Here is a 55,954-nt window from a genome sequence, read left to right as displayed (position 1 = left end):
GTCCTCTGTTCAAACTGTCGGAGAAATGCACCGTGTCCATAACAGCCAAGCGAAGCCTTACTGCGATCCTGCTGATGACTTCGGTTCTGACGGCAACACCTTCCATGGCTGAAACCATTTTTGGCGCCATGTCCAAGGCATATCAGAACAATTCGACGCTGAATGCGAACCGCGCCGGTGTGCGGGTCACCGACGAAAATGTCGCTATTGCCAAATCGGGCTATCGTCCAAGAATTACGGGACAGGCCAGTGTGACTGCGGAGCACACCAAGCTTGACGGGATCAAAGGCGGGTCGACCAATACTGCCACGGAGGGCGTCCAGGTTGATCAGATGTTGTTCGATGGTTTTCAAACCAGGAACAATGTTGCAGCAGCAGAGACGGGGGTGCTCGCGGCACGTGAAGATTTGCGCGGAAGTGAGCAGACAACGCTGGCTACGGCCGTACAGGCCTACATGGATGTGTATCTGAACCGGCAGGTATTGGCACTGCGTGAAAAGAACCTGGCGTTTCTCAGCGAGCAGGTGCGTTCAAACCGCGCGCGCTTTGACGTGGGCGAGGGTACGCGCACCGATGTTGCCCAGGCGGAAGCATCACAGGCAACAGCAGTCAGTGACCGCAACACGGCGCGGGCCAATGTGAAGATCGCGGAAGCCACCTACATCCAGACCGTTGGCGCTGCTCCGGGATCACTGACGGCGGCAACTCCGGCAAAATCACTGCCAAAATCGCTCAATCAGGCTTATGCCATTGCGGAAGCCAATCATCCTTCCATTGGTTCGGCCAAGCTCAATACCGATGTTGCCGGTTATCAGGTCAAGGTCAATGAAGGCGTATTGCTGCCCCAGGCAGGGTTTACCGGCGTTGTCAGCCGGACGGACACATTCAAGGGTGGATCGGCTTTGTCACCGAACAACACCACCGGCCAGGCGCAGCTGAAGGTTACCGTTCCGATCTACGGTGCCGGTGAAACCGCTGCGAAAGTCCGTCAGTCCAAGGAAAACCTCGGTCAGCGCCGCATCGAGGTGAATGTTTCGCAAGACAGCGTTCGCCAGGCTGTGGCGTCCTCATGGTCGCAGCTTGATGCCGCGCGTGCGTCGATCATAGCGCAACGAAGCGTTGTTTCCGCCGCTCAGCTTGCGCTGAATGGCGTGATCGAGGAGCGCAAGGTGGGGCAGCGTACGACACTTGACGTCCTGAACGCCCAGGCTGATGTGATTGCGGGTCAGCTGGCATTGGTTCAGGCGGAGCATGACAGTGTGGTGCAGAGCTATCAGGTTCTTTCGGCGATGGGCCGCCTGACTGCCAAGCAGGTTGGCTTGCAGGTGGCCGAATACAAGCCGGAAGAGCATTTTGATGCTGTCAAGGACAAGTGGGGCGGCACCAGAACCCCTGACGGCCGCTGAGTCCATCCTTTTTATCGGTAATCCGGAGCGCCCCATCAGGGATGTTCCGGATTTTTATTTTCAGCCCCGGGTTGTCAATTGCCCGCGTGATAACGCGAAGCCACCCAGTTGGTCCGTGATGCCGCCGTAAGCTTCAGGTGCGCATCTTCATAATTGTTGAAGACCTGCATATCCTCGAGAGACGGCATGGTGATCAACCGAAATGGGAAATGTCGCCCAACATCATCACGGTCCGGCTTTGCCAGTACTCATCCTCACGAAGATGGGTGATGCTGCCGGATTGTACCCGCAGATCCATGTATCCTACCGCATCGATAGGCATTTTGATCCAGGCGGCAACCACAAAAGTCAGAGCAAAGCCATGCGTGACAATAATCTGGGTTTCACAGGGACGTCCGACAATCATATCCATTGCCTGGTAGATGCGGGTAGCGAACTCGCGCTTCGTTTCGGCACCATCCAGGCCGCCCCGATGATCAAGCCGGTTGTCGGCAGGCGCCGAAATATTGCGCTGATGTAGCCATGCCTGCGGCTTCCCCTCGGCGATACCATAGCTCATTTCCCGCAGTTCCGGCGTGAGAACGGTTTTTACCGCAAATGTTCGGGAGACAAAGTCCGCGGTTTGGGAGGCGCGAATAAGATCGGAGCTGAACAGTTCCACCGGCGCGTCGCCCACGAATACTTTCAGACGCTTTGCAATCAGTCCTGCATCATGCTGCCCCTTCGGCGTCAGTGCAGAATCATACCATCCTCCGACCAATCCTTCGGTGTGATGCACGGATTCCGTATGCGTGACGACAAAGAGATTTTTCATGATTTGGCTCTGGACTTTGGGGGGCTGTACGCCCCATTTTTGCGGCAGGTGAATCTACGTCAAAGGAGACCATCATGTCAGCGGCGCCTGTTCCGTTTTCCCTTGTGGGAATCGACCACGTGGTTTTTCTTGTCGATGACATGCCGTCTGCTCTCGGTTTCTATTACGGTGTTCTGGGCTGTCAGCCCGGTTATACCTATCCGGCACTGGGTATGGAGCAGGTGTGGTGCGGATCAGCGTTGATCGTTCTGTGGGACATCACCCATCCCGGCGCTGGAAATGCGGTGCCGCCGGTTGCCGGCGGGCGTAATGTCGATCATGTCTGTATCGCAACCGGCCCTTTTGATCATGACGCACTGCGCGCGCATCTCGGCAGACATGGGGTGGAGATCGACCGCGAAGCCATGCACGGCGGTGCCCGTGGCATGGGCCACTCATTCTATATCCGCGATCCCTTCGGCAACAAGATCGAGATCAAGGGGCCTGCCGTCTATCCGGATGGGAGAGGGTAGCCAGCCGCTCAGCTCTTCTGAAGGGCGAGATGGACACCGAGTCCCACCAGTATGGTGCCTCCGGCACGCTGCATCAGCCGCTGTGCATGGCTCGAGCGACGCAGCCGCCCGATAACCGCGCCCGCCAGAAAAACGCAGACGAGATCGGCAGAGGAAAACATCAGGTTAACGATGGTCCCGAGTAGAACGAATTGCAGCCAGACGGGGAATGCGGCTGAAACGTCGATGAACTGCGGCAGGAAGGCCATGAAGAAAATCGCTGTCTTCGGGTTGAGAACCTCGACACTGATGCTTTCCAGAAAGGCCCGGCGGGCTGATTTCTGCTCCACGCCCGGCATGGTGACATCTCCGTTGACCCTGGCGCGAAACAGCGAAATACCGAGCCAGACCAGATAGGCGGCGCCGCAGAATTTGACCCCGAGATAGAGCATGGGAACGGCATGGAACAGCACCGACAGTCCGGCTGCTGCGGCAAACACGTGGACATAGCCGCCTAGATGAATGCCGAAAGCCGCCATCAGTCCAGACCAGCGGCCGCGCGCGATGGTTTGCGCCGCTGCGTAAAGCATTGCGGGACCGGGAATATAGGCAAAAATCGCCGTGGTCAGGAAAAAGGCGATCAGCAACTCGGTCGATGGCATCTGATTATCCCCTGCAAGTCCCCTTAACTGGGGTTAGTATAAACAATGTCCTGATGATGGACGCAAGTACGTCAGTCTTTGACCCCGTGGCCTATCACTAGCACCCCTGCGTTGGCGTGCCCTGATGAAATATCATTTGCCAGCGTCCGTCGATGAACTTCCAGACAGAAGACCGCAACGAGTGCCGCTCCTGCCCTGTTACAATGTGAGCCCTTACGCTGCGATAGGTTATCAGTATGACATCTTGGGAAAGCGCCTGCACACTAAAATCAGAAGTGGAGCGGACGAAAGGGTCCTTGTCGGCGGCCTCATTGGCAAGTGCATCAACGATTTCCTGTTTATTGAATACGCTCCCCGAACTGCCGAATTCTACGAATTCATCCGCTAGCAATTGTCTCACAGTGTTCGGGGTTTGGCGCACGGATTGTTCAAGGAGTTGTTCCTCGAATGACTGAAGCAAACTTCTAGTATCCTCGAAGGTATCACTCATGACCGCTTACTTCCCAACATCGTTGAAAACTGCTTCGATGTTATGCCCATCAAGGTCCACCACGAAAGCGGCATAATAATGCGGCCCGTAATGAAGGCGCAGACCGGGCCCGCCATTGTCGCGGCCGCCTAGGTTGAGTGCTGCCGCATGAAAATCATCGACGGCCTGCCGGTTCGGGGCGGCAAAGGCGAGATGGAAACCGGGGCCGGGCGCGTGCTGCCCTTGTGGACAATGCTTGATCGCAAGCTTGTCGCCGCCACCCGGCGCACCATAGCCAACGGCCTGATCCGCTTCGCCCGGACGAAGATCATCCCAGACCCTGATATAGCCGAGCGGAGCAAGCACGGCATCATAAAACACCGCCGCACGCTCGATATCGGAAACGCCGAGTGAAATGTGGTGAAGCATGTGCATGGGGCTCAATTCCTATCCATCAATGATTTCCAGTTTCTCCGGTGGTGAAGCAGCAAGCTCGGCAAAGTCGAGATCCTGTTCAAGCGCATGAAAGACATCATCGTCGATCGCGCCGCTGTGGCGCATCGCATTGAGCTTCGTCCGTTTTGCCGCGATGAGCGTCAATCGAAGCTGATCGGTCTTGCTGATAGCGCGGGGATGGTGGCCGTCCGCTACGAGAACACGTTCTTCCTTGTAGAACTCTCGCAGGCTGGCTGCTGCCTGATCATCCCGGGCGTTGAGTTCGGAGATCGCCGTATCGATGAGTGTGAGACGGGCCCTTGCTAGATCCTTTTCCAGTGACTTATCCGGTTCAAAACCGAGCAGGCGAATGAGCGGCCCAAGCGTCAGTCCCTGCACAATCAACGATCCCAGGACGACGGCCAGTGCACTGAGTACGATCAGTTCGCGTGACGGAAAATTATCAGGCAAGGCCAAGGCAGTTGCCAGTGTAACCAGCCCGCGCATGCCGCACCACGACACGACCATGCTCATCCGCAGCGTCGGGCGGGGAAAGCGGCTTTGTGTCGGCTGGAAATAGTGCATGAGGCGGTTATAGGCGAACACCCACGCGATGCGGACGACAACCACGGTCAGGAAAACCGCTGCGGCAAAACTCAGCGCAAACGAAAGTTCCTGTGGATCAAGGTCACGGATAATCGTGCGTGCCTGCAGACCCATGAGCAGGAATGCCAATACATTCAACAGGAACACCGATGCCTGCCACACAGAATAGGAGTGCAGCCTGGTACGTGGGGCCTGCCGCGCGGGCACATAGTGGGCGATGGTCATGGCGAATGCCACAACCGCAAGAATTGCTGACAGATGCAGGCGTTCCGCAATGATCCATGTACCGAAAACGGCCACGAACTCAAACAGTGTACCGCCGAGCGTCCCGCTCAACCGCGATGAAAATAGCATGGATATTCCGGCCAGCACCATGCCGACGAGCACACCGCCAGGTACGGCGATGATCAGTTGCGGAGCAAGGCTTGTCAAAGATGCAGCGCCCATGGCGACACCAACAGCGGCACTGAAGATCAGCAAGGATACAGCATCATTGAGCAGACTTTCGCCCTGAAGGATCGCCACCGCACGTCTTGGTAGCGCAAAACGTCCGAGCATGGCTGCGGCGGCTGCGGCATCCGGTGGGGCGACGATGGCGCCTAGCGCAATGGCAGCGGCCAGGGGCAGACCGCCAAGGGAAACACCGATCCACGCCACTGCCGCGGTGGTAAGGATGACGACCCAGACCGCAAGCGAAAGCAGGGGCAGCCAGTCGCGACGGATTGTTCTTGGCGGCAGATCGTAAGCCGCATCGAGAAGGGCGGGGGCGATGAACAGCGCCATGGCCAGATGCGGATCGATCGAGATCTCGGGAGCCCATGGCAGGGAGGCGACGATGACACCGGCCACGGCAAGCATCGTGGGATACGGCACTGCCAGTTTTCGCGAAAGCTGGAGGAATATGATGGCCACCAGCATCAGAACCAGCATGTTTTCAAACAGTGCCATGGGCTGACTTTCCAGAAAGACGGCCTACCTGTGGGCTCCACAGCAGGCCGCGAACACACAAGATGTCATGAAATGGTAGGGGGCTACCCGTCCGGATACAAGCGGCAAAAACCGGGTGCTAGAAGCGCCGCTTGAATCGGAATTCATGGCTGACGGTACCCTTGAATGTATCGCCTCGATATCGGCAGGCGGCTCCTGCGGATAAAGGTGTAAGCTCAGCATCGGAAAAGCCCCCGAAAAGAAGGGCCGCATGGGTTCCGGCGTCACTGTCCGGAGATCAACTGCCCGGGATATTGACTGATTCCCAATATAGAGATATTTTCTCATATATGGAAAACGTATTACCTGATGCAGGTCCGATGGATCACCTCATTGCACGCCGTCTCAAGGCGTTGAGGGCGGAACGGGAATGGTCGCTGGACGAACTCGCCCGTCGCAGCACGGTGAGTCGCGCAACCTTGTCACGGCTGGAAAATGCCGAGGTGAGCCCGACGGCGCAGGTGCTGGGCAGGCTGTGTGCCGCCTATGGCCTGACCATGTCGCGGTTGATGCGCATGATGGAAGATGACTTCACGCCGCGCGTCGACCGTGATCAACAGCCACTCTGGGTCGATCAGAGTATCGGTTTTCGCAGGCGTTCCGTATCGCCTCCCGCCAAGGCTCTGGCGGGGGAGGTGCTGGAATGCGAACTCGATCCAGACGCGCACATAACCTATGAAAACCCGCCACGGCCTGGCCTCGAACATCATCTGGTTCTGATCGAAGGTCGGCTCGACGTGACTGTCGACGGCCGGACCCATGCCCTCAATCCCGGCGATTGCCTGCGCTATCAGCTCTATGGTCCCAGCGCCTTTGTCACGCCCGCAGACTCCGCTGCACGCTATATTCTTTTCATCCTGTGAGGTCACATGATCGACGATATCGCTGTCTTTGATGCCAATGACATAGAAAACCACATCGAGGCGCTTGGTGCGCTCTTGCACGCCTGTGTCCATGACGGTGCCAGCATAGGTTTTGTGTTGCCGTTCTCAAGGCGGGAAAGCGAGGATTTCTGGAGCCGGAATGTGCTCCCGGCGATCCGGGAGGGCAGGCGACGGCTGCTTGTCATACGAAAGAATGGCTGTATCGCCGGAACCGGTCAACTCGACTTTGATACCCCGCCGAACCAGCCGCACCGCGCCGAGATTCGCAAATTGATGGTGCATCCCGATTTCCGGCGTCAGGGTATCGCTCGGGCTCTGATGGTCGAGCTCGAAAATATTGCGTTCCACCTGGGCCGGGGCTTGATTACCCTCGATACCCGCACGGGCGACAAGGCGGAGCCGCTCTATACAGCTTTGGGCTATCACACCGCGGGGATTATTCCCGGATATTGCCGCGATCCTTTAAAGGATCACCTCGATCCGACTACCATCATGTACAAGACAATTTGACGTCAATCGGCGGCTGTCTCAAAGACCGGGAGCACACCCAGAATATTGGCCGAACGCCGGATGATCTCGGCGGCCATCGGTGCGGCGTTGAGACCCGCACCGGCAGCAACCTGTCCGTCGACGGGTTTGGGTTCATCAATGATCGTCAGCACCACATATTTCGGATTCTCGATCGGAAAGGCTGCAATAAAGGTGTTGAAGCGCACATCCTTGGAATAGCGGCCATTGATGACCTTTTCCGCCGTGCCTGTCTTGCCGCCAACGCGGTAACCTGGGACCTGTGTCCGGCTGGCGGAGCCACCCGTGCCCTTCTGTGCATTGAGCCGATAGAGATAGCGCAGATCGTCACTGGTCTGTTTGCTGACGACCCGTTTGGCCAGCGTCCGGGCTTCCTCGATAGTTCGCGGCAGGAATGTTGGTGCGACCAGCATTCCGCCATTCAGAAGGGCCGCCGCGCCCACTGCAGTCTGCAGGGGTGTTGTTGCCATGCCGTGCCCGAATGAGATGGTGATCGAGTGAACTTTCTTCCATACTTTCGGCTCGGTCGGCCGTGCCACTTCGGGCAGTTCTGTCTGCATGCGGTCGAGCAAACCAAGCCGGACCAGAAATTCGCGATGTCCCTCGATACCCACCACATCCGCTTCCTTGGCGGAGCCGATGTTGGAGGAAAACAGAAACACTTCGGGTAAGGTGAGGACGCGGCGCTTGCCATGGAAATCGTGAATGGTTTGGCGTCCAATGGTGATGGGACGGGTGGCATCAAACGTACTGTTGAGATCGACCTTGCCGGAATCGAGCGCCATGGCCGTGGTGAAGGTCTTGATGGTCGAGCCCATCTCGTACACACCTGCCGACATGCGGTTGAGCCGGTCCTTCTCCAGCGCATTGAACGGATTGTTTGGATCGAAATCCGGTACGGAGCCCATGGCCAGAATCTCGCCGGTATTGGCGTCCAGCACCACGGCACCCGCAGCAATGGCGCGGTAGCGTTCGAGTGCATTGATCAGCACATCGCGCACCACGTGCTGGACGCGCAGATCGATGGAAAGCCGGACCGGGGCCAGCTTGCGCCCATGGGCAAGGCCGACATCGCGCAAATCGGTCAAGCCTTGCCCGTCTATGTATTTTTCCATACCGGCAATGCCCTGATTGTCGATATTGACGAGGCCTAGAATATGCGCTGCCGTGGGCCCGCCCGGATAAAAGCGCGATTTTTCCGTGCGAAACCCGATCCCGGGAATACCAAGCGCCATGATCTGGCTCTTGTGTCTTGGTGTCAGGCCGCGCTTGAGCCAAGCAAAGCCGGCGTTGCCCTTGAGACGGGCGTAAGTCTGCTCGAAATCGAGCTCAGGCAGGACAGTCGAAAGCAGTTCGAAGGCTTCATCGGGGTCGATAATTTTGCGCGGTTCGGCATAAAGCGAGACCGAGTTGATATCAGTTGCCAGCACGGCGCCATGGCGATCTACAATATCGGGGCGTGAGGCAAGAATGGAGCCGGTCGGGCCGTTAAAGTCCACCGGGTCATCCTTCATGCCGTAAAAGACCAGCCGCCCGCTGATAATACTGAAAATCCCGATAAAACAGGCCATGACAATCAGGATACGGTTTTGAGCGCGTGGTCTACGTGGGGTCATTATCTCATTGCGAAACTGTGGATTGGGGATGATCTTGCCAATCTAACATCGTTTCAGCCGCTGCAATTCTCACTATTTCTGGAATGCTCTGTTAACCTAAACAGATGATTAATATGGATTTTTAGCGTGGATAACCCTGAAAACTCGAAGGGCGGTATCTGGCGGAAATCCCTGATATGGTCATGCCGGTTTTCCACGGAAACCATGCGATCAGAAACGCATGTTGGATCAGATTGATATTGCGAACGTTGAGTGGCGGGACCGTCAATGGCGAAATCGCCCATGTGCGCCTTGCCGGGGGAGTGCCGGCCAAAAAAATTTGTTGAAGTGTGACTTATAAGACAGTCTCGTTGAAGCGATGCTTGGTGGTTCTAACCGTTAGAATCTCTATTATGAGCTTTAACAGGAATATTGATAAGTATTATACGTCACGATGCGCCGATATATATTATATTTGAGTATACCAGTTTTCACAAGTTCAACGATTTTAATTTGAAATTTGAAATATTTTATAAGTAAAACTAGCATATTTATTCTTCATTGTGTGTGAAAATCGACACTTGCTTGTCACAAGTCCTTACATATACTCCGCCATCGTGGTTTTTTGGGGAGAACATTTCGATGACAAAAATAGTTGGTGGTGGTGCAAGTGATACGCTGCTGGGGACGGATGAGAACGATAATCTCTGGGGTCTCGGCGGTAATGACACGCTCGATGGCGGCCGTGGTGATGATTGGATCGATGGCGGCGACGGCAATGACATCCTGACCAGTTCAAGCGGTTTCGATCAGCTTGAGGGCGGTGATGGCGATGACCGGCTGGCATTTATTGGTGTTGGCGGCGCGGCGCGCGGCGGAGCGGGTACGGATACGTTGGCAGTGGACCTTTCCGGTTCCGCCGAGCCGGTGACTTTGAACAGTTCAAGCGGTCACCTTGTCTTTGGCGAGCCGACGGTCGCGGCCAATCATCTCTATTTCGTGGATCTGGAGCGGCTCGAACTGACAACAGGTGGTGGCGCAGACAAGATCATCGCTACAAACTTTGCTCAGGTGGATATCAACACCGGTGCCGGCAATGATCACGTCGAAGCTGGTGAAGGCAATGACACGGTGTTTGGCGGCTCCGGCAATGATGTCATCTATGGCAACGGCGGCAATGATCAGCTGCATGGCGATGCGGGCAATGATTTTGTCGACGGCGGCAATGGCAATGACAGCATCTGGGGTGACGATGGCAAGGATAACCTGAACGGTGGCCGTGGCGATGACCATATTGACGGCGGTTCCGGAAACGACACGTTGAATGGCGGCGATGGCAATGACGTGCTGCTTGGCGGCACGGGCGACGACATCCTCAAAGGCGGATCCGGCAGCGACCATCTCGATGGCGGCACTGGCGCGGATCAACTCATCGGCGGCACCGGGGCAGATACGTTTGAGTTCGATGCACACACGATTGGCGGAGTTGATCACATCGCTGATTTCAACGTAGCTGAAGACGTGATCAATTTGCGTGATTTCGCCTCAAGCGGCACGGGCATCCACGATTTTGACAGTTTCCTTGCCGCTTCGCACGACACAGCGGACGGCGTTTATGTCAGTTTCGATGGCGATTCCAGCGGCATTCTGATCGAGCATGTTTCACTTGCCGATCTCTCGCCGGATGACGTTGTTTTTTCTTGAGCAGGAGATCGAATGCGTTGCCCCGTATGGGGCAACGCAAGGTATTCCGGGAGGCATAAAGACAGTAGCGACCTGAGGGAGGACGAGGGTAATGGCAAAGATAGTAGGCAGCGGTGCAAATGATGACCTGCACGGGACGGATGAGAACGACAATCTCTGGGGTCTCGGCGGTAACGATACCCTGGATGGTGGTTTGGGTGATGATTACCTCTATGGTGGTGCCGGCAACGATACGTTAACGACATCAAGCGGTTTCGACCAGCTAGAGGGCGGAGAGGGTGATGATCGTCTGGCCTTTATTGGCGTTGGCGGGGCCGCGCGCGGCGGTGCCGGCACAGATACGCTCGCTGTTGATCTTTCAAACTCTACCCAGGCGATTACATTGAACGGCTCAAGCGGCCACTTTGTTTTCGGTGATCCGGCCGTTCAGGCCAATCATCTCTATTTCGTCGATATGGAACGCCTCGGGTTGACGACCGGCAGTGGCAATGACTCGATTATTGCCACCAACTTCGCCCAGATCAGTGTTAATGCCGGCGCTGGTAATGACCGGGTTGAAGCCGGTGAGGGTAATGACATCTTGTCGGGCGGCGATGGCAGGGACATGCTGTTCGGTGGCGGCGGCAACGATGAAATCCATGGCGGCGCTGGCGATGATTACGTCGACGGTGGCAACGGCAATGACAAGATATGGGGCGATGCCGGCAATGACAGCCTCGCTGGCGGCCGTGGTGATGATTGGATCAACGGCGGCGACGGCAATAATAACCTTAATGGCGGTGACGGAAACGACACTCTCTACGGTGGTGCTGATAGTGACACTCTCACGGGTGGGGCCGGTAACGATTACATGGCGGGCGGTACCGGGGATGATCGTCTGTTCGGCGGTGATGGCAATGACAGTCTTTCCACCGATGGCGGATGGGATGTCATCCTCGACGGTGGCAACGGCGATGACACTTTAAGAGACGGTAGCGTGGATGGCCCCTTTCTGGGAGGCAATGCCAATCTTCGCGGCGGTGCCGGAAATGATAGCCTCATTGTAAATTCAGAAGGCGGTACCGGTGGTTTAATTGGTGGGGATGGTTATGATACGGCTTATCTGAACTTTTCCTCCACACCGCAAGGATACACGTTCGACGGGGCGCTTTACTCAACAGTTGAGGAGTTTCACGTCTCGGTATTCGGCGGTTATCAGGGCGTCAGGCTCTATGGCGCCGATGGCAATGACGAGCTTGGAAGCTACGATGCCTACAGACCTGGCGCCAGCGGCAATGATTACATCGATGGTCGCGGCGGTGACGATGTGCTGGACGGAGGCGGGGGTGCAGATCATCTGATCGGCGGCACTGGCAATGACACACTTAACGGTGAAGGGCTCGTCACAATTCCCAGTGCCTACAACGACATTCTGGAAGGTGGCGAAGGCAATGACACCTTGAACGGCATGTATGGGAAGGACACTCTGGACGGTGGCGTTGGCGCCGATATCTTGAAAGGCGGCAGCGAGGCCGATACATTCGTCTGGGAGGAAGCGACCGCAAGGCTGAATGGCGGTATCGATCACATTTCCGATTTTGATACGGCAGGCGGTGACGTGATCAGCTTGCGCGGATTCGACCCCGGCAGCGCTACCGGCATATACGATTTCGCCAGCTTTCTTACGGCCTCGCACGATACTGCGGCGGGTGTCTATGTCAGCTTCGGCAGCGACACCAATGGAATGCTTATCGAAGGCGTGACACTCGCCAATCTCTCGGCGGACGACGTTGTGTTTTCCTGAGCGGATCTCTCTAAGTCTGGATCTATCAAGCAGGCGTTTGTGATCAAACGCCTGCTTTGCTTAAATACAGCCGGAATTGCGATGTAACGTCAATGCTGCATGGCATAGGCGGGCCAATGACCAATTGTGGCTTTGGTATTATCAAAGCAGAAGCTGATCAGGCCGGTAATCAGATGGCTGTCGGGGTGATCACCCCCTGTGAATATCGGCAGCTGCAGGCTGGTTCGGATCGCTTCCACGGTCAGTTTTTCACCCGATTGGGGCTTGTTGGCCGACCGCGCGATTGAGGCGGTCAACAGGGTATCGATTGCCTCAGGCGTTTCATCCACATGATCAAGAACGTCCTGTGCATCGGCAAGCCATCTTTCGGCTGCCAGTGCCAGCATTCGCGGCGCATGCAGAAGCTGGCGATAATCGACGAGCGGCGGTTCCATTGATGCCATCAGTATATCATCCGGCAGGGACGGTCGTTCACCGGGTCTTGGCATGTCATCGGGAACAACTGCCGGAATGAGATTGTCGAACGGCCACGCTTGCTTGAGCTGTGTCACCGTCATATCCGCGATGTTCACGTCAATATCGCGGTTTGTGCCATTGGGTCGATAAGGGCAGCGCATTTTGGTGCAATTGCTTTGTGAAGCAAATTGCCAGAGCGCGTAATCCTGCCAGTTTCCTTTCGGAAAATGCGGGGCGATGTCGGTTTCATAGCGTGCATACCAGAGTGGCAGGCGGGACAGTATTGGAAACTCCAGCCGGTGATCGGCGATGTATTTTGCCGTCGTGCCATTGGTATAGAGCACAGGGTAGCGACCAGTGCGCAGCTTGATCTGTTCGGCAAATATCTGGCCATCCTGAAGCGACATGAAACGGGTCGGGTCATTGTCCTCGATATCAAGCGCCATCAGTTCGTCGCTGGTCGGCTCCGCATAGTCGATAAAGTGGTTCGCTTGCTCGATCGGGTTGCCGGGGCGGGCGAGATGATACGAGCCCCATTTCAGCCCGAGTGCTTTGGCGAGGGCGCGCCGCGTCTGGTAGAGCTCGCGCGACACCGCATAGTTGCGCCATATGCGCCGGCATATTTCCTGATCCTTCACGTCCGCAATACGGTTGCAATGATAGTTGGCAGGCATGCCGTCGGACCCCTTGTGGATGAAGGCGGCCACGCGCGGATCCTTGATGATCTCAGGCAGATTGAAGGAGTTGTGTTCGTATCCGTCGAGCACGATGGCGCGATTCTGATTTGACCACGGTGTCTGGAATTGCGAGTCCGCACGGGAGGGGGCGCTGGGAAGCAGCGCGGTGACAATGGCAGCAAGGATGAAAACCTGCGCACGGATCGTCAAATGGGTTATCCCTTCACACCTCGTTGTCCGGCCATTTCAGATACAAAGACGCATGCTCGCCGCTTTATGGTTAATATGCCGTAAACCCGGCTGGAATGAAGGTGATTTACACGGAGAAACGGTCGGTTCTGAACGCAAATTTGCATGGGTGAGCGCCACAGAAATGCGCATGGCTGAGGCAGTAAAAGTGAATTTTCTTACGTTTACGTAAAAATCCACTTGCCTTGCCTCTTCGAGGGTTGCAATGTCGCGGCATCACTGGATGAGGAGACATGTGACCAATGTACCGGGCGCCCGTCGAGGAAATCGCACATACTCTCAAGAAAATTGCCGGATTGGATGAGGCCATCGCCGCAGGGCGTTTCGGTGACCTCTCCGACGATCTGGTCGATGCCATTCTTGAAGAAGCCGGAAAATTTGCGTCCACGCGCGTTGCGCCGCTGCTGGAAGTTGGCGACAAGTATGGAACACCGCTGAAAGATGCGGAAGTGACCATGCCGCCCGGCTGGAAAGACGTTTACAACGAATGGATCGGTGGCGGCTGGAATGCCCTGACCGGTAAGGAAGAGTTTGGTGGGCAGGGCCTGCCGATGATGCTCGCGGTGGCGGCGTTGGAAATGTGGAACTCGGGCTCGATGGCTTTCGGTATCGGACCAACGTTGACACTCGGGGCCATCGAGGCGCTGGAAGCCCATGCCACGGATGATCTGAAGCACACCTATCTGCCGAAACTGGTTTCCGGCGAGTGGATGGGGACCATGAACCTCACCGAACCGCAGGCTGGTTCCGATGTGGGTGCATTGCGTTCACGCGCGGAGCGGGCCGCTGACGGGACATACCGCATTTTTGGCCAGAAGATTTTCATTACCTATGGCGAGCATGACCTTACGGACAACATCATCCATCTGGTTCTGGCGCGTCTGCCCGATGCGCCTGCGGGAACCAAGGGAATATCGTTGTTTCTGGTGCCGAAATTCCTCGTGAATGCGGACGGCTCACTTGGTGCCCGCAATGATGTGTTCTGTAGTGGTGTCGAGCATAAAATGGGCATTCACGGTTCGCCCACGTGCACGATGATCTATGGCGATGGTTTTGCCAAGGATGCAAAGCCGGGTGCCATTGGCTGGCTCATCGGCGAAGAAAATCGCGGTCTGGCCTGCATGTTCACCATGATGAACAATGCCCGGCTTGCCGTGGGCATCCAGGGTGTTGCGGTGGCTGAAGCCGCCTATCAGAAATCACTTGGCTATGCGCAGGAGCGCCGCCAGATGCGCGCGCCGGGCTGGACGGGCGAGGGCATGAGCCCGATCATCGAGCATCCCGACGTGCAGCGCAATCTCCTCACCATGAAGGGCCTGACCGGAGCCGCCCGCTCGATCGCCTATGCCTGCGCACACGCACTGGATATGGCCCGGACCGGCTCGGGCGACGACAACAGGCACTGGGCCGACCGCGCCAATCTGCTGACGCCGGTTGCCAAAGCATTTTCCACCGACGTAGGTGTGGACGTTGCCTCGATCGGTATCCAGATTCATGGCGGCATGGGGTTTATCGAGGAAACCGGTGCGGCGCAGTTTTTGCGTGATGCCCGCATTGCGCCGATCTACGAGGGAACCAATGGCATACAGGCCATTGATCTGGTTCAACGCAAGCTGCCACTTGGCGGCGGCAGCCATGTCAAAGACTATATCGCCGAGCTGCGTAAGATGGCCGAAGCCGTTTCGGTGAGCAACAGCGCCGATTTCGGCAGTACGGCGGAGCGCTTGCAGGCCGGACTTGATGATCTCGAGGCAGCGACGCTCTGGCTGCAAAAGACCCTTGCTGATGGCGAGGTGAGCAATGCACTCGCCGGTGCGACACCCTATCTGCGCCTCTTTGGCCTTGCTGCCGGTGCCAGCTATCTTGCCAAAGGCGCGCTGGGCGGAGACAACGCGGGGCGGACGGCCCTCGCGCGGTTCTTTGCTGAAAATCTTTTGAACGAAACCTCGGCGCTGAAAGATCGCGTCCTCACAGGTGCACCGAGCCTGCTGGGTGCTCGCGCTGCGCTGCTATAAGGGAAACGTCATGTCAGACCATATCGTCATTGAGCGCCATGGCGCCGTCCAGACTATCCGGATGAATCGCCCCGATAAGAAGAATGCCCTGACCCGCGCCATGTATGCGGCCATGACCAAAGCGCTGGTGGAAGGCGATGCGGACCCAGATATTCGTGCTCATGTTTTCTTCGGCGTGCCGGGCGCCTTCTCGTCGGGCAATGATCTGCAGGATTTCATGGCCTTTGCCACGTCAGGCACAATGGGTACGGAGGTTTTCGACTTTCTCATTGCGCTGGCCAACGGCAGGAAGCCGATTGTTGCTGGTGTCGATGGCTTGGCCATTGGCATCGGCACAACGCTCAATTTCCATTGCGATCTGACATTCGCGACGCCGCAATCCCTGTTCAAGACACCGTTTGTCGATCTGGGTCTTGTGCCGGAGGCGGGATCAAGCCTTCTCGGGCCTGCCCTGATGGGCCGCCAGCAGGCCTTTGCCTTTCTGGCATTGGGCGTGGGGTTGAATGCTGCCGAGGCGAAAGATGCCGGCCTTGTCTACAGGATCGTTGAGGCGGACCAGCTGGAAAGCACCGTTCTTGCCGTTGCCACGGAAATCGCGGCCAAGCCACCGGAAGCCATGCAGATTTCGCGTGATCTCCTGCGCATGCCACGCGCGGAGACCGTCGAACGCATCAAACTGGAAGCCGGGCACTTCGCCGAACGGCTTCAGTCTGAAGAGGCCCGCAATGCTCTGATGGCTTTCCTGACACGCAAGAAAGGCTGAATATTACGGATAAAGTCTCGTCTTGCTGCCCCAGTCGCTGTCAGGTGTCTCGCGGCTGAAGACCACGCGGTCGTGCAGCCGGAAGGGACGGTCGTGCCAGAACTCGATCGAGGTGGGGCGAATGCGGAAGCCTGACCAGTGGGCTGGCCGCGGTATCTCGCCGATCACATAGCGCGCTGTGTATTCCGCGACGGATTTCTCCAGGGCAAAGCGGCTTTCCAGCGGGCGCGACTGCTTGGAAGCCCAGGCGCCGATGCGGCTGCCGCGCGGTCGTGTAGCATAATAGGCATCGGCTTCCGCATCGCTGACGATTTCCACGGGCCCGCGCACACGCACTTGACGGCGCAGTGTTTTCCAATGAAAACACATGGCGGCTTTCATCGAGCCCAGTATTTCCTGGCCTTTTTGACTTTCAAAATTTGTATAGAAAACAAAGCCTTGTTCGTCGAACCCTTTAAGAAGAACCATGCGGACATCTGGCAGACCATCTTTATCCACCGTGGCCAGCGCGACAGCGTTAGGGTCATTGGCCTCAGTTTTGGTGGCGTCCTGCAACCATTCGTCGAAGAGCGCGAACGGTTCGTTTTTTTCGGTGAAGTCATCGGTTGTTAACTTCATTTCACCCATAGTCATAGCTGATTGACCTTGTTAAAGAGAGATATGCGTTTGGCACTGGCAATACCAGATATCAAGAACTTTGGGGCGAAATTTACGGTGCGGGCAGCGCCGTTCGCAACTGTTTTTGCAGTGTGTCTGCTCTCTGGTTGTGCCATGAAGAGCTTCAGTATCGAGAGTGCCGTCCCTGACAAGGCGACCGTGACGGGTTCCGTTGCCCCGGCCCCGCAGGCCGATGCCAAGGGCGCGGCTGACCAGTCGACTGTCCGCAATATCGTATCGGCCCTGAATTTTACCCAGTGGGGCAACAAGCCGGTGCCGTGGTCCAATCCGGAAACTGGCAGTCAGGGTACAATCACCGCGATTGCCGAAAAAAAGACCGATACGGGGCTTTGCCGAGAATTCCAGACATCGCGCGAATCCTTTGATGGCGTGATGCTCTACAAGGGCGAGACGTGTCTGGAGAATGGCGGACAATGGACGTTGAAGTCCTTCGCGCCGCTGTGATTATCTGCAACTGAATGATATTTTGACATAGACTCAGACAGCAATTGCAGATTTCTTGACAGGAAGTCTGGAATTTCTTCCTATTGATGCGCATATAACGGGCAACTCCCAACGCACTTCCGTTTATGCCAGTGGAACGAATTTGATATTCGCATTCCATTGTCCATCACGAGGAATATGCGAATGCCAAATTCGTTCTACTAGGAAAGGCACACACATGCGCGATCCTTATACCGTGCTGGGCGTCGCCAAGACGGCGAAGCCTGAAGAAATCAAATCGGCGTTTCGCAAGCTCGCCAAGAAGTATCATCCTGATCAAAATCAGGATGATCCGAAGGCGCAAGCCAATTTCTCCGAAATCAATCAGGCCTATGAAATCATCGGCGACAAGGAGCGTCGGGGTCAATTCGACCGCGGCGAGATTGATGCCGAAGGCAAGCAGCGTGCCCCGCAGGGTTTTGAAGGCTTTTCCGGCGGCGGTGGTGATCCCTTTGCCGGTTTTGGCGGCGCCCGTGGCGCGCGCTCCGGTGGTTTCGATTTCCGTAGCGGCAGTTCCGGTTTTGGCGCCGACGATATTCTGAGCAGCCTCTTTGGCGAAGGTGCTGGCGCCTTCAATGGCGGACCACGCCGGGGAGGGCCGCGCAAGGGCGCGGATCTTCAGGCAACGATCGATGTGACACTTGAACAGGCTATGGGTGCCGAGAAGGTTGAAGCTGTATTTCCAAACGGCAAAAGGCTGGCTATCAAGCTACCAGCACAGGTTGAAAACGGCCAAACGATTCGCCTGAAGGGGCAAGGAGAAGCAATTCCGGGCGGAACGCCGGGCGATGCACTGGTCACAATCCGGTTCAGGCAGCATCCAAAGTTCAGAGTGGACGGCCACGACCTGCATCTGGATTTGCCGGTCTCGTTGCGCGATGCGGCACTTGGTTCCCGTCAGGAAGTTGAGACCCTGAGTGGCCGCGTGGCGGTGAAAATAGCGCCTTGGACCAGTTCTGACAGGGTTTTACGCCTGAAAGGCAAGGGTTTGCCGAAAAAGCCGGATGGCCACGGCGATCTTTTTGTTCATGTTCGCGTCATGTTGCCCGAGCAAGGTGATCCTGCATTGGAAGCATTTCTGCGCGATTCGAGTCTCTGAAAATCAACGGTTCCCGAAAATCCTTGACGAAACTGACACGATGCTTGAAGCCCGGCGCGGGCTGTGCGATACCGCAAATCAATCATATGTCTTTCGTGAAGGGTTGGTAAATGACCGCCAAAACTGGTTTGATGCAAGGTAAACGCGGACTTATTATGGGCGTTGCCAATAATCGGTCGATCGCCTGGGGCATTGCCAAGGCGGCTCATGATGCCGGTGCCGAACTTGCTTTTACCTATCAGGGTGATGCGCTGAAGAAGCGTGTGGAGCCTCTGGCTCAGGAACTTGGGGCTTTTCTGTGCGGCCACTGCGATGTTTCGGATGCGTCGACCATTGATGCATGTTTCGCTGCTTTGGAAGAAAAATGGGGCAAGATCGACTTTCTGGTGCATGCCATCGGCTTCTCCGACAAGGATGAACTGACGGGCCGCTATGTCGATACATCGGAAGCGAATTTCACCAAAACCATGCTGATTTCGGTGTTCTCGCTGACGGCGGTTGCCAAGCGGGCTGAAAAACTGATGACTGATGGCGGTTCAATCCTGACGCTGACCTATTACGGCGCGGAAAAGGTCATGCCGAACTACAACGTCATGGGCGTTGCCAAGGCGGCACTGGAAGCCAGCGTGAAATATCTGGCTGTGGATCTTGGCCCGGACAATATCCGTGTCAACGCGATCTCCGCCGGGCCGATCAAGACGCTTGCCGCATCGGGCATCGGCGATTTCCGCTACATCCTCAAGTGGAACGAGTACAACGCGCCATTGCGCCGTACGGTTACCATCGAGGAAGTCGGCGATGCCGGTCTCTATTTCCTCTCGGACCTTTCCCGTTCGGTCACGGGCGAAATTCACCATGCCGATAGCGGCTATCATGTCGTTGGCATGAAGGCCGTGGACGCACCGGATATCTCTGTCGTCAAGGACTGACCCCAAAGTGCATCTGCCGGACTCGATTGTTTATTTCTCGCGTCACGGCGAGACAGACTGGAATGTGTCCGAGCGAATTCAGGGACAGGAAGACGTCGATATCAATGCGCGCGGCCAATTGCAGGCCGAACGCAACGGTGATCTGCTCAAATCATTGATTGGCAATGGTGCTGGTTTCGACTTTGTCGCCAGCCCTTTGCGCCGTACGCGCGACACGATGGAACGGATCAGGACACGCATGGGCGTCGATCCAAGGGGCTATCGCACCGATGCCCGGCTCATGGAAGTGAATTTCGGCGAGTGGCAGGGGTACATGATGGAAGACATCGAGACCCAATCGCCCGAACTTGTCGCTGCGCGGGGTAAAGACAAGTGGAATTTCGTTCCGCCCGGGCCGACGGCTGAAAGCTATGCCACTCTGGCAAAGCGGATAGGAAGCTGGCTGTCAGAGGTCTGCGGGCCGACTGTCTGTGTGACGCATGGCGGCTGCATGCGGACGATTTTCCAGATGGTTGAAAACCTTGACGGCCACGATGCCGCGAATCTCTCCATCACCCAGGATAAAATTCTGCGCCTTGAAAAGGGCAGTCTGACCTGGATGTAATCATCCAGGTCCAAATCGTTGCAAACAGATGCTTATTGCACTGATTCTTCGATATCGGTGATGAAGCGCTCTTTGTTGACCAGATCGAACATAATCGTGACCTTCATACCCTTGTCGATGGCGCTGAAATCGAATTCGCCCGGCAGCTTGTAGACCTTGCCATCGTCAAGCGTAATCGTCGAATTGTCTTCATCGATTTTGGTGATGGTGCCTTGCGCATCGTCAGCGAGCGCGCCGACCGGAAGCAGGGAAGCGACGAACATGAATGTTGCAACGATGAAACGCATTTTGATATCCTCTTTAATCAAAATCTGGTGGCCGATTTGTCCGTCAACTTAGAGCGTTCATTTGTGGCAAAACAATTGCTTTTTTCGTGACGGATAAAGGAATTTCAGCGGCGGGTTTGACCACAAGCGTAAACGCTCATAAAACCCCCTGACATAACGCCGGGTAACCTCATGTCGCATAATACTTTCGGTCATCTTTTTCGTGTCACCACTTGGGGTGAAAGCCATGGAATCGCGCTTGGTTGCGTGGTCGACGGCTGTCCGCCCGGTATCAGCTTTACGGAAGCCGAGATTCAGGCCTATCTCGACAAGCGCAAGCCCGGCCAGTCCAAATACACGACCCAGCGCCGAGAGCCGGATCAGGTAAAAGTTTTGTCCGGTTTCATGCTGCAGGATGACGGCGTCACCATGATCTCCACGGGTACGCCGATTTCGATGATGATCGAAAACACGGACCAGCGGTCCAAGGATTATGGCGATATTGCCCGTCAGTACCGCCCTGGCCACGCCGATTACACCTATGACGTGAAATACGGCATCCGCGACTATCGTGGCGGCGGGCGTTCTTCCGCGCGCGAAACCGCGGCGCGTGTTGCCGCCGGGGCGATTGCCCGCAAGGTGGTGCCCGGCCTCGTCGTGCGCGGTGCGTTGGTTGGCATGGGCATTCATACAATCGACAGGGATCGTTGGGATTGGGACGAAGTGGACAACAATCCGTTCTTCACACCGGACCCCGGCTCCGTCGATCTCTTCGCCGGATATCTCGACGGTATCCGCAAGGCGGGGTCGTCCATTGGTGCCGTGGTCGAAATTGTCGCCGAAAATGTGCCAGCTGGGCTTGGTGCGCCCGTTTATGGCAAGCTTGATCAGGATATTGCCAGCTATCTCATGTCCATCAATGCGGTGAAAGGCGTCGAAATCGGCGATGGTTTCGAAGCTGCCAAGCTCAGCGGCGAGGAAAACGCCGACCAGATGCGCATGGATAATCACGGCAAGCCGATCTTCCTGTCGAATCATGCCGGCGGTATCCTCGGCGGTATTTCCAGCGGCGCGCCGGTTGTCGCGCGTTTTGCGGTCAAGCCAACATCCTCTATCCTGACCCCGCGCCAGAGCATTGACGCCGATGGCAAGCAGGTGGATGTGATGACCAAGGGCCGTCACGATCCTTGCGTCGGTATCCGCGCTGTTCCCATCGGCGAAGCCATGGTTGCCTGCGCGATTGCCGATCACTATCTCAGACACCGCGGCCAGACCGGCCGCATTTAATCAAGAGGCGCATACATGGCTTACAATCAGAAACGGGTCGTCGATGCGCTGCGTGCGTTCGAACGCGGTGAAATCGTCGTTGTCATGGACGACGACGGGCGCGAGAACGAAGGCGATCTGATCGTCGCGGCGGTGCATTGCACCCCGGAAAAGATGGCATTCATCGTGCGTCACACCTCCGGCATCGTCTGCACGCCCATGCCGCGCGATCACGCCAGGCGTCTTAACCTTGCGCCGATGGTGGCCGAGAACGACGCGCCGCATTCGACCGCCTTCACCGTGACCGTGGACTACAAGCACGGAACCACGACAGGCATTTCTGCCGATGACCGCACGTTGACTGTCCGCAACCTCGCCAATCCCAACGCAGGTGCCGCTGACTTTGTGCGTCCGGGGCATATTTTCCCGTTGATCGCGCGCGAGGGCGGCGTGCTCATGCGTTCCGGCCATACGGAAGCCGCTGTGGATCTGTGCAAGCTCGCCGGTTTGCCACCCGTCGGCGTCATCTGCGAGCTCGTCAACGATGATGGTTCCGTCATGCGCGGCCCGCAGGTGGCAAGCTTTGCCGAAACCCACACGCTGCATCAGGTGACGGTGGCTGATCTCATCGCCTATCGTCAGCGCAAGGAAACCCTGATCGAGCGCATCGGCGAGTACGAGATCGACACCTGCGCCGGACAGGCGAAGGCCATCACCTATGCGCTGCCATGGGAGCCGATGCACCACGCCGCCATCGTCTTTGGCGATATCCGCGACGGCGAGGATGTGCCTGTGCGCCTGCAGCGTGAAGACATCCTCAGTGACGTATTTGGTGCGCGCAACACGCTCGACAGCATTATGAAGCGCATTGCCGAGGAAAAGCGTGGCGTCATCGTCTATCTGCGTGAAGGCTCGGTCGGTGTCGGCCGCGATGATGACCGTAACCGTGCCACGCTGCAGGATCGCGAGGCCCATGCGGAAGCCAAGGTGCGCGAAGAAGAATGGCGCCAGATCGGTCTCGGCGCGCAGATTCTGAAGGATCTCGGCATCAGCTCGATCCGCCTGCTGTCGTCTCGCGAACGGCACTATGTCGGCCTTGAAGGGTTTGGCATCCAGATCACGCGAACGGATATTATCTGACTAGTGGCTTCGTGCCTCTTATGGATATCAAGAAGCGATTTGGTCTGGCTGTGAAAGAAAGACGGGGTGCCCTGGGGATCTCGCAGGAAGAATTGGCGATGCGCATTGGTGCAGATCAGGCATATGTCAGCCGCATGGAAGCGGAGCGAATGAACGTTACCCTGGAAACCGCCGAGCAAGTTGCAGCGGCGATGCATTGCGCCGTTGCGGAGCTGCTTGGTAGAGTCGGATAGCGCGTTTCCAGGGTTATCCCGCTTTGATCTGCCTCCACACGGACCACGCTGGGGAAGTGGAGCGGGCGGGGAGTGTAACTTTGCATCCGGGGTTCGATCTTTGTTTATTCATGGGCTGCAAACCCCTCGCGCGTGGTTCGACAGGCTCACCATGAGGGAGAAGAGCTGGTTGCAAGGTCAATCGGAGATATTGCAGGATCGAGACGTTGCAGAACGTCACTCCCTGCAATCCTCACTCTCCCTCATGGTGAGCTTGTCGAACCGCGAACCAATATCCCTGCAACGGGAAATCTCTAAACCCGCCGCTCCTTGATCGTATTCATGATAAAGCTCGTCTCGATGGAGGCGACGCATTTCAGCCGGGCGATCTTTTCCTTGATGAAGCGCTCATATTGTTCCAGCCCGGCACTCATGACTTTCAGCACATAGTCGCGCGAGCCAGTGACAAGGTGGCATTCCAGCACTTCATCCCAGCCTCGGATGGCCTCTTCGAACATGACAATCTCATCCTCGTGCTGACGACTGAGCCGGATCGTGGCGATGGCGGCCATGGTCCAGCCCTCGATGATGGGATCGACGAGGGTTGTGTAGCCGCGAATGATACCGGCTTCCTCCATGCGCCGCAGACGGCGCAGGCAGGGGGACGGGGATAGTCCGACCCGCTCGGCCAGATCGTTGTTGGTGATCCGCGCATCCGCCTGTAGCTCTTTCAGAATGCGCCGGTCCGTCTCGTCAGCAATTTTCTGCGTCATAATTTCCCATTCGTGGCAATTGTTAGCGGCAATCAATGCAATTTGATCGTAAAAAGCAAGGATTGATCCCTGCTTTTGATATAATTTGCTTGGCAATGCCCCACCCTTCACGCGAGGAGATTCGCATGGTCGCTCCCCATCCGTCCAAAACCCATATCGGCAACCACAAATTGCATCCTGAAACATTGATGCTGAACTATGGTTACGACCCGGAGCTGTCGGAAGGTGCGGTCAAGCCGCCGGTGTTCCTGACCTCGACCTTCGTGTTCAAATCAGCCGAGGAAGGCCGCGACTTCTTTGATTTTGTCTCCGGCCGCAAGGAGCCGCCTGCAGGCGTCGGCGCAGGTCTCGTTTATTCCCGTTTCAATCACCCCAACAGCGAAATCGTCGAGGACCGTCTGGCCGTTTACGAGCGCACGGAAAGCTGCGCGTTGTTTTCCTCAGGTATGTCGGCCATTGCGACGACCTTGCTGGCCTTTGTGCGCCCCGGCGATGCGGTGCTGCATTCGCAGCCGCTCTATGGCGGCACCGAAACCCTGCTGGCCAAGACATTCCTCAATATGGGGGTGGCCGCTGTCGGCTTTGCCGATGGTGTCAACGAAGCCTCGGTGCAGGCGGCTGCCGACGAGGCAATGACCAAGGGCCGGGTTTCCATGATCCTGATCGAAACGCCCGCCAACCCGACCAATAGTCTGGTCGACGTGGCCATGATCCGCCGCATCGCCGATGCCATCGGCAAGAAGCAGGGGCATACGCCGGTGATTGCCTGCGACAACACCCTGCTGGGACCGGTTTTCCAGCGCCCGATCGAACACGGTGCTGATATTTCCCTGTACTCGTTGACCAAATATGTCGGTGGCCATTCCGATCTGATCGCCGGCGCCGCCCTCGGCTCGAAAGCTGTGATGAAGCAGGTCAAGGCTTTGCGCGGTGCCATCGGCACGCAGCTCGACCCGCACTCCTGCTGGATGCTTGGCCGCTCACTGGAAACCCTGAGCATTCGCATGGAAAAGGCCAACAACAATGCGCTCGCCGTCGCGGATTTTCTGCGCGATCATCCGAAAGTGGAGAAAATCCACTATCTGCCCTATCACGATGCCAATTCGCCGCTTGGCCGCACCTTTGCGGCGCAATGCACCGGCGCTGGTTCCACTTTCTCGTTCGATATCAAGGGGGGCCAGCCTGCCGCCTTCAAATTCCTGAATGCGCTGCAGATCCTCAAACTGGCGGTCAGTCTTGGTGGAACCGAGTCTCTTGCCAGCCACCCCGCGACCATGACCCATTCCGGCGTGCCCGTGGATATCAGGCAGAGAATCGGCGTTCTCGATTCCACGATCCGGCTGTCGATCGGCATCGAGCATCCGGATGATCTGATCGCCGACCTTACCCAGTCTCTGGCTATGGCCTGACGGGCAGAGCGCCCTCAAGTTCCAACGGGAATAGCGTGGGCTCCCAGAATTTCTCAAGCTTGTATGTCTCGATCGTCTGGGCCTCCCATTGATGTAAAAAGCCCGCAAGAGCCGATCTGTCGTTGTTCAAAAGGGCGGGATAGAAAGACGGGTTTTTTGACTTCATGTACCGAGAAATTCCGGGATCAGAATCCCAGATTTCTCGGGCCTTATCAAAATCACCGTGCGCAATAGCCAAAAGCATGTGCATCCCCTTAAAGGCTTCATACCCGACACGCTCGCGCAGCGGTCTCTTTTCGGACGCGACCGCCACAAAGTCATCAAATGAGGTGATCTTGCGTAACTCAGGCAGAACTTCATGCTCGATCATTTCACACATGATGCTGACCGCATCCGCATTGTTTGCATCCCATATCCGGTAGGGTGCTTTGTAGAGTCGCCCACCCCATCCCAAAGTGAACATGGTTCGGTTGGGCAAGAGGATATCGACAACCTTTGTCGGTACAAATTCGTTGGGATTTCCGCAGCGATCCACAAAAACGCCGCGTACGATGTGATGGACAGGCTTGATGATCAGAAATCGCCCAACCAATGCCAGATCGGAATGGCGCGACAAAAGCGGGCTTAACACCTGACGAACTTGGACAGTCGTGGTCATCAGGCTCCCTCCAGTTCCAACGGGAAGGGGGTGGGCTCCCAGAATTTCTCCAGTTTGCATTTCTGGACTGCCAACGCCTCCCATTCGTGCAGCACTTTGGCAATTTCTATACGATCTCTCGCCAACAGTGCGGGATAGAAGGATGGTGCAATGGTGGTAAGATAACGTTGCTTATCCTGTTGCGGCTCGAGGATAGAGAGAGCAAGCTCAAAATCCCCCTTTGCAGTCGCGATGAGCATTTCAACGAAACGTTGCCTGTCATAATACCCGGCCGTTGCGCGGTAATATGCGGCGAGTTCCTGATATTGATCAAATGTCGTTGTGGAACGTAGTTTCGGTAGGATCTTCTTTTCAAGTAAACTGAAAAACCGTTCGACAGCATCAGGATTGGTCGAGTCCCAATATCCGATGCCTGGGTCAGTGAGAAAATCGCCAAGACCAAGCGATCCAGGGTCCTTTGCTGGTATCAGGATATCAACCACGGTTCTTGGATCAAACATACGAGGGGTTCTACAGTAATCTATGTAGACACCTCGCCGAAGATGATGAATGGGTTTTACAACCATGAATCTGCCGACCATCGCCAGATCATCGTGACGTTCGAGCAGGGGCTTTACCATTTTTCGAATTTGCGCGCCCGTTGTCATCGACCTTCCTCCAGTTCCAGCGGGAAGGGGGTGGGCTCCCAGAATTTCTCAAGCTTGTATGTCTCGATCGTCTGGGCCTCCCATTGATGTAAAAAGCCTGCAAGAGCCGATCTGTCGTTGTTCAAAAGGGCAGGATAGAAAGACGGGTTTTTTGACTTCATGTACCGAGAAATTTTGGGATCAGAATCCCAGATTTCTCGGGCCTTATCAAAATCACCGTGCGCAATAGCCAAAAGCATGTGCTCATACGTAAAGGCTTCATACCCGACACGCTCGCGCAGCGGTCTCTTTTCGGACGCGACCGCCACAAAGTCATCAAATGAGGTGATCTTGCGCAACTCAGGCAGAACTTCATGCTCAATCATTTCACGCATGATGCTGACCGCATCCGCATTGTTTGCATCCCATATCCGGTAGGGTGCTTTGTAGAGTCGCCCACCCCATCCCAAAGTGAACATGGTTCGGTTGGGCAAGAGGATATCGACAACCTTTGTCGGTACAAATTCGTTGGGATTTCCGCAGCGATCCACAAAAACGCCGCGTACGATGTGATGGACAGGCTTGATGATCAGAAATCGCCCAACCAATGCCAGATCGGAATGGCGCGACAAAAGCGGGTTTAACACCTGACGAACTTGGGCAGTCGTGGTCATTGATCTGGCCTTACTTCAGTGACGATGATTGTGGGGTTAGTTGGGTAGCGCCTTGAGACTGATTCACCAATTTCGATCACGCGGGGGAAACTGAGGCCGCTACGTCCGGTTTTGATATCGTAGACACAAACTACGTCATCGTGGACTCTTCCCAAGACGTCGATTCTAATGGAACCCATTTCGCCGTAGGATGGGGTGCGCTGGTAAAAGATTGGATCGTCCATGACATCTTCGTTGTATTTTACGAACGAGCGCTCTGCGATTAATTGACCGGAATGATTGTTGTCGACCAGCTCTTTCATTCTTGAATGCACTGCCGTGCCCCAAAGTACTGGTGATGAATAATTGTAGGCCTTGCCGGCGGAGTTTTTGGCTAAGTTGGTGAGGTTTTGAACGGTGCCGTGTTCCGGGCAATCTTCCTTGACCTGATCCTTCGTAATCAATTTTACCTCCGCAGACGGTCTTGTCGTGGTTCGTTCTGCGGGATTGTCGGGTTTCCAATCTTTCGGTCGAAACAGAAATATCGGTGTCTTTGTTGGATCGCGTTGCTTTGACAGGCGATTGAACTCTTCAATGCCTTCTTTCAATGGCTTTGAGCCCGGTTCGTCAGGCTTTCGCAGAACATGCTCGACTAGAGCTCTTGTGCCCATCGCAGTTGCGGCAGCCAGTCCTACAGCACTTGGTCCGAGGCTGATCCACTGCCCACCCTCCGGTATGCCCGCGGGCTCGCGTGGCTGATCCGGATCATACTTCCGCAGGAGATCGATTTCGCTCTGCAGCCTCAGTTCGGCTTCCAGCAATGCGCGCTCGTGTTCGAGCTGGCGGTATTGACCGCTGCGCAGACTGTTGGGCGGGGCGAGCTTCAGCGCCTTGAGTTGGAGTTCGTTGGCAGAAATGTGCCACCGGAGCCGGAGATGTCTGGAAGAATGTTCATTATGTAAATTCATGAATACTATCCTTTAAAGGGATAATATTCCTACATCGAGCAAGCCATCGTCAATTAGACATTGGTCGTGGTTCTCGATGGAATCTACGGGATTCAGGTTTGGCAGAAACACTGAACCGGTGCCGGCATTGCGTATAACGGCGCAGTGTTCGCCTCTTTTGGTCTTGTGCAAAGCGCGACGTCTGTGCACATTCTCCCGTTACAACCCAAGCCTTGTGCCGATATCCATTCACAGTTGCAGAAAGCCGATATGGTCACCCGTCTTTATTCGCACCCGATCTATCTCGAGCATTTGACGCCCGTTGGTCATCCCGAGCGGCCGGACCGGCTGCGGGCACTGAACAAGGTGCTGGAGGACGGTGCCTTTGACACGCTGGACCGGGTATTGTCGCCGCTGGGCGACGAGGCAAACATCCTATATGCACACCCGGAACATTACCTCGAGCGGGTTCGCCAGACCATTCCGGATGAGGGAATCACCCGTGTCGATGCTGATACATCCGTCAGCCCGAAGAGCTGGGAAGCGGCACTGACCGGTATCGGCGCGGCCAATGCGGCGGTCGACGATGTCTTTACCGGCCGGGCGGACAATGTGTTCGTCGCCTCGCGCCCGCCGGGCCACCATGCGGAGCGCAACCGGGCCATGGGTTTTTGCCTCTTCAACAATGCGGCGATCGCGGCACGCCATGCCCAGAAGGTACATGGAGCCGAGCGGGTCGCCATCGTTGACTGGGATGTGCACCACGGCAACGGCACGCAGGACATTTTCTGGGAAGACCCCTCTGTGCTGTATTGTTCAACACATCAGATGCCGCTTTATCCGGGCACTGGTGCCAAGGATGAAACGGGCGCAGGCAATATCGTCAATGCGCCGCTGGCGCCCCAAACCGGGAGCGAGGATTTCCGCGAGGCGTTCAATACGCGCATCCTGCCATCACTCGACAGCTTCAAGCCTGATCTGATCATCATTTCGGCCGGTTTCGACGCGCACCACCGCGATCCTTTGGCCGAGATCAACCTGGACGAGGATGATTTCGACTGGGCCACCGGCGTTCTTCTGGAAAGAGCTGGGAAGTATGCATCGAACCGGCTTGTCAGCCTGCTGGAAGGCGGCTACGACCTCAAGGGCATGTCGCTGTCCGCAGGCGCGCATATCAAACGTTTGATGAAAGGTTGAAACCATGGCCGATGTACAACCCAATGCCGATATCGCCGCCATGAGCTTCGAGCAGGCGCTCGATCAACTGGAAAAGATTGTGGACGATCTGGAGCGCGGCGATGTGCCGCTTGAACAGTCGATCCGTATCTACGAGCGCGGTGAGGCCCTTAAAAAGCACTGCGATACGCTGTTGCGCGCCGCTGAAGACAAGGTTGAGAAAATCCGGCTGGGCCGCGATGGCCAGCCGGTCGGCACCGAACCGCTGGATCCGGAATAGACCGCGGCTGTTCAGGCAAGCTGCAAGACGCTATGATGCGGCTTCGATGACCTGGAGCAGCGTTCATGAGCTTTTTCCCCGGCAATGATCCGCAACCCGGTGACACCACCGCCGTTGATTCGATTGAAACGCTGATCATTCCGCGCACCAGCGATGTCGGGGGTCTGCAGGTTCGCCGCGCCCTGCCGACGGCAAAGCGGCGCCTCGTCGGCCCCTTCATTTTCTTTGACCGCATGGGACCGGCCATCCTGCGTCCCACCGATGCACTTGATGTCCGCCCGCACCCACATATCGGATTGTCCACGGTCACCTATCTCTTCGATGGCAATATTCGTCATCGTGACAGCCTTGGCACCGAAATGGTCATCCGGCCGGGCGACGTCAATCTGATGACCGCCGGACGGGGCATTGTCCATTCCGAACGGTCACCGGAAGAGCTGCGCACCCAGCCCCTGCCGATATCGGGGCTGCAGACATGGCTGGCGCTGCCCGATCATCTCGAGGAAATCGACCCGACCTTCGCCAATACGGCGGCGGGCGAACTGCCGGTGCTGCGCGAGTCCGGCATGGAAGCCCGCGTTGTCATGGGAACGTTCCATGGTGCGGGATCGCCGGTCAGGCAGCATGCCGAAACGCTCTATGTGGATATTCGCCTGCAGCCGGGCGGTCATATCCAGATACCCGCGGATGCGGCCGAAGAACGCGCGATCTATACGCTGGATGGGTCGGTGGAAATTTCCGGTGAGAGTTTTCCTGCCGACCGCCTGCTGGCCTTCCGCACGGGAGACGAAATTGTCGTATCGGCGCCGCAGGGCGCGCATTTCATGCTGTTCGGCGGTGCGACCATGCCATCGAAGCGTTATGTATGGTGGAACTTTGTTTCCTCATCGAAAGAACGGATCGAACAGGCGAAAGAGGAATGGCGCTCGGGCCGCTTCGATATCGTGCCGGGCGACGAGGAAGAGTTCATCCCTCTGCCTGAAAATTGACATGGGCTGCGACGAAGCTCCGCTTCTTGCTGGTTGCCCTGAATTCCTCTAGGAAGCGCCAGCCTTCTGGCAAGAATAGACCTTGGAACTGGAACCTGTGCTTTGGCAAAGAAACTGGAAACACCGCTACTCGACCGCGTCATAATCCCCAAGGATTTGCGCGCCTTGCCGGAGTCTGACCTGCCGCAACTGGCACGGGAGTTGCGGTCCGAGCTGGTGGATACCGTTTCGACGACTGGCGGCCATCTGGGTGCCGGTCTTGGCGTTGTCGAGCTCACCGTTGCGCTGCATCACGTTTTTGAGACGCCGCATGACCGGATCATCTGGGACGTGGGCCACCAGGCCTATCCGCACAAGATACTCACCGGCCGCCGTGATCGCATCCGCACATTGCGGCAGGAGGGTGGGCTTTCCGGTTTCACCAGGCGCAGCGAAAGCGAGTATGATCCGTTTGGCGCGGCCCATTCCTCGACGTCCATTTCCGCCGGCCTCGGCATGGCGGTCGCCAGTGATCTCGCAGGTCTCAAGCGCAATGTGATCTCCGTCATCGGCGATGGCGCCATGTCGGCGGGCATGGCCTATGAGGCGATGAATAATGCCGGCGCGCTCGATGCACGGCTGATCGTGGTTCTCAATGACAATGACATGTCGATTGCACCGCCGACCGGTGCCATGAGCGCTTATCTGGCACGGCTGGTTTCCGGCCGGACATACCGCTCCATTCGCGAGACAGCCAAGCAACTGGCCAAGAAACTGCCGAAATTCCTGCAGGAAAAGGCGCGGCTTTCGGAAGAGTATGCGCGCGGTTTCTGGACCGGCGGCACGATGTTCGAAGAGCTTGGCTTCTACTATGTCGGTCCGATCGACGGGCACAACCTCGACCACCTCCTGCCGGTTCTGAAAAATGTCCGCGACACGATGGACGGTCCCGTGCTCATCCATGTGGTAACGCAAAAGGGCAAGGGATACGCGCCTGCGGAAGCCGCCGCCGACAAGTATCATGGCGTCAACAAGTTCGACGTCATTACCGGCGCACAGGCCAAACCGCCTGCCAATGCGCCGAGCTATACCAAGATTTTTGCAACGAGCCTGATCGAGGAAGCGCGCCACGACGACAAGATCGTCGCCGTGACCGCCGCCATGCCAGGAGGCACCGGGCTTGATCTTTTCGGCGAAGTCTTTCCTAACAGGGTGTTCGATGTTGGCATTGCCGAGCAGCACGCCGTCACCTTCGCCGCAGGCCTCGCGACGGAAGGTTTCAAGCCATTTGCGGCGATCTATTCGACCTTCCTGCAGCGCGGTTACGATCAGGTCGTCCACGACGTTTCGCTGCAGAACCTGCCCGTACGTTTCCCGATTGACCGCGCTGGTCTGGTGGGTGCCGATGGCGCCACCCACGCTGGCTCATTCGACACGGGCTTTCTCGCGGCACTGCCGGGCTTTGTGGTGATGGCGGCTTCCGATGAGGCCGAACTGCGCCACATGGTGCGTACCGCCGCAGAATATGACGAGGGTCCAATTTCCTTCCGCTATCCGCGCGGTGATGGCATTGGTATTGATTTGCCCGAGCGCGGGCAGATATTGCAGATCGGCAAGGGTCGCATCGTCCGTGAAGGCAGCAAGGTTGCGTTGCTTTCATTCGGTACACGCCTGCAGGAATGTCTGGCCGCTGCCGATGAACTGGATGCGGCGGGGCTTTCCACCACCGTTGCGGACGCCCGCTTTGCCAAACCTCTGGACGAGGAGATGATCCGCCGTCTGGCACGCGCGCACGAGGTGCTGGTAACGGTGGAAGAGGGCGCAATCGGCGGCTTTGCCTCGCATGTCCTGCATTTCCTCAGCCGCGATGGTCTGCTTGATCATGGCCTGCGGGTCCGCACGCTGACCTTGCCTGATTTCTATCTGGATCATGCCAAGCCGGAAGCCATGTATGCGCGTTCCGGACTCGACCGGGCTGGCATCGTCCAGACGGTCTTCGGGGCGCTCGGCCGTGATTATCTGGCAGCGCCGGTCCGTGCCTGACCGGCAATGGCGGCAATGCGGTTAGACCAGCTGCTCGTTGAAAAGAGCCTGTTTGCCAGCCGTTCGCGGGCAAGGGATGCCATTGTGCGCGGTACGGTTACCGTCGACAGTAAGGTTGTGACAAAGCCCGGAGCGACCTTTCCGGACACAGCGGTTATCAGTGTCGATGACCCGGCAAGCAACTATGTCTCGCGTGCTGCGCTGAAACTCATTGCCGGGCTCGACCATTTCTCCATCGATCCGAATGGCGTATCGGCACTGGACATAGGCGCGTCCACCGGCGGTTTTACCCAGGTCCTGCTGGAACGCGGAGCAACGCACGTCACCGCCGTCGATGTAGGGCATGACCAGCTGCATGACAGTCTGGGTAGCGATCCGCGCGTTACCAATCTCGAAGGCCTCAATGCACGGGAGCTTTCCCGCGATCATCTGGACGGCCGAAAGATCGGGCTGGTGGTATCAGATGTCAGCTTTATTTCGCTGAAACTTGCCCTACCGCCGGCGCTGGATATGGCCGAACCGGGCAGCCATTGTGTCCTCCTGGTCAAGCCTCAGTTCGAGGCCGGGCGCGAGGCGATCGGCAAGGGCGGCATTTTGCGCAATCCAATGGATGGCGAACGCGTCGCAAATGTTCTAAGGAACTGGCTGGATGGATTGCCGGGCTGGAAAGCCTTGGGGCTGTGCCCTTCGCCCATAGAGGGCGGCGATGGCAATCGCGAATATCTTCTGGCCGGTTTGAAGAGAAAAGATTGAAGAGCTGATGAGCACGCGCGTAACAATTGAGCGGATGGGCGCCGGTGGCGATGGCATTGCTGCAACGACGGCAGGCAGTGTCTATGTACCGTTCTCTCTGCCCGGTGAGATCGCCAATGTCGCGCTGGAAAATGGCCGCGCAACAATGATGGCCCTGCTTGACGCATCGCCAGAGCGCATTGATCCCGCTTGCCGCCATTTCGAGGAGTGCGGCGGTTGCGCCCTGCAGCATTGGCAGGATGGTGCCTATCAGGACTGGAAGCGTTCTCTGGTGCAGGAAGCGCTCGGCGGGCGTGGATTGCAGTTCAAGCTTGATCCGCTCGTGCCATGCGCACCGCAAACCCGTCGCCGGGCCGTTTTTGCCGTTCGCACCAGTGACCACGGGGCAGTGCTCGGGTTCAACCGGCACCAGAGCCACGAACTCATCGACATCACAGAATGCGCGGTTACCGTACCGGAAATTGTTTCACGGCTGGATGACTTGCGCGAAGTCGTCGCCGTTCTCGGCGGCGGCATGAAGCCGTTCAAGCTGACCGTGACAGCGACAGCTTCCGGGCTTGATATCACCGCATCGGGTTGCGGTGCGCCTGATGCTGCCAAGCGCCATGCCCTGACCAATCTTGTTTTGAAAAAGGGTTTTGCGCGGCTGAGCTTTGAAGGTGAAATCGTCGTCGAGCCGAGAAAGCCGCTGGTGCATTTCGGCAAGGTTCCGGTTTATCTGCCACCGGGCGGGTTTCTGCAGGCAACAGTCGAAGCGGAGGAGACTATGGCTGCGCTGGTGGCTGCGCATCTCGCCAAGGCAAAGAAATCCATCGATCTTTTCTGCGGCTCCGGCACTTTTGCTTTCCGAATCGCCGAGAAATCCTCCGTTCACGCGGTGGAAAGCGATCAGATGGCGATTGATGCGCTGGATCGTGGTGCGCGCCACGTTCAGGGCTTGAAGCCGGTCAGTGTCGAGCGTCGCGATCTGTTCCGCCGGCCGTTTCTGGCGCGCGAACTTGCGCCATTTACCGGATTGGTTTTCGATCCGCCGCGCGCCGGGGCGGAAGCCCAGGCGATCGAGATCGCCAAGTCAAATGTACCGAAGGTTGCAGCGGTATCGTGCAATCCGGTTACATTGGGCCGGGACCTGAGCATCCTCGTCAAAGGCGGTTACAAGATCGACCGCGTCGTGCCGATTGACCAGTTCCTCTGGTCGTCGCACGTGGAAGCAGTGGCGTTGCTCTCAAAGAAATAGGGAAGAGAAGGGCGGTTAGACCGCCGTTCCGCCCACAGTCATCTGATCCATGCGCAGGTGTGGCTGGCCAACACCGACCGGCACCCACTGGCCACCCTTGCCGCAATTACCCATACCGGTATCGAGCTGCAGATCATTGCCGATCATGGAGATACGCTGCATGGCATCCGGGCCATTACCAATCAGCATCGCGCCTTTGACCGGTGCACCGATCTTGCCGTTCTCGATCATGTAGGCTTCGGTGCAGCCGAACACGAATTTGCCTGACGTGATGTCCACCTGGCCGCCGCCGAATGAAACCGCGTAAATGCCGTTCTTGACCGAGGCGATGATTTCTTCCGGCGTCTTGTCGCCGTCGAGCATATAAGTGTTGGTCATGCGCGGCATCGGGGCGTGGGCGTAGGATTCGCGTCGTCCATTACCGGTAGGCTGCATGCCCATGAGGCGCGCATTCTGCCGGTCCTGCATGTAGCCGACAAGAATGCCGTCATCGATCAGAACGGTCTTGTTTGTCGGCATGCCTTCGTCATCGACAGTCAGGGAACCGCGACGTTCGGAAATCGTGCCGTCATCGACGACGGTGACGCCTTTCGACGCGACTTTCTGGCCGAGCAGACCGGCAAAAGCCGAGGTCTTCTTGCGGTTGAAATCGCCCTCAAGCCCGTGGCCGACCGCTTCATGCAGCATGACGCCGGGCCAGCCGCTGGACAGAACGATATCGAATGTTCCGGCAGGGGCGGGGATGGCTTCAAGATTGACCAGTGCCTGGCGCAGCGCCTCATCGGCCGCATGCTGCCACTTCTCGGTGGTGATGAACTCGCCAAAGCCCTTGCGTCCGCCCGCACCATAGGAGCCGCTTTCCTGCCGATCGCCATCGCCAACCACAACAGAAACGTTGAGGCGCACCATGGGGCGGATGTCACGGACGAAATGGCCGTCAGCGCGCAGGATTTCCACCTGCTGCCACGAACCTGCGAGCGAAACCGATACCTGCCGGACCTTCGGGTCCTTGGCGCGCAGATAGGCATCGATCTCCTGCAGCAGTTTGACCTTGGCCACAAAGCCGGGTGAACCGATCGGGTTCTCGTCACCGTAAAGGCTGCGATTGGTTCCGGGAGGGGCTGCGGTATAGGCACCGGCATATCCTGTACGGACTGCCGAGGCGGCATCGGCCGCGCGTTTGAGCGCGCCAAGCGAAAGCTCGCCCGCATGCGCGTAGCCAACGGCCTCACCGGCGACAGCACGCAGGCCAAATCCCTGATCCTGATTGAAGGACCCGTTCTTCAGGCGACCATTGTCAAAGCTGAGACCTTCTGATTCCCGGTATTCGATGAAAAGCTCGCCATCATCCGCACCTTCGAGGCTCTGCTTGACGGTTTCGAGGATTTTTTCGCGTGGTGCGTCAAAACTGTCGATGAGACTTTTCATAATTGATCATCCGTTCACATGATTACGAAGCGGATGTAGGGCCTTGCCCGGCCCGCTACAACTGAAAACTTGTCGAGAGATCAGGGAAGGGCGTCGAAACCTTCACCAAATCCGTTGAGTTCGACGGGAATGCCGATACCTTCTTCGGGTGTCTGGAAGACGATGAAGGTTGCGGCCTTGCCTGTCTTGAAGGTTTGAACGAGCTGATCTTCCAGAATAACTTCCGCATAGCAGCCATCTTCGAAGCACCGGACGAAATAGGCACGGCCGATATCCTTGCCATCCACGTTCAGACCAAGGCCATTTGGCAGAAGCACGCCGAGCGGTGCGAGCACGCGCAGGATCTTCGCCTTGTTGTCAGCGGTTTTGAGAACCACCACCGAAAGACCCATCTCCGGGCGATCAGCCGCAACGACATTCTGAATGAGTGCGCATTGCTCAGATTTTGCACCGGCTGGAGTGTCGCACAGGATCGACCATGCGCCATGGGTGGATTTGACTGTACCGCTCTGCTGCGCGGCCATGGCCCCGCCGGAAAAACCGGCAATGGACAGGGAAAGCAGACCGAGGGCGATGCTACGTAGCGCGAAAGAGGACATATAGGCTCCAAAACGAATCATCCAGACGTTAAACCGCCGCGGCCCGGATGAAAAGAATACCGCTCAAACACTCCCCAGCATACAGCGGCGCAGGTATCTCTGGTGTAATGCAAAAATGGCCGGATTGTGAGCCATGCGCCCTTCATGCAGTAAAATCGCCGGTAAAGTCAAAAAAGATACGTCTTTACAAGATGCTGTCATCCACAGGAGGCACGCTGCGCGCAAAAATGCCGCACGGGATCACGTTCGCCTTCCTTGCGATGTAGGCTAATGTATGATTTGAACGCGGCATATCACCGGGCCATAGTGAAGCCCGGTCTTAACGTATGGAATTGAAGCTTCATTCGGGAGATTTCTAGGTGAAGAAGAATATTGTCACGCTGATGGGTGTCCTGGGTGGCCTGTTGAGTGCCGGTGCTGCATATGCTGCGCAGCCTGAACCTTGGCAGATGACGTTCCAGCCAGCTGGATCTGCTATTATGGAGCAGATCATCTGGTTCGAGCACTATACATTGTGGTTCATCGTCCCGATTACACTGTTTGTGATGGGGCTTCTGGCCTGGGTCATGTTTCGCTACCGTGCCAGCGCCAATCCTGTGCCGTCTAAGACCAGCCACAACACGGCTGTCGAAGTGGTCTGGACCGTCGGCCCTGTCGTTATTCTTCTTTTCCTGGCAATTCCTTCATTCCAGCTCCTGACGGCACAGTATTCGCCTGAAGAAGCAAAGATGACCATCAAGGCAACGGGTTATCAGTGGTACTGGGGTTATGAATATCAGGCCGGTGACGCGCCTGTTTCATTCGACTCCGTCATGCTGAAGGACGGTGACCGCGCCGCTGCCGGCAAGGAAGACCGCAAGGCCTATCCGCGCCTGCTCGCTGTTGACAATGAAATGGTCGTTCCTGTGAACACCACTGTTCGCCTTCTGGTGACGGGTGCTGATGTGATCCATTCCTTCTCCATGCCAGCCTTTGGCGTGAAGATGGATGCTGTCACCGGTCGCAGCAACGAAACATGGTTCAAGGCGGACAAGGAAGGCATGTACTACGGTCAGTGCTCGCAGATTTGCGGCAAGGATCATGCCTTCATGCCGATTGCGATCCATGTGGTTTCGCAGAGCCAGTATGATGCGTGGTTTGCTGCTGCCGGGAAAGACCTTCCGGGCGCATACAAGACACTCACCGCTAAAATCGACGCAGACAAGAACGTAAACGTAGCCGGCAACTAAGCTGGTTGACGCGAATTATTGAGGAACGGGAGCACTTTGATGGCAGGTTCTGCAGCTCACGAGGCCCATGACGCTCACAAGCCTACAGGCTGGACGCGCTGGGTTTATTCGACCAACCACAAGGATATCGGCACGCTTTACCTGATCTTCGCGATCATTGCCGGTATCATCGGTGGTTGTCTTTCGATCGCCATGCGTGCCGAGCTTCAGCAGCCCGGCATCCAGATTTTCCATGGCCTTGCATCCATGGTCTACGGCTTCGAGGGCGATGCGGCTATCGATGCCGGCAAGCAGATGTACAATGTGTTCTCGACGGCACATGGTCTGATCATGATCTTCTTCATGGTCATGCCTGCACTGATCGGCGGCTTTGCCAACTGGATGGTACCAATCATGATTGGTGCGCCTGACATGGCTTTCCCGCGCATGAACAACATTTCGTTCTGGCTGCTCCCGCCAGCACTGCTCCTGCTCATCCTTTCAATGTTCGTTCCTGGTCCTGCCGGTGGTTTCGGTACGGGCGGTGGCTGGACGATCTATCCGCCTTACTCGACATCGGGCCAGCCAGGTCCGGCGATGGATTTCGCCATCCTGTCGCTGCACATTGCCGGTGCCTCGTCGATCCTTGGTGCGATCAACTTCATCACCACGATCTTCAACATGCGCGCTCCCGGCATGACGTTGCACAAGATGCCGCTGTTCGCCTGGTCCGTGCTGATCACTGCATTCCTGCTGCTGCTCGCCCTGCCGGTTCTGGCAGGTGGCATCACCATGCTTCTGACAGACCGCAACTTCGGAACAACCTTCTTTGCTCCGGAAGGCGGCGGTGATCCGATCCTGTTCCAGCACCTGTTCTGGTTCTTCGGCCATCCTGAAGTGTACATCATGATCCTGCCGGCATTCGGCATCGTCAGCCATATCGTCTCGACGTTCTCACGCAAGCCGATCTTCGGTTACCTCGGCATGGCCTATGCCATGGTTGCCATCGGCGTGGTCGGCTTCATCGTCTGGGCGCACCACATGTACACCGTGGGTCTGTCACTCGACACGCAGCGCTATTTCGTCTTCGCGACGATGGTTATCGCCGTGCCGACAGGCGTGAAGATTTTCTCGTGGATCGCGACCATGTGGGGCGGCTCGATCGAGTTCAAGCCGCCGATGGTCTGGGCAATCGGCTTCATCTTCCTGTTCACCGTTGGCGGTGTGACAGGTGTGCAGCTGGCCAATGCCGGTCTCGACCGTGCGATGCATGACACCTACTACGTGATTGCACACTTCCATTACGTGCTGTCGCTGGGTGCTGTGTTCGGGATTTTCGCGGGCTGGTACTACTGGTTCCCGAAGATGACCGGCTACATGTACAATCACACCATTGCCCACACGCACTTCTGGGTCATGTTCATCGGCGTCAATCTGGTGTTCTTCCCGCAGCACTTCCTCGGACTTGCCGGCATGCCGCGCCGCTACATCGATTATCCCGATGCATTTGCGGGCTGGAACGAAGTGTCGTCGATCGGCTCCTACATCTCCGGCGTTGCCGTGCTGATCTTCCTGTTCGGCGTCTTCGAAGCCTTTGCCAAGAAGCGTGAAGCCGGTGCCAATCCATGGGGCCCCGGTGCAACCACCCTGGAATGGCAGCTGTCGTCACCGCCGCCCTTCCACCAGTGGGAACAGCTTCCACGCATCAAGTAAAACCAAGGACCGGGCCGCTGAAACCCAGCGGCCCGGGCATCTTCAAGTTGAAACGACTGAAATAACAAGACTGAGCGCATGGCCCTGATTGAGAAGAATGCAACCGTAGATACCGTCATTGGCCTGTCTGAAGCCAATGCATCGGACTATATTGCCTTGCTCAAGCCGCGGGTGATGTCGCTGGTGGTCTTTACCGGTTTTGTTGGCATGATGGCCGCTCCCGGCCACATCAATCCGGTTCTCGCCGTCATTGCCATTCTGTGCATTGCGGTTGGTGCCGGTGCCTCCGGCGCGCTCAATATGTGGTACGATTCCGATATTGACGCGATCATGAAACGCACCGCCAACCGTCCTATTCCGGCGGGCCGGATTACCCGCGAAGAGGTGCTGACCTTCGGTCTGCTGTTGTCCGCTTTCTCGGTCGTCACGCTCGGCCTTTTCGTCAATCTGCTTTCAGCTTTCCTGCTTGCCTTCACTATTTTCTTCTATGCGGTCGTCTATACGATGTGGCTGAAGCGCTCGACGCCCCAGAACATCGTTATCGGCGGCGCTGCTGGGGCATTCCCACCCATGATCGGCTGGGCCGCCGTGACCAATTCGGTCGGCATCGAAAGCATTGTGCTTTTCCTCATCATCTTCCTGTGGACGCCACCCCATTTCTGGGCGCTGTCGCTGTTCATGTCCGATGATTACGAGAAGGCAAAAATCCCGATGATGCCCAATGTGATGGGCGAAGCATCAACGAAGTTTCAGATTTTCCTCTACACGCTGCTGGTCGCTCCGGTTGCTGTCCTGCCATGGATCATGGGATTTGCCGGTATCGTCTACGGCGTTTTTTCGATCGCTGCCGGTGTGCTGTTCCTTTTCTATGCGTGGACTGTCTGGCGCGCGCCGGTCGGTGCGCCGATGATCAAACCAGCGAAGAAGATGTTCGCTTTTTCGATCTTTTATCTTTTCAGCCTTTATGCCGTGCTTCTTGGCGAGATCCTCGTGCGCAAGGCGCTTTTTCTGGCAGGTGCATGAATATGAGCGACGATCGCGTAACACTGACACCAAAGCAGAAGCGGGCACAGCGCAGCCGCTCCATCGCGCTTGCCCTGGCTTTGGCTGCGTTTGTTATTCTTGTCTACGTCGGCACCTGGGCCAAGCTTGGCGCGAAGATTCTCGACCGGCAAATGTGATGAGCAGCTCAATGGAAGAAAACCAGACACCAGCAACCGACAACGCGCCAACCCGGAAACGCCGGATTTCCGACCGGACGATCGCGATTTCGTGTCTGGCGTTCTTCTTCGGCATGGTAGGCATGGCTTTTGCGGCCGTGCCACTCTACGCGATGTTCTGTCAGGTCACCGGTTATGGCGGCACGACCCAGCGCGTCGAGCAGATGTCCGATACGATCCTCGACAAGAAGATCACGGTACGCTTCGATGCCAATACTTCCGATGGCCTGCCTTGGCAGTTTAAGCCGGTGCAGCGTGATGTGACGATGAACATTGGCGAGACCAAGCTTATCCATTACGAAGCCAAGAACATACTGGACAAACCGACAGCTGGTCGTGCTTCGTTCAATGTGACGCCGCAGGCAGCGGGGGCGTACTTCAACAAGGTTGAATGCTTCTGCTTCACGGACACCGTCCTGAAGCCGGGCGAAGACATGCAGATGCCAGTCGTTTTCTTCGTTGACCCGGATATCGTCAATGCGGAAGAGCTGAAGGGCGTCAACACAATTACCCTGTCCTACACCTTCTTTCCGATCGCGATGCCGGCACCGGTTGCTGCCAGCGCTGACGTGAAGAAGGACAAGGCATCGGGACAGCTTTGAACTTGCGCTGACGATTTGTCAGTGGCTAAACAGATGAATAGAACTTGCGGGGGTTAAAATGGCCGAAGCACACGCGAAGAACCACGACTACCATATTATCGATCCAAGCCCATGGCCGTTCCTCGGCTCGGTGGGTGCTTTTGTCATGGCTATCGGCGGTATCGCTTACATGCGCTATCACAATGGCGGTGAGCTGCACCTGTTCGGACATAACCTGGCACAGCCATGGCTGTTCCTGATTGGCCTTGCCATCGTTCTCTACACCATGTTCGGCTGGTGGTCGGATACCATCAAGGAGAGCAAGGAAGGGCACCATACCCGCGTTGTATCCCTGCACCTGCGCTATGGCATGATCATGTTCATCGCGTCGGAAGTGATGTTCTTCGTTGCCTGGTTCTGGGCCTTCTTCGATGCCAGCCTTTTCCCCGGTGAAGCAGAGCAGGTTGCCCGCGCAGCCTTTACCGGCGGTGTGTGGCCTCCCAAGGGCATCGAGGTTCTCGATCCTCTGCATCTGCCGCTGTACAACACCATCATCCTGCTTCTGTCGGGAACGACGGTAACCTGGGCCCACCATGCGCTGATCCACAATGATCGCAAGGGTCTGGTCCAGGGGCTCACGCTCACGGTCCTGCTCGGCATGCTCTTCTCGTTCGTACAGGGCTACGAGTACATGCATGCACCGTTTGCGTTCAAGGACTCGATCTACGGCGCGACCTTCTTCATGGCGACGGGCTTCCACGGCTTCCACGTCATCATCGGAACGATCTTCCTGCTGGTTTGCCTGCTGCGCGCCATGCGTGGTGACTTCACCGAGAAGAAGCATTTCGGCTTCGAAGCTGCCGCCTGGTACTGGCACTTCGTGGACGTGGTCTGGTTGTTCTTGTTCTTCTCGATCTACGTATGGGCCTCATGGGGCGCACCGATAGCCGTTGAATAAACAAGCCTTCAGAACTGGTAATAGAGAGGGCGGTCATGGAAACATGACCGCCCTCATTCTTTGGGCACAATCCTGCGCCAAGCATCAGGCATGATGAAACCTTTGGCTCTCCGCTCGGCATTCCTTGTTGCTTTGTCACCATTCTTTGTAGCGCTGGCACCGGCAAACGAAGGCAAGGTTGATCTGGTTCGTGTGGAAAAGGCAGAACGGCGCATGCAGCTGCTGTCCGGTGACGTGGTGATCAAGGAATATACGGTAGCGCTTGGGGCACGGCCAGAAGGTCACAAGCACTGGGAAGGTGACGAGCGAACACCCGAAGGGCGCTATGTTTTGGATTGGCGCAACCCTAAAAGCATCGCTTACAAGTCAATCCACATTTCATATCCCAACCCGAGAGATGTTGCTTCAGCCAAATCGATGGGCGTGCAGCCCGGGGGCATGATCATGATCCACGGTGCGGCCAATGGCTACGGCTGGTGGGGCTGGGTACTTCAACTTATCGACTGGACAGATGGGTGTATTGCCGTCACTAATCGCGAAATGGATGAAATCTGGGCTCTGGTCCAGGATGGAACACCGATTGAGATAAACCCATGAGCGAAGACAAAGCCCTTTATCCGCCAGTTGACCCTTTCACGGCGGGCGTGAAGGCACGTTGCCCGCGTTGCGGACAGGGGAAACTCTTTGACGGATTCCTGACGCCGGCCAGACAATGCACAAGCTGCGGTCTCGACTATTCCTTCATTGATTCGGGCGATGGACCCGCAGTGCTGGTCATGCTGCTGATTGGCTTCATTGTTGTCGGGCTCGCCCTGTGGATGGAAGTCACCGTTGATCCGCCGCTATGGGTCCATTTCATCCTGTGGATACCGCTCGCGCTTGTGCTTTGCCTGACGGCCCTACGCCTGATGAAAGGCGTTCTGATTGCCCTTCAATACAAAAACAAGGCTGCGGAAGGGCAGCTCGATATTCCCGTTGCCCATGAGTGATATTGCAATGCAAGCAAAACCGACCCGGTTTCCGTGGATCATGCTGATCCTCAGCACTGTTCTCTTTGCCATCCTGATTGGACTTGGCACATGGCAGGTGGAACGCCTGCAATGGAAGGAAGCACTGCTTGCGACCATAGCCGCGCGCACACACTCCGCGCCGCTGCCGTTGGCGGAGATCGAAAAGATCTGGGCGCAGGAGCACGATGTCGAATATCGGCCCGTGACTGTCACCGGACGTTTGCTCAATGATCGCGAAAGGCATTTCTTCTCCACCTATGACGGTTATTCCGGCTACTTCGTCTATACGCCGCTGCAACTCGACGACGGCCGCGCTGTCTTCGTCAATCGCGGTTTCGTGCCCTATGATCAGAAGAACGCATCCACACGGCGGCAGGGCGAAATCCCCGGGCCAGTGACCGTTACCGGGCTTGCGCGCAATCCGCTCGACGGAAAACCATCATCGATCCTTCCGGACAATGATCTGGTCAAGAATATCTACTTTTGGAAAGACCTGCCTGTTATGGCGGCTCAATCCAGTATCAATCCCCAGCAATTGGTGCCGTTCTTTATTGATGCGGACAAGACGCCCAATCCCGGCGGTTTCCCGATTGGCGGTGTTACGATCATCGATCTGCCCAACAGCCACCTGCAATATGCTGTCACGTGGTATGGTCTGGCGGCGACCTTGCTGGCCATTGTCATTATCTCGATGGTGAGACGAAAGCGGCCTGCCGAGTCACAAACTGAACCTTCGGACTTGACTTCCCGCTGATTGCCGCCCAATTCCATGGGCATGCCCCAACGCTTTGATTTCCGCGAGACTTATGACCATGGCTGACAAGAAACCACTGACAATCCGCCTGTGCGGACCGCGCGGGTTTTGCGCCGGGGTGGATCGCGCCATTCAGATCGTCGTTCTGGCGCTGAAAAAATATGGTGCGCCGGTCTATGTTCGCCATGAGATCGTGCACAATCGTTACGTGGTGCAGGGCTTGCAGGCGCGGGGTGCCGTTTTCGTCGAAGAACTCGACGAAATTCCGGCAGAGCATCGCAGTCAGCCCGTGGTCTTCTCTGCGCACGGCGTACCGAAATCGGTGCCCGAAGATGCAGAACACAAGAACCTCTTCTATCTCGATGCAACCTGTCCGCTTGTTTCCAAGGTGCACAAGCAGGCCATGCGCCATCAGCGGCTCGGACGGCATGTCATTCTGGTGGGGCATTCCGGCCACCCTGAAGTCATCGGAACGATGGGGCAATTGCCGGAGGGCGCGGTAACCTTGATCGAAACCATCGAAGATGCCGAAAAGTATCAGCCGGAGGACCCGAAGAATCTCGGCTTCGTTACGCAGACAACCCTGTCCGTCGACGACACTGCAGGGATCATCGCAGCTTTGCAGGGCCGTTTCCCTGACTTGACCGCACCGGCAGCCGAATCCATCTGTTATGCCACCACAAACCGTCAGGATGCCGTGAAGGCCGCTGCGCCCGGCTGCGATCTGTTCCTCGTTGTCGGCGCGCCAAATTCGTCCAATTCGAAGCGGCTGGTCGAAGTGGCGGAGCGCTCCGGCGCGCTGCAATCGCTTCTCGTGCAGCGGGCTGCAGACATCGATTGGGATGTCATCGGCGATATCTCGACAGTCGGTCTTTCAGCCGGTGCGTCAGCACCTGAAATCATTGTCGATGAAATTATCCAGTCCTTTTCGGAGCGCTATTCCGTGTCGATCGAACTTGCCGAGACCACCATTGAGACCGAGAATTTCCATGTCATGCGCGATCTGCGCGATGTGGAACTGACAAGCGGCGACATGGCCTTCGTCAACGGAAGCCACTGATATGGCCGTCTACACCGATATCAACGAAATCGATCTCGCACACTTTCTCAAGGATTATGACATCGGCGAACTCCGCTCCTACAAGGGCATCGCCGAAGGCGTCGAAAACTCCAATTACCTGCTGCATACGAGCAAGGGTTCCTACATCCTGACGCTCTATGAAAAGCGTGTGAACAGCAACGATCTGCCGTTCTTTCTCGGACTGATGCAGCATCTGGCGCGCAAGGGGATCAGTTGTCCCTTGCCTGTCGGGCAGAAGAATGGCTCCAGTATAGGTGAGCTCGCAGGCCGCCCGGCGGCCATCGTTACCTTTCTTGAGGGTATGTGGATGCGCAGGCCCACGGTGCAGCATTGCCACGCGCTAGGCGAGGCGCTGGCACGCATGCATGTCGCCGGCGCGGATTTTCCCATGCGCCGCAGCAATGCGCTGTCGGTCGACGGCTGGCGGCCATTGTGGAACAATTCGAAGGACAATGCCGATCGGGTTGAGCCGGGGCTGGCCAATGAAACAGAAGCCGATCTCGCATTCTTTGAAGCCCACTGGCCAAAACATCTGCCGACGGGCGTCATTCATGCGGACCTCTTTCCGGACAATGTGTTCTTCCTCGGTGACAAGCTTTCCGGATTGATCGACTTCTATTTCGCCTGCACGGATCTGCTGGCCTATGATGTGGCGGTCTGCCTGAACGCCTGGTGCTTCGAAAAAGACCATTCCTTCAATCTGACCAAGGGGACGGCGCTGCTGCGCGGCTACAATTCCGTGCGTCCGCTATCGGTGGAGGAGGCTGCCAGCCTGCCCATTCTCGCACGCGGCTCCGCCCTGCGTTTCATGCTGACACGGCTCTATGACTGGCTGACGGTTCCCGAAGGTAGTTTTGTCGTCAAGAAAGACCCGATGGAATATGTGCGCCGCATGCGCTTCCATCGCCAGATCAAATCCGCCGAAGAATATGGCCTTTTGCCAGTGAGTGCTGCTTCGTGAAGTCAATTCAGGTTTTTACCGATGGTGCCTGTTCCGGCAATCCCGGCCCGGGGGGGTGGGGCGCGGTTCTGCGCTGGAATGGCAATGAGAAAGAACTTTCCGGCGGCGAAGCGGATACCACAAACAATCGCATGGAGTTGATGGCGGCTATTGCCGCGCTCAACGCCCTGAAGGAACCGTGCTCCGTCGATCTCTACACGGACTCCGTTTACGTTCGTGACGGCATATCGGGCTGGATCGAGGGCTGGAAGCGCAACGGCTGGAAAACCGCTGCCAAGAAGCCTGTCAAGAATGCCGAGCTCTGGCAGGCCCTTGACGAGGCGCGCAAGCGTCACAAGGTCGTATGGCACTGGGTCAAGGGCCATGCGGGGCATCCGGAGAATGAGCGCGCCGACGAACTCGCCCGCACCGGCATGGCGCCCTTCAAAAACAAATCCTGATAGAAAACAAAAGGGCCGGTAAAACCGGCCCTTGGCATATCTGGCTTGATCTTGCGGTTTTACAGCTGACCAAGCAGCGTCGCTGCGCTTGATGTAACGGCCTGACCGGGCGAATCCTCGATATTGAGTTCCTTGACCACACCGTCCTCGACAAGCATGGAATAGCGCTTGGAGCGCACGCCCATATTTCCCGCAGCAAGATCGATATCGAGGCCGACAGCCTTGGTGAAGCTCGCATTGCCGTCCGAGAGGTACTGGATCTTGCCTTCGCCATTGGTGGCCTTGGCCCAGGCGCCCATTACATGCGGATCATTGACCGCAACCACGGCGATGGCATCGACGCCCTTCGCCAGAATGGCATCACGGTTCTCGAGATAGCCGGGCAGGTGATTCATACTGCAGGTTGGGGTGAATGCACCCGGCACGGCAAACAGCACGACCTTCTTGCCCTTGAACAATGCGTCCGAGCTGATTTCGCTGACACCCTCGTCGGACTTTGTCTTGAACGTTGCGTCCGGCAAACGTTCGCCTACCTTGATTGTCATGAATTGGCTCCCTGATGAAAATAATGAATTGAGACCTATCGCAGATAGGGCGTGCCTGACCAAAAGTCGAGAGTGTCCGGCTGCTATTCCGATGCTTCGACTTTGCCTGAAACAGCGTTTTCTCCCTGAACCAGCGTATAGTTCAGCGCGACAGCCTTTTTGTCCTTGCCGGAGAGCACCGGGACTGAGAACACGGCGCTGGTTGCCTCATGGCTTTTCAGCTTGGCCATGCCGAACGTAACGCCGCCTTCACCCGCAACGAAGAGATCCGTTTGCGGCTGATCCGCCGGGACCTGCACCGTGACCTTCACATGATCATCCTTGCGCACGGCGCTCTTGACGCCGAACGAAGTCGAGGCCTTGCCTGGCAAAGCGGCAAATGCGTCGCTCACAAGGGTCTTGGTCAGCGCATCGGTCGGGCTGTTGTCGATGGGAATATCGAACTCCGCCGTGACCGGGATGCAGATGGCCTCGCAGATACCGAGAAATGCGTGACCCTTCAGATGAGCCGGCTTGGACGGATCGGTCAGTGTCAGGACAACCGGCAGGGCAACGGATTTCTTGTAGCCGGCCCATTTCGAACCGCCGTCCTCAAACCGGTGCGGTGCGGGAAAGCCGAGCGAAGAGCTTTTGATGTTTCCGTCTTGGGTCAGGGCGAGTTCAGGAGGCACACCGGCATCGCCGGGTTCGCGCCAATAGGTCTTCCAACCCGGATCAAGATTGATCTGGACAGCACCGCGCACTTCGCTCGCACCTTTCTCCGGATTGTCGATAATCAGCCGGACACTGCCACCGGGTGTTTTTGTCCAATCCGAATTGCCTGCCTGAGATGGCGAAGCGAAAATCAGGACAGTAAATGTGGATGCAAGAAGCATAGGCATGTTCATTTTCATGCGCGGACAATTACAGGGCTTTTTGCCCTTATCAAGGATATCGCGGAATTCGCCCATCATTTCTGTGTGAGTGCCGTGTTATTCTGGAAGCGTCAACAGCCCGGATTCAGGCCATTTTTGCATTTCCTTGCTCAAAACCGTTGTCATTTGCGCAATCCTTGATACCTTTGTTCGATGGAGATTTTCAGAACGGCAAACAAAGAGACCGGGTTTCTGAATGGTCAATTCCTTCTGGCGATGCCGGGAATGGAAGACATCAGGTTTGCGCGTTCGGTGATTTATGTCTGCGCGCATTCGGACAAGGGTGCCATGGGGCTGATTATCAATCGCCCGCAGGAAATGGAATTTTCCGAAATTCTCGTGCAACTTGGTGTCCTTGACGAACATCAGGCCATCATGCTGCCCGACCGCACGCGGGATTTCATTGTGCGTAATGGCGGGCCGGTGGAGATGCGCCGGGGCTTCGTCCTGCATTCCGACGACTATCTGACCGATTCAACCATGCCTGTTTCGGAGGAAATTTGTCTGACCGGCACGGTGGACATTCTGCGCGCCATATCGGGCGGCCGTGGCCCCCGCTGTGCCCTGATGACATTGGGTTATTCCGGTTGGGCCGCTGGACAGCTGGAAAACGAGATCGCCAATAATGGCTGGCTCACCTGCCGCGCGCCGCAGGACCTGCTGTTCGATACGGACCTCGAGAGCAAATATGACCGGCTTCTGGCGCATATGGGCGTTGATCCGTCGCGCCTGGCTTCGGTTGCCGGCCACGCCTGATCCCTCGGTCCCCAGCCCTTACGATGCCTTTGACTGCTGAAACTGTTCGCGTAATAGCTTTGTCGCGACGTCGAGCGTCAGGGGCGGGCTGAACATGAAGCTCTGGGCATATTCACAGCCCATCTGGCGCAGTTGCAGCGCATCACTTTCGTTCTCAATGCCTTCCGTCACAACCGAAAGACCGAGATCATGCGCCATGCTGATCATGGAGCGTAGCAGTGTGACTTTCTGCGGCTGTTCGGCCTTCAGGAATGACCGGTCGATCTTGATCATGTCGAACGGGAAAGACGTGAGGTAGGAGAGCGACGAATAGCCCGTTCCGAAATCATCGAGCGAAACGCCGACACCCATCGCCTTGATGCTTGAAAGCACATGCGCCGACCGTTCGGGATTCTCCATCATCAGGGATTCGGTCAATTCCAGTTTCAGGCTTGCAGGATCGATCTGGGTCTTTGTCAGCACGGAACGCACATCATCGATCAAGTCCTGACGGATCAGCTGGCTGCTGGATATGTTCACCGAGACGAAGAGCGGTGTAGCCCCTATGGTGCGCTGCCAGTTGACGAGATCTTGAGCCGCATGCTGCATCACGAAAAGTCCAAGCTGCACGATCAGGCCGGAACTTTCGGCAATCGGAATGAACTCCGTCGGCGGTATCGATCCGCGCCGCGGATGATCCCAGCGCATCAGCGCTTCAAAGCCGGCGATGGTATTGTCTTCCAGCCGCACGATCGGCTGGTACGCGATGTGAATTTCATGCCGCTCCAACGCGCGGCGCAGATCGGATTCCAGCTGCAGTTTGTCACTGCCGACGGCCCGGAAGGCCGGGCGGAACGGCTCGATGCGGTCGCCGCCAAAGCGTTTTGCCTGGAACATGGCAAGCTCGGCATCCTTGACCAGATCCTCGGGTGAGGCGGAGCTGCCGCTCGTCCAGGTGATCAGGCCGAGAGATGCGGTCAACACGATTTCGCGTTTGGCAAAGGCGATCGGCGCGCGGATCGCCTGTTTGACAGCTTCGGCAAAGGCGGCAATGCGTGCAGGCTCGACTTCCGACACCAGGATGAGGCCGAACTGATCGGCGGAGAGCCGGCTCAGTGTATCCTGCGGGCGCAGAAGGCGGTGCAGGCGCCGGGAGACGGTGAGCAAGAATGTATCACCCGCTGACATGCCAAGCCCGTCATTGACCTGCTTGAAGCGGTCAATGTCGATGATGAACACGGTGGGGCGAATCTTGCTTTCGGTCTGCGCCATGGTGATGACGGATCCAAGGCGGTCAAGGAACAGTTCGCGGTTGGGCAGGCCGGTCAGATTGTCGTGGACCGCATCGTGCAGCAGGCGTTCTTCCGCCTTTTTCTGCTCGGTCACATCGATGAGCGTGCCAACACAACGGACAATTTCACCATCCGACCCGATGACCGGCCGCGCTTTCAGCGTGTACCAGTAATAATGGCCGTCATTGGCGCGCAGGCGGAAGGTCTGCGAAATCCGGCCGCGGCGGTTCTCCAGAATGACGTCAAGCGTCGTGCGGAACCGGTCACGGTCGTCGGCATGCAGTGTCGGCAGCCAGTTGCGAACCGCCCCATGCAGCGAACTCGCCGACGCGCCAAGGAAGTTGGTCAGATCAGGGGTCGTGACAACGCGGTCGCGCGGCACGTCCCAGTCCCAGACGATGTCACCCGAGCCGATAATGGCCAGCGCCTGCCGCTCGACATCGGAGAACAGACCCTGCTGCAGTGCGCCGCCGGAAAAAGCGTGCTGCATCACTGTAAAGCCGATGAGCAGGACGATCAGCACCAGACCGCCGCCCAGTGCAGGCTGGACGATGTCATTGGCGAGAATACCGGATACGGTCAGCCAGCTCCCCGTCATCCAGACAAGCAGAAGCAGCCATGTCGGTATGAGCATGATGGCCCGGTCATAACTTCGGAAGGAAAAGAAGCCGATCAGCACAATACCGGCAATAATGGTCAGGGCGAATGAGAACCGCGCGATACCCGAAGCAATCGGCGGATCGAAAATAGCCACGCCGGAAAGAATACCGAGACCGAGAATCCATGTCAGCGCGCCATAGCTGAAATTGTCATGCCATCGGTTCAGGTTGAGATAGGTAAACAGGAATATCACGAGTGTCGCCGCAAGCGCCACCTCGGTGCCCGCTCGCCACATTTGCTCGTTGCCGGGTGTTATCTCGATGAGCTTGTTCCAGAAGCCGAAGTCCACGCAGATGTAGGCAAGAACGGCCCAGGCGAGAGCGGCAGTTGCCGGGAAAAGCGATGTTCCCTTGACTACAAAAAGGATCGTGAGGAAGAGAGCGAGGAGACCGGCAATCCCGAGCAGGATGCCGCGATAAAGCGTATAGGAGTTGACCGTATCCTTGTAGGCATTCGGCTCCCACACATAGACCTGCGGCAGGTTGGGGGAAGCAAGCTCGGCGACAAAAGTAATGACGGAACCGGGATTGAGCGTGACCAGAAAAATATCGGCGTCTTCACTGGCCTGTCTGTCGAGTGCGAAACCCTCGCTGGGAGTGATCGACGTGATGCGGGTCGAGCCAAGATCCGGCCAGATGAAACCCGAGCCAACCAGACGGAAGTGCGGCGCGACAATAAGGCGGTCGATCTGTTCGTCGGTGGGATTGGCCAGCGAGAACGCCGCCCAGTCGCCGGTTGAGCGGCTGTCATTGGCCTGAACCTCGATACGCCGGACAATGCCGTCCGTCCCGGGGGCAGTGGAAATCTGGAAGGTTTCACCCTGGTTCCGGTAAATCTCCACCGCCTTCGAGAGATCGAGCGCGGTACTTTCCTTGGTAATCTTGATGGTTTCAAAGGCGTTGGCCGCCGACAGCATGGACGTCATCAAAAAGATGAGGACAATAATCCTCGATAAGCCTTTCAGCATGAGTCCGGTCAATGATGCCACGAATTCAACCTTTGTTAATTATCTAGCGCCGCACATCGTCTTCTATCAGCGAGAAGAGCAGATGGTCTTGCCACATACCATTTATTTTAAGGTAGGAGCGTAGCAGTCCTTCCCTCTGAAATCCGGCTTTTTCGAGAAGGCGGATCGATCTTTCATTGCTTGGAATACAGGCCGCTTCCAGCCGGTGCAACCGTACTTTGGTAAAAGCATGGGTTATCAGCAGCCTCAGGGCCTCGCCCATGTAGCCTTGTCCGGCGTAGGGTGCACCGGTCCAATAGCCGATCATGCCGTTCTGGCCGACGCCACGTCGGATATTACCAAGCGTGATGCCGCCGAGAAGGCGCGAATCGGAGTTGTGGAAAAGAAAAAAGGGATGCGCCGTCCCTGCCGCTGCCTCATCGTCATAATGGCGAATCCGGTGGCGAAACGCACTGCGCTCCAGATCGTCATCGCTCCAAAGCGGTTCCCAGGGCGTCAGAAAATCCCGGCTTTGGGCGCGCAAACTGGCCCAGGCCCGGTAGTCGGAAACCTGCGGGGCCCGCAAATAAAGCCTTTCGCCCTGCAGTGAGAGCGAATTGCTTTTCAGGAAGGGCAGGGCGATCATGGCGTTGAGCCGTTAGACCGCTATTTTTCGCTGGCTCGGCGTTGCTGGTGCTAACCCATGACGAATATCAGGGAACTTCATCAGCGGAGCAATCGGGCCAACCGCCGCCAAAGTCGGCGATGAGTCAATGAAGAGGCGTCCGGCAAGATCTGTCAGACGTTCCGTGGTGATCTTGGACAGGCGCTCCACCAGCTGCTCCGTCGAGACAGCATGGCCGTAGAGCAGCAACTGACGGGCAATCTGCCCGGCGCGGCTCGCGGCGCTCTCATGCGACATGAGAAGGCTGGCGCGATACTGTGCCCGTGCACGGTTCAACTCGTCCTGTCCGATGTTGCGTGCCGCTTCGTGCAGTTCATTGATAATGACAGGCACAAGCTTCTTCAGATGATTGCGGCCCGTAGCGGCGTGGATGCCGAACACGCCGGTATCGGAAAAGCCCCAATGAAACGCATAGACGGAATAGCAAAGCCCGCGTTTTTCACGGACTTCCTGAAACAGCCGTGAAGACATCCCGCCGCCAAGGATCATGGCAAGAAGCTGCGAGGCGTAGAAATCGCGAACGTGATAGGCACGGCCTTCAAAGCCAAGAACGACCTGAGCGTCCATCAATTCGCGCTGTTCGCGGAAATCACCGCCGACATAATGCGCGACATCGGGTTCCGGCGCCGTCGTTTTCGCCCGGAATGAACCAAGACGGCTTTCGACTTCGCGCACGAAATCGTCGTGTTTCACACCGCCGGCAGCGACAACAACCATACGCTCGGCGCTGTACTGGTCATCCATATAACTGCGCAGATGGGCTGATGAAAAGGACTGGACCGTTTCGGGTGTGCCGAGAATCGTCCTGCCGATGGTCTGGTCACGGAAGGCCGTTTCGGTAAAGCGGTCGAAGACAACGTCATCGGGCGTATCATGCGCCGCGCCGATTTCCTGCATGATGACATTCTTTTCGCGTTCCAGCTCTTCGGCGTCGAATTTGGAACTGTTGATGATGTCGGCGAGAATATCGATCGCCAGCGGCATGTCATCACGCAAGACGCGTGCATAGAAGGACGTTGTTTCAACACTGGTGGCGGCATTGATCTCGCCGCCCACGTCTTCGATATCCGCGGCTATTTTCCAGGCGGAGCGGTTTTCCGTTCCTTTGAAAGCCATATGTTCCAGAAGATGGGCAATACCGTGCTGATTGCTCGCCTCGTTACGTGATCCTGCCTTGACCCAGATGCCAAGGGCTACACTCTCCACATGCGGCATTGTCTCTGTCGCAATCGTCAGACCGTTGGAGAGGCGACTGATTTCAACGCCCATTCAATGCTCCTTACCTTGCCGCTCTTGAATGTCGGCTGACATACTCTTCCACATTTTTAAGGTCGTTGGGAAGTGCCGTGTACTGTTCTTTTCGCTGCATGAGGTCGCCAAGCCAGACCGGAAGCGCCGGATGGATGCCACTTGCGGCCTCGACAGCATCGGGAAATTTGGCCGGATGAGCGGTCGCAAGAACGACGCTCGGTGTCCCGGATGGAACCTTTTCGCGCGCGACTTTGAGGCCAATGGCCGAATGCGGATCGAGCAGATAGCCTGATTGATCCAGCACGTTCTTGATTGCCGTGGCTGTGTCTGCCTTTGTCGAGCGCCCGGCATCGAATTCCGCACGGATTCTGGTCAAAGGCGCATCGGCAATCGTGAAACTGCCCGATTGCTTCAGGCCGTCCATCAGCCGGCGGACAGCACCGGCATCGCGACCATGTGTCTCGAACAGCAGACGTTCGAAGTTGGATGAAACCTGAATATCCATGGAAGGAGACGTGGTGTGAAGAACGCCGCGGGTTTCATATTTTCCCGTCTCGATAGCGCGCGTCAAAATATCGTTGTCATTGGTTGCAATCACCAGCCGGTCAATGGGAAGGCCCATGCGTTTGGCCACATAACCGGCAAAAATATCGCCGAAATTGCCCGTTGGAACTGTGAAGGATACCGGGCGGTCCGGACTGCCAAGGGCAACTGCAGCTGTAAAGTAATAGACGATCTGAGGCATGATCCGCGCCCAATTGATCGAATTGACACCCGACAACGAAAGTGAGTCGCGGAAATTCAGGTCGTTGAACATGCCTTTGACCAGTGACTGGCAGTCGTCGAAATTGCCCTCGATCGCCAGTGCATGCACGTTTGATGCGGCAGATGTCGTCATCTGCCGTTGCTGCACCGGCGAGACGCGGTTGTGCGGAAACAGAATGAAGATGTCTGTGCGATCGCGGTTGGCGAAGGCTTCGATGGCTGCACCGCCCGTATCGCCGGAGGTGGCACCCACAATGGTTGCCCGCTGGTCGCGCTTGGCGAGGATGTAATCCATGAGCCGGGCGAGAAGCTGCATCGCCACGTCCTTGAAAGCGAGTGTGGGGCCATGGAAAAGTTCAAGGACGAATTCGTTGTGATCGGTCTGGACCAGCGGGCAGACGGCCTTGTGACGGAACGTTGCGTAGGCTTCGTAAACCATGCGCTCGAAATCTGTCTGATCAATATCGCCCGCAATGAATGGGGTCAGGACGCGGATAGCGACTTCCTCGTAGCTTTTGCCACGCAGTGCGCGAATCTCTTCAACGGAAAGCTGTGGAAACTCCTGAGGCAGATAAAGGCCGCCATCGCGCGCCAGACCAGCCAGAAGGGCATCGGAAAAGCCTAAAACAGGCGCTTCTCCGCGAGTACTTGCATATTTCATATCATTCGCCTTTTGTACCGCGCTTGCGAGCCAGCCAACTCCTGTGGCAGAAAGCTGGAAAGCACCGTCGTATTCTTACCTTACCGTTGGTATAGAACAGGTTCGTTCGTCAAGGAAAGTTCAGTTCATGAAGTCAGAAACATATAAAACTCTGCCCTTCTATCAACTTTGCGGCATGATTTTCGCTGTAGGTCTCGCGGGATGCACCACGAGCGGCGGTGACAAGGATCCATCAAAAGATCCGGCAGTGGCCGCGGCGCAGGCGCGTATCACAGCAACCGAACTGACCGCGTATTGCCCGTCGGTAACGATCCGCGAAGGGACGGCCATCTTCAACAATTACGGCAAGGCGCCAAAAACGCCGGAAAACCTCATTTATCAGGCATCCATCGCCAATGAAACGCGCTCTTGTCAGAATGCTGGCGGCAATCTCGGCATGAATGTCGCCATTGCCGGCAAGGTTGTTCCCGGTCCGAAATTTACCCCCGGTACGCTGACCATGCCTATCCGGGTCGCGGTAATGCAAGGCTCGAATGTGATCTATTCCAAACTGTACAGGCAGCCGATTTCGGCCACCGATTCCAACGCCGCTTCGCAGTTTGTTTTCAACGATCCAAACGTCAGCTTCCCGGCGCCCACAGCAAAGGATGTTCAGGTTTTCATCGGATTTGATGAAGGTCCTGACGATACGCAGGCCACCGCGAAGTCAAAAAAGAAGAAATAAAGACACGATTGGCACAGCTGGACTCGTGAAAAAGACACCGCTTCGGCGGTGCCTTTTATCTGGCGGGTGGAACATGCGGTTCGCCCTTCGACAAGCTCA

General features: G+C 56.8%; 57 protein-coding genes and 1 pseudogene. 36 read left to right on the top strand and 22 right to left on the bottom strand.

All coding sequences use genetic code 11. The annotated features are described in order from the left end of the window. Positions 1-74 precede the first annotated feature (74 nt). Entirely contained in the window at positions 75-1,406 is a 1,332-nt protein-coding gene (locus tag FHW16_RS02975) for a TolC family outer membrane protein (protein WP_246711660.1), read from the top strand. Positions 1,407-1,599: 193 nt separating this feature from the next. Here FHW16_RS02975 and FHW16_RS02970 read toward each other — a convergent pair whose 3' ends face one another. Then, entirely contained in the window at positions 1,600-2,220 is a 621-nt protein-coding gene (locus FHW16_RS02970; RefSeq protein ID WP_182547662.1) for a histidine phosphatase family protein, read from the bottom strand. Positions 2,221-2,294: 74 nt separating this feature from the next. Between FHW16_RS02970 and FHW16_RS02965 the strand changes: the two genes are divergently transcribed. Beyond that, a complete protein-coding gene (locus tag FHW16_RS02965; RefSeq protein ID WP_182547661.1) occupies positions 2,295-2,732 on the top strand; it encodes a VOC family protein in 438 nt (145 codons plus the stop codon). An 8-nt stretch (positions 2,733-2,740) separates the two neighbouring features. Here the strand turns inward: FHW16_RS02965 and FHW16_RS02960 are convergent, their stop codons facing one another. From FHW16_RS02960 to FHW16_RS02945, 4 genes are all read right to left on the bottom strand, one after another. Then, positions 2,741-3,373, bottom strand: a complete 633-nt coding sequence (locus FHW16_RS02960) for a LysE family translocator (protein WP_182547660.1) — start codon at positions 3,371-3,373, stop codon at positions 2,741-2,743. A gap of 97 nt (positions 3,374-3,470) precedes the next feature. Further along, a complete protein-coding gene (locus tag FHW16_RS02955; RefSeq protein ID WP_182547659.1) occupies positions 3,471-3,863 on the bottom strand; it encodes a DUF4440 domain-containing protein in 393 nt (130 codons plus the stop codon). 6 nt (positions 3,864-3,869) lie between these two features. Beyond that, positions 3,870-4,271 (bottom strand): VOC family protein, encoded by a 402-nt coding sequence (locus FHW16_RS02950; RefSeq protein ID WP_182548894.1) that lies wholly within the window; start codon positions 4,269-4,271, stop codon positions 3,870-3,872. An 18-nt stretch (positions 4,272-4,289) separates the two neighbouring features. Next, the gene (locus FHW16_RS02945) at positions 4,290-5,831 is read right to left on the bottom strand and encodes a cation:proton antiporter (protein ID WP_182547658.1); all 1,542 of its coding nucleotides are present in this window, start codon (positions 5,829-5,831) and stop codon (positions 4,290-4,292) included. Between the two features lie 359 nt (positions 5,832-6,190). Between FHW16_RS02945 and FHW16_RS02940 the strand changes: the two genes are divergently transcribed. Beyond that, entirely contained in the window at positions 6,191-6,733 is a 543-nt protein-coding gene (locus FHW16_RS02940; RefSeq protein WP_246711610.1) for a helix-turn-helix domain-containing protein, read from the top strand. Between the two features lie 6 nt (positions 6,734-6,739). Further along, the gene (locus FHW16_RS02935) at positions 6,740-7,264 is read left to right on the top strand and encodes a GNAT family N-acetyltransferase (RefSeq protein ID WP_182547656.1); all 525 of its coding nucleotides are present in this window, start codon (positions 6,740-6,742) and stop codon (positions 7,262-7,264) included. A gap of 2 nt (positions 7,265-7,266) precedes the next feature. Here the strand turns inward: FHW16_RS02935 and FHW16_RS02930 are convergent. Then, positions 7,267-8,880: pseudogene (locus FHW16_RS02930) on the bottom strand (peptidoglycan D,D-transpeptidase FtsI family protein); the annotation flags it as partial. Between the two features lie 639 nt (positions 8,881-9,519). Here FHW16_RS02930 and FHW16_RS02925 point away from each other — a divergent pair. Beyond that, complete coding sequence (locus tag FHW16_RS02925) at positions 9,520-10,581, top strand: calcium-binding protein (RefSeq protein ID WP_182547654.1); 1,062 nt, start codon at positions 9,520-9,522, stop codon at positions 10,579-10,581. A gap of 91 nt (positions 10,582-10,672) precedes the next feature. After that, positions 10,673-12,364, top strand: coding sequence for a calcium-binding protein (locus FHW16_RS02920; RefSeq protein WP_182547653.1), 1,692 nt, complete (start codon positions 10,673-10,675; stop codon positions 12,362-12,364). Between the two features lie 89 nt (positions 12,365-12,453). Here the strand turns inward: FHW16_RS02920 and FHW16_RS02915 are convergent, their stop codons facing one another. Further along, positions 12,454-13,707 carry a glycoside hydrolase family 25 protein gene (locus tag FHW16_RS02915; RefSeq protein ID WP_182547652.1) on the bottom strand — a complete coding sequence of 418 codons (1,254 nt, stop codon included), beginning with the start codon at positions 13,705-13,707 and terminating at the stop codon, positions 12,454-12,456. Between the two features lie 281 nt (positions 13,708-13,988). Here FHW16_RS02915 and FHW16_RS02910 point away from each other — a divergent pair, with 281 nt between their 5' ends. Then, a complete protein-coding gene (locus FHW16_RS02910) occupies positions 13,989-15,761 on the top strand; it encodes an acyl-CoA dehydrogenase (RefSeq protein WP_182547651.1) in 1,773 nt (590 codons plus the stop codon). Between the two features lie 10 nt (positions 15,762-15,771). After that, positions 15,772-16,524, top strand: a complete 753-nt coding sequence (locus FHW16_RS02905) for a crotonase/enoyl-CoA hydratase family protein (RefSeq protein WP_182547650.1) — start codon at positions 15,772-15,774, stop codon at positions 16,522-16,524. Between the two features lie 3 nt (positions 16,525-16,527). On the opposite strand, the gene pdxH is transcribed toward FHW16_RS02905, so the two are convergent. Beyond that, entirely contained in the window at positions 16,528-17,151 is a 624-nt protein-coding gene (gene pdxH / locus FHW16_RS02900; RefSeq protein WP_182548893.1) for a pyridoxamine 5'-phosphate oxidase, read from the bottom strand. 144 nt (positions 17,152-17,295) lie between these two features. Between pdxH and FHW16_RS02895 the strand changes: the two genes are divergently transcribed. The 4 genes from FHW16_RS02895 (at position 17,296) to FHW16_RS02880 (ending at position 20,317) form a co-directional block, all read left to right on the top strand. After that, a complete protein-coding gene (locus FHW16_RS02895) occupies positions 17,296-17,646 on the top strand; it encodes an RT0821/Lpp0805 family surface protein (protein WP_182547649.1) in 351 nt (116 codons plus the stop codon). Positions 17,647-17,863: 217 nt separating this feature from the next. Next, on the top strand, positions 17,864-18,784 hold the full coding sequence (locus FHW16_RS02890) for a DnaJ C-terminal domain-containing protein (protein ID WP_182547648.1): 921 nt from the start codon (positions 17,864-17,866) through the stop codon (positions 18,782-18,784). A gap of 110 nt (positions 18,785-18,894) precedes the next feature. Then, on the top strand, positions 18,895-19,713 hold the full coding sequence (gene fabI / locus FHW16_RS02885) for an enoyl-ACP reductase FabI (protein ID WP_091880942.1): 819 nt from the start codon (positions 18,895-18,897) through the stop codon (positions 19,711-19,713). A gap of 13 nt (positions 19,714-19,726) precedes the next feature. Then, positions 19,727-20,317 (top strand): histidine phosphatase family protein, encoded by a 591-nt coding sequence (locus FHW16_RS02880; protein WP_182548892.1) that lies wholly within the window; start codon positions 19,727-19,729, stop codon positions 20,315-20,317. Positions 20,318-20,349: 32 nt separating this feature from the next. Here the strand turns inward: FHW16_RS02880 and FHW16_RS02875 are convergent, their stop codons facing one another. Continuing rightward, positions 20,350-20,604 carry a DUF1344 domain-containing protein gene (locus tag FHW16_RS02875; protein ID WP_182547647.1) on the bottom strand — a complete coding sequence of 85 codons (255 nt, stop codon included), beginning with the start codon at positions 20,602-20,604 and terminating at the stop codon, positions 20,350-20,352. A 171-nt stretch (positions 20,605-20,775) separates the two neighbouring features. Between FHW16_RS02875 and aroC the strand changes: the two genes are divergently transcribed. From aroC to FHW16_RS02860, 3 genes are read left to right on the top strand one after another with little or no spacing between them, the layout of a single operon-like run. Further along, on the top strand, positions 20,776-21,870 hold the full coding sequence (gene aroC, locus FHW16_RS02870) for a chorismate synthase (RefSeq protein ID WP_182547646.1): 1,095 nt from the start codon (positions 20,776-20,778) through the stop codon (positions 21,868-21,870). 15 nt (positions 21,871-21,885) lie between these two features. Next, complete coding sequence (gene ribB / locus FHW16_RS02865) at positions 21,886-22,989, top strand: 3,4-dihydroxy-2-butanone-4-phosphate synthase (RefSeq protein ID WP_182547645.1); 1,104 nt, start codon at positions 21,886-21,888, stop codon at positions 22,987-22,989. Positions 22,990-23,009: 20 nt separating this feature from the next. Beyond that, entirely contained in the window at positions 23,010-23,222 is a 213-nt protein-coding gene (locus FHW16_RS02860; RefSeq protein ID WP_182547644.1) for a helix-turn-helix domain-containing protein, read from the top strand. Positions 23,223-23,515: 293 nt separating this feature from the next. On the opposite strand, the gene FHW16_RS02855 is transcribed toward FHW16_RS02860, so the two are convergent. Beyond that, positions 23,516-23,974, bottom strand: coding sequence for an Lrp/AsnC family transcriptional regulator (locus FHW16_RS02855; RefSeq protein WP_182547643.1), 459 nt, complete (start codon positions 23,972-23,974; stop codon positions 23,516-23,518). A gap of 125 nt (positions 23,975-24,099) precedes the next feature. On the opposite strand from FHW16_RS02855, the gene FHW16_RS02850 reads away from it, so the two are divergent. Continuing rightward, positions 24,100-25,383, top strand: coding sequence for a cystathionine gamma-synthase family protein (locus FHW16_RS02850; protein ID WP_182547642.1), 1,284 nt, complete (start codon positions 24,100-24,102; stop codon positions 25,381-25,383). On the opposite strand, the gene FHW16_RS02845 is transcribed toward FHW16_RS02850, so the two are convergent. From FHW16_RS02845 to FHW16_RS02830, 4 genes are read right to left on the bottom strand one after another with little or no spacing between them, the layout of a single operon-like run. Beyond that, a complete protein-coding gene (locus FHW16_RS02845) occupies positions 25,373-26,041 on the bottom strand; it encodes a hypothetical protein (RefSeq protein WP_182547641.1) in 669 nt (222 codons plus the stop codon). The genes FHW16_RS02850 and FHW16_RS02845 overlap by 11 nt on opposite strands. Then, positions 26,041-26,688 carry a hypothetical protein gene (locus FHW16_RS02840; RefSeq protein ID WP_182547640.1) on the bottom strand — a complete coding sequence of 216 codons (648 nt, stop codon included), beginning with the start codon at positions 26,686-26,688 and terminating at the stop codon, positions 26,041-26,043. Before FHW16_RS02840 ends, FHW16_RS02845 begins: the two co-directional genes overlap by 1 nt. Next, a complete protein-coding gene (locus FHW16_RS02835) occupies positions 26,685-27,341 on the bottom strand; it encodes a hypothetical protein (RefSeq protein WP_182547639.1) in 657 nt (218 codons plus the stop codon). Before FHW16_RS02835 ends, FHW16_RS02840 begins: the two co-directional genes overlap by 4 nt. Next, positions 27,338-28,288, bottom strand: a complete 951-nt coding sequence (locus FHW16_RS02830; RefSeq protein ID WP_182547638.1) for a hypothetical protein — start codon at positions 28,286-28,288, stop codon at positions 27,338-27,340. Before FHW16_RS02830 ends, FHW16_RS02835 begins: the two co-directional genes overlap by 4 nt. Positions 28,289-28,537: 249 nt before the next feature. Between FHW16_RS02830 and FHW16_RS02825 the strand changes: the two genes are divergently transcribed. From FHW16_RS02825 to FHW16_RS02800, 6 genes are all read left to right on the top strand, one after another. Beyond that, positions 28,538-29,464, top strand: a complete 927-nt coding sequence (locus FHW16_RS02825) for a histone deacetylase family protein (RefSeq protein ID WP_182547637.1) — start codon at positions 28,538-28,540, stop codon at positions 29,462-29,464. A gap of 4 nt (positions 29,465-29,468) precedes the next feature. Next, positions 29,469-29,723, top strand: coding sequence for an exodeoxyribonuclease VII small subunit (locus tag FHW16_RS02820; RefSeq protein WP_182547636.1), 255 nt, complete (start codon positions 29,469-29,471; stop codon positions 29,721-29,723). Positions 29,724-29,788: 65 nt separating this feature from the next. Continuing rightward, the gene (locus FHW16_RS02815) at positions 29,789-30,712 is read left to right on the top strand and encodes a pirin family protein (protein WP_182547635.1); all 924 of its coding nucleotides are present in this window, start codon (positions 29,789-29,791) and stop codon (positions 30,710-30,712) included. 102 nt (positions 30,713-30,814) lie between these two features. Beyond that, the gene (gene dxs, locus FHW16_RS02810) at positions 30,815-32,734 is read left to right on the top strand and encodes a 1-deoxy-D-xylulose-5-phosphate synthase (protein WP_182547634.1); all 1,920 of its coding nucleotides are present in this window, start codon (positions 30,815-30,817) and stop codon (positions 32,732-32,734) included. A 15-nt stretch (positions 32,735-32,749) separates the two neighbouring features. After that, positions 32,750-33,487, top strand: coding sequence for a TlyA family RNA methyltransferase (locus FHW16_RS02805; protein ID WP_182547633.1), 738 nt, complete (start codon positions 32,750-32,752; stop codon positions 33,485-33,487). Continuing rightward, positions 33,483-34,724: a class I SAM-dependent RNA methyltransferase gene (locus tag FHW16_RS02800; RefSeq protein ID WP_432652004.1), complete on the top strand. Its 1,242-nt coding sequence runs from the start codon at positions 33,483-33,485 to the stop codon at positions 34,722-34,724. The genes FHW16_RS02805 and FHW16_RS02800 overlap by 5 nt, the downstream gene beginning before the upstream one ends. A gap of 15 nt (positions 34,725-34,739) precedes the next feature. Here FHW16_RS02800 and tldD read toward each other — a convergent pair whose 3' ends face one another. Further along, entirely contained in the window at positions 34,740-36,152 is a 1,413-nt protein-coding gene (tldD, locus tag FHW16_RS02795) for a metalloprotease TldD (protein ID WP_182547631.1), read from the bottom strand. Positions 36,153-36,232: 80 nt separating this feature from the next. After that, a complete protein-coding gene (locus FHW16_RS02790; protein ID WP_223611539.1) occupies positions 36,233-36,751 on the bottom strand; it encodes an invasion associated locus B family protein in 519 nt (172 codons plus the stop codon). Positions 36,752-37,134: 383 nt separating this feature from the next. Here FHW16_RS02790 and coxB point away from each other — a divergent pair, with 383 nt between their 5' ends. The 12 genes from coxB to rnhA all read left to right on the top strand — a co-directional run bounded on the left by coxB (position 37,135) and on the right by rnhA (position 46,677). Continuing rightward, positions 37,135-37,980 carry a cytochrome c oxidase subunit II gene (gene coxB / locus FHW16_RS02785; protein WP_182548891.1) on the top strand — a complete coding sequence of 282 codons (846 nt, stop codon included), beginning with the start codon at positions 37,135-37,137 and terminating at the stop codon, positions 37,978-37,980. A gap of 39 nt (positions 37,981-38,019) precedes the next feature. After that, positions 38,020-39,672, top strand: a complete 1,653-nt coding sequence (gene ctaD / locus FHW16_RS02780; RefSeq protein WP_182547630.1) for a cytochrome c oxidase subunit I — start codon at positions 38,020-38,022, stop codon at positions 39,670-39,672. 78 nt (positions 39,673-39,750) lie between these two features. Further along, positions 39,751-40,695 carry a heme o synthase gene (gene cyoE, locus FHW16_RS02775; protein ID WP_182547629.1) on the top strand — a complete coding sequence of 315 codons (945 nt, stop codon included), beginning with the start codon at positions 39,751-39,753 and terminating at the stop codon, positions 40,693-40,695. Positions 40,696-40,697: 2 nt separating this feature from the next. Beyond that, positions 40,698-40,853 (top strand): hypothetical protein, encoded by a 156-nt coding sequence (locus FHW16_RS02770; RefSeq protein ID WP_182547628.1) that lies wholly within the window; start codon positions 40,698-40,700, stop codon positions 40,851-40,853. Between the two features lie 11 nt (positions 40,854-40,864). Beyond that, the gene (locus FHW16_RS02765; protein WP_182548890.1) at positions 40,865-41,494 is read left to right on the top strand and encodes a cytochrome c oxidase assembly protein; all 630 of its coding nucleotides are present in this window, start codon (positions 40,865-40,867) and stop codon (positions 41,492-41,494) included. A gap of 58 nt (positions 41,495-41,552) precedes the next feature. Then, positions 41,553-42,431: a cytochrome c oxidase subunit 3 gene (locus FHW16_RS02760; RefSeq protein ID WP_182547627.1), complete on the top strand. Its 879-nt coding sequence runs from the start codon at positions 41,553-41,555 to the stop codon at positions 42,429-42,431. 90 nt (positions 42,432-42,521) lie between these two features. Then, complete coding sequence (locus FHW16_RS02755; RefSeq protein WP_246711608.1) at positions 42,522-43,028, top strand: L,D-transpeptidase family protein; 507 nt, start codon at positions 42,522-42,524, stop codon at positions 43,026-43,028. Continuing rightward, the gene (locus FHW16_RS02750; RefSeq protein ID WP_182547626.1) at positions 43,025-43,420 is read left to right on the top strand and encodes a DUF983 domain-containing protein; all 396 of its coding nucleotides are present in this window, start codon (positions 43,025-43,027) and stop codon (positions 43,418-43,420) included. Before FHW16_RS02755 ends, FHW16_RS02750 begins: the two co-directional genes overlap by 4 nt. Continuing rightward, complete coding sequence (locus FHW16_RS02745) at positions 43,413-44,195, top strand: SURF1 family protein (RefSeq protein WP_182547625.1); 783 nt, start codon at positions 43,413-43,415, stop codon at positions 44,193-44,195. The genes FHW16_RS02750 and FHW16_RS02745 overlap by 8 nt, the downstream gene beginning before the upstream one ends. A gap of 52 nt (positions 44,196-44,247) precedes the next feature. Then, positions 44,248-45,255, top strand: a complete 1,008-nt coding sequence (ispH, locus tag FHW16_RS02740) for a 4-hydroxy-3-methylbut-2-enyl diphosphate reductase (RefSeq protein ID WP_182547624.1) — start codon at positions 44,248-44,250, stop codon at positions 45,253-45,255. Between the two features lies 1 nt (position 45,256). Beyond that, positions 45,257-46,237 carry a homoserine kinase gene (locus tag FHW16_RS02735; protein ID WP_182547623.1) on the top strand — a complete coding sequence of 327 codons (981 nt, stop codon included), beginning with the start codon at positions 45,257-45,259 and terminating at the stop codon, positions 46,235-46,237. Beyond that, positions 46,234-46,677 (top strand): ribonuclease HI, encoded by a 444-nt coding sequence (gene rnhA / locus FHW16_RS02730; RefSeq protein ID WP_105737018.1) that lies wholly within the window; start codon positions 46,234-46,236, stop codon positions 46,675-46,677. The genes FHW16_RS02735 and rnhA overlap by 4 nt, the downstream gene beginning before the upstream one ends. Positions 46,678-46,736: 59 nt before the next feature. Here the strand turns inward: rnhA and FHW16_RS02725 are convergent, their stop codons facing one another. Further along, positions 46,737-47,222: a peroxiredoxin gene (locus FHW16_RS02725; RefSeq protein WP_182547622.1), complete on the bottom strand. Its 486-nt coding sequence runs from the start codon at positions 47,220-47,222 to the stop codon at positions 46,737-46,739. A gap of 83 nt (positions 47,223-47,305) precedes the next feature. Further along, positions 47,306-48,103, bottom strand: a complete 798-nt coding sequence (locus FHW16_RS02720; RefSeq protein WP_182547621.1) for a protein-disulfide reductase DsbD domain-containing protein — start codon at positions 48,101-48,103, stop codon at positions 47,306-47,308. 186 nt (positions 48,104-48,289) lie between these two features. On the opposite strand from FHW16_RS02720, the gene FHW16_RS02715 reads away from it, so the two are divergent. After that, positions 48,290-48,892, top strand: coding sequence for a YqgE/AlgH family protein (locus tag FHW16_RS02715; RefSeq protein ID WP_182547620.1), 603 nt, complete (start codon positions 48,290-48,292; stop codon positions 48,890-48,892). 18 nt (positions 48,893-48,910) lie between these two features. On the opposite strand, the gene FHW16_RS02710 is transcribed toward FHW16_RS02715, so the two are convergent. The 4 genes from FHW16_RS02710 to thrC form a co-directional block, all read right to left on the bottom strand. Beyond that, the gene (locus tag FHW16_RS02710) at positions 48,911-51,748 is read right to left on the bottom strand and encodes an EAL domain-containing protein (protein WP_246711659.1); all 2,838 of its coding nucleotides are present in this window, start codon (positions 51,746-51,748) and stop codon (positions 48,911-48,913) included. A gap of 85 nt (positions 51,749-51,833) precedes the next feature. Next, the gene (locus FHW16_RS02705; RefSeq protein ID WP_182547619.1) at positions 51,834-52,415 is read right to left on the bottom strand and encodes a GNAT family N-acetyltransferase; all 582 of its coding nucleotides are present in this window, start codon (positions 52,413-52,415) and stop codon (positions 51,834-51,836) included. 12 nt (positions 52,416-52,427) lie between these two features. Then, positions 52,428-53,723, bottom strand: a complete 1,296-nt coding sequence (locus FHW16_RS02700; RefSeq protein ID WP_182547618.1) for a M16 family metallopeptidase — start codon at positions 53,721-53,723, stop codon at positions 52,428-52,430. A gap of 10 nt (positions 53,724-53,733) precedes the next feature. After that, positions 53,734-55,131 carry a threonine synthase gene (gene thrC / locus FHW16_RS02695; RefSeq protein ID WP_182547617.1) on the bottom strand — a complete coding sequence of 466 codons (1,398 nt, stop codon included), beginning with the start codon at positions 55,129-55,131 and terminating at the stop codon, positions 53,734-53,736. A gap of 127 nt (positions 55,132-55,258) precedes the next feature. Between thrC and FHW16_RS02690 the strand changes: the two genes are divergently transcribed. After that, positions 55,259-55,855, top strand: coding sequence for a hypothetical protein (locus tag FHW16_RS02690; protein WP_246711607.1), 597 nt, complete (start codon positions 55,259-55,261; stop codon positions 55,853-55,855). The last annotated feature ends 99 nt before the right edge of the window (positions 55,856-55,954 follow it).

Origin of the sequence: Phyllobacterium myrsinacearum (assembly GCF_014138285.1) — a bacterium.
Lineage (GTDB): Bacteria > Pseudomonadota > Alphaproteobacteria > Rhizobiales > Rhizobiaceae > Phyllobacterium > Phyllobacterium myrsinacearum_A.
The sequence above is the reverse complement of the archived record's forward strand: the minus strand, read 5'-3'. Positions and strand labels throughout refer to the sequence as shown.

What these genes read in the sequence shown, in the direction of transcription:
- FHW16_RS02840 (WP_182547640.1), bottom strand. Translation starts at nt 26,688, where the DNA reads ATGACAACGGGCGCGCAAATTCGAAAAATGGTAAAGCCCCTGCTCGAA.
- tldD (WP_182547631.1), bottom strand. Translation starts at nt 36,152, where the DNA reads ATGAAAAGTCTCATCGACAGTTTTGACGCACCACGCGAAAAAATCCTC.
- FHW16_RS02700 (WP_182547618.1), bottom strand. Translation starts at nt 53,723, where the DNA reads ATGGGCGTTGAAATCAGTCGCCTCTCCAACGGTCTGACGATTGCGACA.
- FHW16_RS02765 (WP_182548890.1), top strand. Translation starts at nt 40,865, where the DNA reads ATGGAAGAAAACCAGACACCAGCAACCGACAACGCGCCAACCCGGAAA.
- FHW16_RS02835 (WP_182547639.1), bottom strand. Translation starts at nt 27,341, where the DNA reads ATGACCACGACTGCCCAAGTTCGTCAGGTGTTAAACCCGCTTTTGTCG.
- FHW16_RS02760 (WP_182547627.1), top strand. Translation starts at nt 41,553, where the DNA reads ATGGCCGAAGCACACGCGAAGAACCACGACTACCATATTATCGATCCA.
- FHW16_RS02815 (WP_182547635.1), top strand. Translation starts at nt 29,789, where the DNA reads ATGAGCTTTTTCCCCGGCAATGATCCGCAACCCGGTGACACCACCGCC.
- FHW16_RS02725 (WP_182547622.1), bottom strand. Translation starts at nt 47,222, where the DNA reads ATGACAATCAAGGTAGGCGAACGTTTGCCGGACGCAACGTTCAAGACA.
- FHW16_RS02950 (WP_182548894.1), bottom strand. Translation starts at nt 4,271, where the DNA reads ATGCTTCACCACATTTCACTCGGCGTTTCCGATATCGAGCGTGCGGCG.
- FHW16_RS02895 (WP_182547649.1), top strand. Translation starts at nt 17,296, where the DNA reads ATGAAGAGCTTCAGTATCGAGAGTGCCGTCCCTGACAAGGCGACCGTG.
- FHW16_RS02710 (WP_246711659.1), bottom strand. Translation starts at nt 51,748, where the DNA reads ATGACGTCCATGCTGTCGGCGGCCAACGCCTTTGAAACCATCAAGATT.
- FHW16_RS02805 (WP_182547633.1), top strand. Translation starts at nt 32,750, where the DNA reads ATGCGGTTAGACCAGCTGCTCGTTGAAAAGAGCCTGTTTGCCAGCCGT.
- FHW16_RS02905 (WP_182547650.1), top strand. Translation starts at nt 15,772, where the DNA reads ATGTCAGACCATATCGTCATTGAGCGCCATGGCGCCGTCCAGACTATC.
- FHW16_RS02925 (WP_182547654.1), top strand. Translation starts at nt 9,520, where the DNA reads ATGACAAAAATAGTTGGTGGTGGTGCAAGTGATACGCTGCTGGGGACG.
- FHW16_RS02860 (WP_182547644.1), top strand. Translation starts at nt 23,010, where the DNA reads ATGGATATCAAGAAGCGATTTGGTCTGGCTGTGAAAGAAAGACGGGGT.
- FHW16_RS02920 (WP_182547653.1), top strand. Translation starts at nt 10,673, where the DNA reads ATGGCAAAGATAGTAGGCAGCGGTGCAAATGATGACCTGCACGGGACG.
- FHW16_RS02845 (WP_182547641.1), bottom strand. Translation starts at nt 26,041, where the DNA reads ATGACCACGACTGTCCAAGTTCGTCAGGTGTTAAGCCCGCTTTTGTCG.
- aroC (WP_182547646.1), top strand. Translation starts at nt 20,776, where the DNA reads ATGTCGCATAATACTTTCGGTCATCTTTTTCGTGTCACCACTTGGGGT.
- FHW16_RS02910 (WP_182547651.1), top strand. Translation starts at nt 13,989, where the DNA reads ATGTACCGGGCGCCCGTCGAGGAAATCGCACATACTCTCAAGAAAATT.
- FHW16_RS02745 (WP_182547625.1), top strand. Translation starts at nt 43,413, where the DNA reads ATGAGTGATATTGCAATGCAAGCAAAACCGACCCGGTTTCCGTGGATC.
- FHW16_RS02790 (WP_223611539.1), bottom strand. Translation starts at nt 36,751, where the DNA reads ATGTCCTCTTTCGCGCTACGTAGCATCGCCCTCGGTCTGCTTTCCCTG.
- FHW16_RS02750 (WP_182547626.1), top strand. Translation starts at nt 43,025, where the DNA reads ATGAGCGAAGACAAAGCCCTTTATCCGCCAGTTGACCCTTTCACGGCG.
- FHW16_RS02960 (WP_182547660.1), bottom strand. Translation starts at nt 3,373, where the DNA reads ATGCCATCGACCGAGTTGCTGATCGCCTTTTTCCTGACCACGGCGATT.
- FHW16_RS02820 (WP_182547636.1), top strand. Translation starts at nt 29,469, where the DNA reads ATGGCCGATGTACAACCCAATGCCGATATCGCCGCCATGAGCTTCGAG.
- FHW16_RS02825 (WP_182547637.1), top strand. Translation starts at nt 28,538, where the DNA reads ATGGTCACCCGTCTTTATTCGCACCCGATCTATCTCGAGCATTTGACG.
- FHW16_RS02975 (WP_246711660.1), top strand. Translation starts at nt 75, where the DNA reads ATGACTTCGGTTCTGACGGCAACACCTTCCATGGCTGAAACCATTTTT.
- cyoE (WP_182547629.1), top strand. Translation starts at nt 39,751, where the DNA reads ATGGCCCTGATTGAGAAGAATGCAACCGTAGATACCGTCATTGGCCTG.
- FHW16_RS02940 (WP_246711610.1), top strand. Translation starts at nt 6,191, where the DNA reads ATGGATCACCTCATTGCACGCCGTCTCAAGGCGTTGAGGGCGGAACGG.
- FHW16_RS02715 (WP_182547620.1), top strand. Translation starts at nt 48,290, where the DNA reads ATGGAGATTTTCAGAACGGCAAACAAAGAGACCGGGTTTCTGAATGGT.
- ctaD (WP_182547630.1), top strand. Translation starts at nt 38,020, where the DNA reads ATGGCAGGTTCTGCAGCTCACGAGGCCCATGACGCTCACAAGCCTACA.
- FHW16_RS02830 (WP_182547638.1), bottom strand. Translation starts at nt 28,288, where the DNA reads ATGAATTTACATAATGAACATTCTTCCAGACATCTCCGGCTCCGGTGG.
- FHW16_RS02965 (WP_182547661.1), top strand. Translation starts at nt 2,295, where the DNA reads ATGTCAGCGGCGCCTGTTCCGTTTTCCCTTGTGGGAATCGACCACGTG.
- FHW16_RS02705 (WP_182547619.1), bottom strand. Translation starts at nt 52,415, where the DNA reads ATGATCGCCCTGCCCTTCCTGAAAAGCAATTCGCTCTCACTGCAGGGC.
- FHW16_RS02855 (WP_182547643.1), bottom strand. Translation starts at nt 23,974, where the DNA reads ATGACGCAGAAAATTGCTGACGAGACGGACCGGCGCATTCTGAAAGAG.
- FHW16_RS02770 (WP_182547628.1), top strand. Translation starts at nt 40,698, where the DNA reads ATGAGCGACGATCGCGTAACACTGACACCAAAGCAGAAGCGGGCACAG.
- FHW16_RS02970 (WP_182547662.1), bottom strand. Translation starts at nt 2,220, where the DNA reads ATGAAAAATCTCTTTGTCGTCACGCATACGGAATCCGTGCATCACACC.
- ribB (WP_182547645.1), top strand. Translation starts at nt 21,886, where the DNA reads ATGGCTTACAATCAGAAACGGGTCGTCGATGCGCTGCGTGCGTTCGAA.
- FHW16_RS02735 (WP_182547623.1), top strand. Translation starts at nt 45,257, where the DNA reads ATGGCCGTCTACACCGATATCAACGAAATCGATCTCGCACACTTTCTC.
- FHW16_RS02945 (WP_182547658.1), bottom strand. Translation starts at nt 5,831, where the DNA reads ATGGCACTGTTTGAAAACATGCTGGTTCTGATGCTGGTGGCCATCATA.
- coxB (WP_182548891.1), top strand. Translation starts at nt 37,135, where the DNA reads ATGGGTGTCCTGGGTGGCCTGTTGAGTGCCGGTGCTGCATATGCTGCG.
- FHW16_RS02955 (WP_182547659.1), bottom strand. Translation starts at nt 3,863, where the DNA reads ATGAGTGATACCTTCGAGGATACTAGAAGTTTGCTTCAGTCATTCGAG.
- thrC (WP_182547617.1), bottom strand. Translation starts at nt 55,131, where the DNA reads ATGAAATATGCAAGTACTCGCGGAGAAGCGCCTGTTTTAGGCTTTTCC.
- fabI (WP_091880942.1), top strand. Translation starts at nt 18,895, where the DNA reads ATGACCGCCAAAACTGGTTTGATGCAAGGTAAACGCGGACTTATTATG.
- FHW16_RS02755 (WP_246711608.1), top strand. Translation starts at nt 42,522, where the DNA reads ATGATGAAACCTTTGGCTCTCCGCTCGGCATTCCTTGTTGCTTTGTCA.
- FHW16_RS02720 (WP_182547621.1), bottom strand. Translation starts at nt 48,103, where the DNA reads ATGCCTATGCTTCTTGCATCCACATTTACTGTCCTGATTTTCGCTTCG.
- FHW16_RS02875 (WP_182547647.1), bottom strand. Translation starts at nt 20,604, where the DNA reads ATGCGTTTCATCGTTGCAACATTCATGTTCGTCGCTTCCCTGCTTCCG.
- pdxH (WP_182548893.1), bottom strand. Translation starts at nt 17,151, where the DNA reads ATGGGTGAAATGAAGTTAACAACCGATGACTTCACCGAAAAAAACGAA.
- FHW16_RS02690 (WP_246711607.1), top strand. Translation starts at nt 55,259, where the DNA reads ATGAAGTCAGAAACATATAAAACTCTGCCCTTCTATCAACTTTGCGGC.
- FHW16_RS02850 (WP_182547642.1), top strand. Translation starts at nt 24,100, where the DNA reads ATGGTCGCTCCCCATCCGTCCAAAACCCATATCGGCAACCACAAATTG.
- ispH (WP_182547624.1), top strand. Translation starts at nt 44,248, where the DNA reads ATGACCATGGCTGACAAGAAACCACTGACAATCCGCCTGTGCGGACCG.
- FHW16_RS02935 (WP_182547656.1), top strand. Translation starts at nt 6,740, where the DNA reads ATGATCGACGATATCGCTGTCTTTGATGCCAATGACATAGAAAACCAC.
- FHW16_RS02890 (WP_182547648.1), top strand. Translation starts at nt 17,864, where the DNA reads ATGCGCGATCCTTATACCGTGCTGGGCGTCGCCAAGACGGCGAAGCCT.